The 44,360-nt window shown below is 44.8% G+C and carries 35 protein-coding genes, 1 tRNA gene and 1 pseudogene (1 of these 37 running past the window's edge); 20 read left to right on the top strand and 17 right to left on the bottom strand.

The annotated features are described in order from the left end of the window. Positions 1 to 153: 153 nt before the first annotated feature. From OSC7112_RS31010 to OSC7112_RS30985, 6 genes are all read left to right on the top strand, one after another. Complete coding sequence (locus tag OSC7112_RS31010; protein WP_015179624.1) at positions 154 to 1,401, top strand: HhoA/HhoB/HtrA family serine endopeptidase; 1,248 nt, start codon at positions 154 to 156, stop codon at positions 1,399 to 1,401. Between the two features lie 82 nt (positions 1,402 to 1,483). Then, a complete protein-coding gene (gene def, locus OSC7112_RS31005) occupies positions 1,484 to 2,020 on the top strand; it encodes a peptide deformylase (RefSeq protein WP_015179623.1) in 537 nt (178 codons plus the stop codon). Between the two features lie 88 nt (positions 2,021 to 2,108). Next, the gene (locus tag OSC7112_RS31000) at positions 2,109 to 2,660 is read left to right on the top strand and encodes an AAA family ATPase (protein WP_015179622.1); all 552 of its coding nucleotides are present in this window, start codon (positions 2,109 to 2,111) and stop codon (positions 2,658 to 2,660) included. 140 nt (positions 2,661 to 2,800) lie between these two features. Further along, positions 2,801 to 3,370: a TerD family protein gene (locus OSC7112_RS30995; protein ID WP_015179621.1), complete on the top strand. Its 570-nt coding sequence runs from the start codon at positions 2,801 to 2,803 to the stop codon at positions 3,368 to 3,370. Between the two features lie 123 nt (positions 3,371 to 3,493). Next, a complete protein-coding gene (locus OSC7112_RS30990) occupies positions 3,494 to 4,948 on the top strand; it encodes a TerD family protein (protein WP_223300724.1) in 1,455 nt (484 codons plus the stop codon). Positions 4,949 to 5,029: 81 nt separating this feature from the next. Continuing rightward, positions 5,030 to 5,629, top strand: coding sequence for a TerD family protein (locus tag OSC7112_RS30985; RefSeq protein WP_015179619.1), 600 nt, complete (start codon positions 5,030 to 5,032; stop codon positions 5,627 to 5,629). Positions 5,630 to 6,049: 420 nt separating this feature from the next. On the opposite strand, the gene lysS is transcribed toward OSC7112_RS30985, so the two are convergent. Beyond that, positions 6,050 to 7,603, bottom strand: a complete 1,554-nt coding sequence (gene lysS, locus OSC7112_RS30975; RefSeq protein ID WP_015179618.1) for a lysine--tRNA ligase — start codon at positions 7,601 to 7,603, stop codon at positions 6,050 to 6,052. 309 nt (positions 7,604 to 7,912) lie between these two features. Then, entirely contained in the window at positions 7,913 to 8,050 is a 138-nt protein-coding gene (locus tag OSC7112_RS40395) for a hypothetical protein (protein WP_190274302.1), read from the bottom strand. A gap of 34 nt (positions 8,051 to 8,084) precedes the next feature. Here OSC7112_RS40395 and tkt point away from each other — a divergent pair, with 34 nt between their 5' ends. The 6 genes from tkt to OSC7112_RS30945 all read left to right on the top strand — a co-directional run bounded on the left by tkt (position 8,085) and on the right by OSC7112_RS30945 (position 17,437). Further along, positions 8,085 to 10,100: a transketolase gene (gene tkt / locus OSC7112_RS30970; protein ID WP_015179617.1), complete on the top strand. Its 2,016-nt coding sequence runs from the start codon at positions 8,085 to 8,087 to the stop codon at positions 10,098 to 10,100. A 779-nt stretch (positions 10,101 to 10,879) separates the two neighbouring features. Next, the gene (locus tag OSC7112_RS34860) at positions 10,880 to 13,675 is read left to right on the top strand and encodes a PAS domain-containing sensor histidine kinase (protein WP_015179616.1); all 2,796 of its coding nucleotides are present in this window, start codon (positions 10,880 to 10,882) and stop codon (positions 13,673 to 13,675) included. A 48-nt stretch (positions 13,676 to 13,723) separates the two neighbouring features. After that, positions 13,724 to 14,170 carry a response regulator gene (locus tag OSC7112_RS30960; RefSeq protein ID WP_015179615.1) on the top strand — a complete coding sequence of 149 codons (447 nt, stop codon included), beginning with the start codon at positions 13,724 to 13,726 and terminating at the stop codon, positions 14,168 to 14,170. A 307-nt stretch (positions 14,171 to 14,477) separates the two neighbouring features. After that, positions 14,478 to 14,603: a response regulator gene (locus OSC7112_RS42005; protein WP_263053567.1), complete on the top strand. Its 126-nt coding sequence runs from the start codon at positions 14,478 to 14,480 to the stop codon at positions 14,601 to 14,603. A 118-nt stretch (positions 14,604 to 14,721) separates the two neighbouring features. Next, positions 14,722 to 16,230, top strand: a complete 1,509-nt coding sequence (locus OSC7112_RS30950) for a sensor histidine kinase (RefSeq protein WP_015179614.1) — start codon at positions 14,722 to 14,724, stop codon at positions 16,228 to 16,230. A gap of 118 nt (positions 16,231 to 16,348) precedes the next feature. Beyond that, positions 16,349 to 17,437, top strand: a complete 1,089-nt coding sequence (locus tag OSC7112_RS30945) for a hybrid sensor histidine kinase/response regulator (protein ID WP_015179613.1) — start codon at positions 16,349 to 16,351, stop codon at positions 17,435 to 17,437. A gap of 104 nt (positions 17,438 to 17,541) precedes the next feature. On the opposite strand, the gene OSC7112_RS30940 is transcribed toward OSC7112_RS30945, so the two are convergent. From OSC7112_RS30940 to OSC7112_RS36515, 5 genes are all read right to left on the bottom strand, one after another. Next, the gene (locus OSC7112_RS30940; protein ID WP_015179612.1) at positions 17,542 to 20,148 is read right to left on the bottom strand and encodes a PAS domain S-box protein; all 2,607 of its coding nucleotides are present in this window, start codon (positions 20,146 to 20,148) and stop codon (positions 17,542 to 17,544) included. Then, positions 20,145 to 20,540, bottom strand: coding sequence for a response regulator (locus OSC7112_RS30935; protein WP_015179611.1), 396 nt, complete (start codon positions 20,538 to 20,540; stop codon positions 20,145 to 20,147). Before OSC7112_RS30935 ends, OSC7112_RS30940 begins: the two co-directional genes overlap by 4 nt. A 125-nt stretch (positions 20,541 to 20,665) precedes the next feature. Beyond that, positions 20,666 to 22,102, bottom strand: coding sequence for a hybrid sensor histidine kinase/response regulator (locus OSC7112_RS30930; RefSeq protein WP_015179610.1), 1,437 nt, complete (start codon positions 22,100 to 22,102; stop codon positions 20,666 to 20,668). Then, positions 22,095 to 24,962, bottom strand: a complete 2,868-nt coding sequence (locus tag OSC7112_RS30925) for an ATP-binding protein (protein ID WP_015179609.1) — start codon at positions 24,960 to 24,962, stop codon at positions 22,095 to 22,097. The genes OSC7112_RS30930 and OSC7112_RS30925 overlap by 8 nt, the downstream gene beginning before the upstream one ends. An 87-nt stretch (positions 24,963 to 25,049) precedes the next feature. Continuing rightward, a complete protein-coding gene (locus OSC7112_RS36515; RefSeq protein WP_071884015.1) occupies positions 25,050 to 25,289 on the bottom strand; it encodes a hypothetical protein in 240 nt (79 codons plus the stop codon). Between the two features lie 41 nt (positions 25,290 to 25,330). On the opposite strand from OSC7112_RS36515, the gene OSC7112_RS30915 reads away from it, so the two are divergent. Continuing rightward, positions 25,331 to 25,403, top strand: a tRNA-Arg gene (locus OSC7112_RS30915). Between the two features lie 72 nt (positions 25,404 to 25,475). On the opposite strand, the gene OSC7112_RS30910 is transcribed toward OSC7112_RS30915, so the two are convergent. The 6 genes and pseudogenes from OSC7112_RS30910 to OSC7112_RS30885 form a co-directional block, all read right to left on the bottom strand. Beyond that, positions 25,476 to 27,083, bottom strand: coding sequence for a diguanylate cyclase domain-containing protein (locus tag OSC7112_RS30910; RefSeq protein WP_041622821.1), 1,608 nt, complete (start codon positions 27,081 to 27,083; stop codon positions 25,476 to 25,478). A 13-nt stretch (positions 27,084 to 27,096) separates the two neighbouring features. Next, positions 27,097 to 27,984 (bottom strand): alpha/beta fold hydrolase, encoded by an 888-nt coding sequence (locus OSC7112_RS30905; RefSeq protein WP_317623925.1) that lies wholly within the window; start codon positions 27,982 to 27,984, stop codon positions 27,097 to 27,099. Between the two features lie 110 nt (positions 27,985 to 28,094). Continuing rightward, positions 28,095 to 28,280 (bottom strand): annotated as a pseudogene (locus OSC7112_RS36510) (EAL domain-containing protein); the annotation flags it as partial. A 1,063-nt stretch (positions 28,281 to 29,343) separates the two neighbouring features. After that, positions 29,344 to 30,906 (bottom strand): circadian clock protein KaiC, encoded by a 1,563-nt coding sequence (gene kaiC / locus OSC7112_RS30895; RefSeq protein WP_015179606.1) that lies wholly within the window; start codon positions 30,904 to 30,906, stop codon positions 29,344 to 29,346. A gap of 323 nt (positions 30,907 to 31,229) precedes the next feature. Continuing rightward, positions 31,230 to 31,544 carry a circadian clock protein KaiB gene (kaiB, locus tag OSC7112_RS30890; RefSeq protein ID WP_006632119.1) on the bottom strand — a complete coding sequence of 105 codons (315 nt, stop codon included), beginning with the start codon at positions 31,542 to 31,544 and terminating at the stop codon, positions 31,230 to 31,232. A gap of 182 nt (positions 31,545 to 31,726) precedes the next feature. Then, a complete protein-coding gene (locus OSC7112_RS30885; RefSeq protein WP_015179605.1) occupies positions 31,727 to 32,662 on the bottom strand; it encodes a circadian clock protein KaiA in 936 nt (311 codons plus the stop codon). A gap of 396 nt (positions 32,663 to 33,058) precedes the next feature. Here OSC7112_RS30885 and OSC7112_RS30880 point away from each other — a divergent pair, with 396 nt between their 5' ends. From OSC7112_RS30880 to OSC7112_RS36505, 7 genes are all read left to right on the top strand, one after another. Then, entirely contained in the window at positions 33,059 to 36,313 is a 3,255-nt protein-coding gene (locus OSC7112_RS30880) for an ATP-binding response regulator (RefSeq protein ID WP_015179604.1), read from the top strand. A gap of 358 nt (positions 36,314 to 36,671) precedes the next feature. After that, positions 36,672 to 37,553 carry a tetratricopeptide repeat protein gene (locus tag OSC7112_RS30875; protein ID WP_422615565.1) on the top strand — a complete coding sequence of 294 codons (882 nt, stop codon included), beginning with the start codon at positions 36,672 to 36,674 and terminating at the stop codon, positions 37,551 to 37,553. 228 nt (positions 37,554 to 37,781) lie between these two features. Then, positions 37,782 to 38,975: a glutathione S-transferase family protein gene (locus tag OSC7112_RS30870; protein WP_015179602.1), complete on the top strand. Its 1,194-nt coding sequence runs from the start codon at positions 37,782 to 37,784 to the stop codon at positions 38,973 to 38,975. A 102-nt stretch (positions 38,976 to 39,077) separates the two neighbouring features. Next, on the top strand, positions 39,078 to 39,452 hold the full coding sequence (locus tag OSC7112_RS30865; protein ID WP_015179601.1) for a DUF433 domain-containing protein: 375 nt from the start codon (positions 39,078 to 39,080) through the stop codon (positions 39,450 to 39,452). Further along, entirely contained in the window at positions 39,449 to 39,844 is a 396-nt protein-coding gene (locus OSC7112_RS30860) for a hypothetical protein (protein WP_015179600.1), read from the top strand. Before OSC7112_RS30865 ends, OSC7112_RS30860 begins: the two co-directional genes overlap by 4 nt. A 67-nt stretch (positions 39,845 to 39,911) precedes the next feature. After that, complete coding sequence (locus tag OSC7112_RS30855; RefSeq protein ID WP_015179599.1) at positions 39,912 to 40,142, top strand: DUF8778 family protein; 231 nt, start codon at positions 39,912 to 39,914, stop codon at positions 40,140 to 40,142. Positions 40,143 to 40,375: 233 nt separating this feature from the next. Beyond that, entirely contained in the window at positions 40,376 to 40,552 is a 177-nt protein-coding gene (locus tag OSC7112_RS36505) for a hypothetical protein (RefSeq protein WP_223300723.1), read from the top strand. 53 nt (positions 40,553 to 40,605) lie between these two features. On the opposite strand, the gene OSC7112_RS34855 is transcribed toward OSC7112_RS36505, so the two are convergent. From OSC7112_RS34855 to OSC7112_RS30835, 4 genes are all read right to left on the bottom strand, one after another. Further along, complete coding sequence (locus tag OSC7112_RS34855) at positions 40,606 to 41,577, bottom strand: hypothetical protein (RefSeq protein WP_015179598.1); 972 nt, start codon at positions 41,575 to 41,577, stop codon at positions 40,606 to 40,608. Positions 41,578 to 41,714: 137 nt separating this feature from the next. After that, complete coding sequence (locus tag OSC7112_RS38825) at positions 41,715 to 41,972, bottom strand: hypothetical protein (RefSeq protein WP_015179596.1); 258 nt, start codon at positions 41,970 to 41,972, stop codon at positions 41,715 to 41,717. Beyond that, a complete protein-coding gene (locus OSC7112_RS30840; RefSeq protein WP_015179595.1) occupies positions 41,942 to 43,357 on the bottom strand; it encodes a tetratricopeptide repeat protein in 1,416 nt (471 codons plus the stop codon). Before OSC7112_RS30840 ends, OSC7112_RS38825 begins: the two co-directional genes overlap by 31 nt. Before the next feature lies 1 nt (position 43,358). Next, positions 43,359 to 44,360 carry the 3' portion of a hypothetical protein gene (locus OSC7112_RS30835; protein ID WP_015179594.1) on the bottom strand. The gene runs 27 nt beyond the window's last position, so only the last 1,002 of its 1,029 coding nucleotides appear in the window; its start codon lies beyond the right edge, outside the window; its stop codon occupies positions 43,359 to 43,361.

Below are 44,360 nucleotides of genomic sequence, written 5' to 3'. Positions count from 1 at the left end.
TAGTCGTCAGATGCTAAAGTTTAAGGGAGTCTGCCGTAGCTTGCGGGGCGGGACGCCATCGCCAAAATTTTTGCGGCTCGGCAGCCCAAACCAGGTATCGGGGAGCTGCTCGGCAAATATTTAGATTTGGCAGGAAAGCCTAAAAACGTGGCCATGAAGAGTTCTACTGGCAAATTTTGGAAGCAACCGGCAATTTACATATTGCTGCTGGTAACGGGAGCCGGGGCCGCCATGTTGGGCGATCGTCTGACGGTTTCTCAATTTCGTGCAAATTCCGGCGATTCGGGACAAAGGGCGCTGGAACCGAAATTGCAACTACCTCCTAATACAAATACAAAGGATCGAGTTAGCAAAGTCTTGCCGCCTGCTTCCTTGTCGGGCGACGCGGCTAATGTGAATTTTATTGTGGCTGCGGTGGCAAAAGTTGGCCCGGCAGTGGTTCGGATCGATGCTTCGCGCCGGGTGAAACCGGAAAATAGAGGGCTGTCGCCGGAAGATTTTTTTGGCATAGAACCGAATTCGGGCGGCCGGGGCGGGATCGAACGGGGTACTGGTTCGGGTTTTGTCATCGGGCCCGACGGCGTAATTCTCACTAACGCTCACGTTGTAGAGGGAGCCGATACGGTAAATGTAACTCTCAAGGACGGCCGCAGCTTTCAGGGCCGGGTGTTGGGGGCTGATAAGGTGACGGATGTGGCTGTGGTGAAGATTGACGCGAACGCTCTGCCTGTTGTGCCGATCGGCAATTCGGATAAGCTGTTGTCTGGGGAATGGGCGATCGCGATCGGCAATCCTTTGGGTTTGGACAATTCCGTAACTGCGGGGATTATTAGCGCTACGGGGCGATCGAGCTCTGATGTGGGCGTACCCGACAAGCGCATCGGTTTTATTCAAACAGACGCTGCAATTAATCCGGGGAATTCCGGCGGCCCGCTGCTGAATGCTTCGGGCCAAGTTATTGGCATGAATACGGCGATTATTCAAGGTGCTCAAGGATTGGGGTTTGCGATTCCCATTCAGGCGGCGCAACAGGTGGCGAAGGAACTGATTTCGACGGGGAAAGTCGAACACGCTTATTTGGGAATTGAAATGGCGACGCTGAATCCAGAGGTTAAGCAGCAAATTAACAGCAATGCTAACAGCAGTCTGCGAGTTGCAGTCGATCGGGGTGTGGCTATTGTTAGCGTTGTTCCTAATTCTCCCGCAGCAGCAGCCGGTTTGCGCGCGGGAGATGTGATTCAAAAAATTAACAATCAGCCGATTATTCAGTCGGAAGCTGTTCAGGATTTCGTGCAAAATGCTAAGGTTGGCGGTCTGTTGCAAATGGAAATCAACCGCAACGGGCAAATAGTTAATTTGACTGTTAAAACGGGAAGTTTGCCGGTTCAAAAAGTTGGATAATCTGTTGACAGTTGACAGTTGACAGTTGACAGTTGACAGTTGTTACCAATTACCAATTACCAATTACCAATGACTAATTAATATGGCAGAAATCTTGCAAATCTCACAATTAGGAAATCCCGTATTGCGCCGCCGATCGCAAGTTGTCGAGAATATTAAGGACGATCGCGTTCAACAGTTGATTGACGGCTTAATCTCTACCGTACAACACGCGCACGGAGTAGGGATTGCCGCCCCTCAAGCGGCTCAGTCCGATCGCCTGTTCATCGTCGCATCTCGCCCCAATTTGCGGTATCCCCAAGCACCCCACATGGAACCCACAGCGATGATTAATCCCCGGATTGTGGCTGCATCAACAGAGACAGTCAAAGACTGGGAAGGCTGTTTGAGCATTCCGGGGATTCGGGGCTTGGTGCCCAGAAGTAGGGCGATCGAGATAGAATACACCAGTAGAGACGGCCAACTCCACCGACAAGAATTGACAGACTTTGTGGCCCGGATTTTTCAACACGAACACGACCATTTAGATGGAATCGTGTTTTTAGACAGGGTAGAAAGCACCAGAGAACTGATGGCAGAGGATGAGTACCAAAAGCAATTTGTTAATTTACTCCCTTGAACACAAATTTGTGAGCCGATTTGAGATTTACTCGTTATTACTCACTCGTTTTTTGTAGCGCTAAGTCATTGAATCTATTACAAACAGTATGAACAGCAATCAACAAGCTGCAAATCATCAGCCACAAATTATTATGATTACGGGGAACATGGCTGCTGGCAAATCAACTGCTGCCCAATCACTTGCCGAACGGTTGCCCAAAAGTGTTCACCTGCGCGGAGATATCTTTCGTCGCATGATTGTGAATGGGCAGGCGGAAATGGCGTTAAATTTGTCAGCAGAGGCATATCAGCAACTTCAACTGCGCTATCACCTGGCAGCAATGGCAGCGCGACAATATCTCCAGGCTGGCTTTACGGTTGTCTATCAAGACATCATCATTGGTTCGGCACTCAGTGAGGTGGTCGCCGCGTTTCATGATGTACCGTTGTCAGCGATCGTTCTGTGTCCCCAGGCAGAGGTTGTAGCGGCACGAGATGCAGCAAGATCCAAGACCGGATATGCCAACGAAACAATGGTTTATGCATTCGATCGCATCCTCCGCACCGAAACTCCTCGTCTCGGTTATTGGCTGGATTCAACCCATCTAACGGTTCAAGAAACGGTCGATCGGATTTTGGCAAATTTGCAAAATGAATGAGTGAAATAACAGCGCTATGTGCCTGAGCGCGATCGCTCCTAAATCAATCGTTTAAAGGGAAGACATCTTATACTTGACATTTAAAATTTGTGATATAACTGTTAACAATAATATCAAAGATGTTGCGAACAGGAGAGCAAATGTCTATCAATTTGGAAAAAGGCGGGAGAATCAATCTCTCTAAAGAAGCACCGGGGTTGAAAAATGCCGGAATTGGTTTGGGATGGGATCTCAACGCTACAGACACCGGCGCAGCGTTTGACTTAGATGCTTCCGTGTTTATGTTGGGGGCTACTGGCAAAATCCCCAGCGAAAAATACTTTGTTTTCTACAACAACAACCAATCGCCGGACACTTCTGTAATACATCTGGGAGATAGCAGAACCGGAGAAGGATTTGGCGATGATGAAACCGTTACAGTCGATTTAACCAAAGTCGATCCGGCGGTGCAAGAAATTGTGTTTGTGGTAACTATCCACGAAGCAGAATCGAGAAGGCAAAACTTCGGTCAAGTGCGAAATGCTTTTATCAGGATTTACGACACTACTACGAACACAGAGGTAACGAAGTACGATTTGGACGAGGATTTTTCTAGGGAGACAGCGGTAGAGTTTGGCAGACTTTACAAGAAAGACGGCGAGTGGAGGTTCCAAGCTGTAGGACAAGGTTACAATTCCGGCTTGCAAAGCTTTGTAGACAAGTATGCCTGATAAAAGGTCGTTAGCGAAGCCCTCGAAGAGGATCGCTCCTATCTAAATAAATCGAGGGGAAATTCGGAAGCAGGAATGTTTCCCTCGATTTTAATCAATCAGACTCATGAGGTGATAAACCAGATGGGAATTCAATTAAAGAAGGGCGAAAGATTCAATCTTTCTAAAACAACTCCAAGTTTAACAAAAGTTGCGATCGCCCTGGGGTGGGAAATAGCAAGTGAACTAAATTTCTCAGACTCAAACCAGCAAAGCTGCGATATCGATGCCTCGGTTTTTGCATTAGGTTCTGATGGCAAAATCCCCGATGAAAGATACTTTGTATTTTACAATAACTCGCAGTCGCCGGACGGAGCGATCGCCCATTCGGGAGATAATCAAACCGGTCAAACTCAAGGAGATGACGAGACAATTTATGTAGACTTAGGAAAAGTAACGGCTGCGGTTGAGGAAATGGTCTTTGTGGTCACAATTCACGACGCACAAGCTAAACATCAAAATTTCAGCCAAATCAGAAATGCTTTTATCCGATTGTACGATCGCGCAACCGACAGCGAACTAGCGCGCTATGATTTAACAGAAGGTTTTTCTGAAGAAACAGCAGTCGAGTTCGGACGGTTGTATAAAAAAGATGCAGCTTGGAGATTTCAGGCCGTAGGACAAGGATATAAAGCCGGGTTGCAGAGTTTTGTTGAGAAATATCATTCAGAGATTCAACCGCAAGAAAAACCAGCAAAACGTACAGTAGAACTGCCTAAATTACCAGTTATTGAAGATAGCCACAAAAGTCAGAAAGCTATAGCATTAGACAAAAAGCTTGAGGAGAAAGCGCCGCACATTTTCAATCTCGCCAAGAAAGCCGATATCTCGCTAAAAAAGGCAAATCTCACAAATCACGATGCTCAAGTAGCGCTTTGCCTCGATATTTCGGCTTCCATGTCTTCCCTATACAGTTCAGGAAAAATTCAGCGTTTGGCAGAGAAGATTTTGGCTTTGGGATGTCGGTTTGATGACAACGGATCGATCGACATATTTCTGTTTGGAGTCAACCCCCACAATCCCGGTGAAATGTCGATCGACAATTTCTCAAACTTCATTCACCACATACTGCAACAGTATCCTTTAGAAGGAGGTACTTACTACGGTAAAGTGATGAAGGAAATTAGAAACTTCTATTTTCCTGACGGTCGCGGTAGCAGGCGGTACGCACCTATTAAAGCCGATCGACCTGTCTACGTGATGTTTGTCACGGATGGAGAAACGGCAGACGAATCGGAAAGCAAGCAGCAGCTACAATGGTCGTCCCGCGAGCCGATATTTTGGCAGTTTATGGCGATCGGCAAGTCGCAGAAAGATGTCAAAAGTAAGGGAGTTCGCGGGTGGTTAGCAAGAGCCGCAGCGAGCGATTTTAGCTTTTTAGAGCAGCTTGACGAAATGGGCGATCGCTACCTAGACAACGCCGATTTCTTCAGTTTAGAAGACCCGGAACATATTGCCGATGAGGAATTATACGATTTGTTGACCGCCGAATATCCAAATTGGGTAAAATCAGCACGAATCAAAAATCTCTTACCCTAGAAACAGCTTTTGCAGCAAAAAAAAATGCTAGCTTAGGGCAATCATTCAACTTCACCAGAAACATTACAAAATCACAAAACTATGGCTATCAACTTGACAAAAGGACAATCGATCGTTCTCAGCAAAAGCGAATACGACTTGTCCAGACTGACAATGGCTTTGGGCTGGGATGTTGCACAAGCTAAAAAAGGTCTTTTCGGCCGAAGCAGCGGTGCCAATTTTGACTTAGATTCCTACGCTCTGCTGCTGGGAGAAAATGGCAAAATCAAGAACTACAAAGAAGATGTAATTTATTACTCTCATTTGGAGTCAAAAGACCAAACTGTTGTTCACTCAGGGGACAATCTCACGGGCGAGGGAGAGGGAGACGACGAACAAATATTGGTGAAATTGAGTTCTTTGCCAGCACAATATCACAAAATAATTTTGGGCGTTAATATTTACGATGGGAAAGAGAGAAAACAGCATTTTGGGCTGGTAGAAAATGCTTTCGTGAGAGCTGTAGATGCCGCCGGGAAAGAAATAGCTCGCTATCGCTTGTCAAATGACCCATCTTATGAAGGAAAATTAAATATGTTGATGGGAGAAGTTTATCGAGAAGGCGGCGAGTGGAAGTTTAAGGCTTTGGGAAATCCTTTGGCTGAAGATTTGAACGGTGTTGTCGGTTCGTTTATGCGGTGACATTAAATCTGTTAAATTCAGGCTTGTAGGGGCGGGTTTCACCACCAATATCAGCCAATAATTGATGATTTAAATAAACCCGCCCCCGCCCAACGGTAAATCCCATAATTGTCGGGGCGGGTTTCACCAACAATATTAGCCAATAATTAATAATTTAAATAAACCCGCCCCACCCAACAAACAATAGCAATGCACATTGTTTGCAGAATTGTAGGGGCGGGTTTCACCCGCAATATCAGCCAATAATTGATGATTTAAATAAACCCGCCCCCGCCCAACGGTAAATCGCAATGAACATTTTTCGCATTCGATCGAAGTCAAGGTTGATGTAGGTTATTTGTGGGGTGAGGGCGGGTTTATATATATTGTTTTTGGGAATTAAATGTTATTCGTGAACCCGCCCCTACAAAACCTTACGAATCAATCTTTGACCGGCCGCATTGTCGGGAACATGACGGCATCTCGGATGCTTTGAGTATTAGTTAAAAGCATCACCAATCTGTCTACGCCGATGCCCATGCCCGCACAATTAGGCATTCCCAAAGATAGCGCTTGAATAAAGTCTTCATCCATTGGATGCGCTTCGTCATCGCCGGCATTTTTCTGCGCTAACTGTTCCTCAAACCGCTTTCTTTGCTCTTTCGGATCGTTCAATTCTGAGAAGCCGTTCGAGTATTCTGTACCGTTGATAAATAGCTCGAAACGTTCTACAAATCCGGGCTTGCTGCGATGTCCTTTTGCTAAGGGACTGACTTCAACAGGGTAGTCGATGATGAATGTAGGTTGAATTAGTTTGGGAACAACTAACTTGTCAAAAACTGCATAGAGCACGTAGCCTAAACTCTGTTGTTCTAACTTAGAGAGGTGCAATTCTAGTTTGGTTGCAGAGTCGATCGCACTTTCCAAGTCCAAACTGTCAAAATCCAGCCCAAACTCGTCTCTGACAGCTTCTACCATCGTTTTCACTTGCCAGTGTTTGCCGCTGAAACCGGGATATTTTTCGCTGTAGTCGAACTTGCGTTCTAAACTAATCGTTTCCCCCTGATTTTCAATTTCTTTGACATCCCCAAATACAGCAGCCGCTGCGAAACATATCACGTCTTCGACAACTGTTAAAATGTCGAAGACATCAGCATAAGCTTGGTAAACTTCTAAAGAGGTAAACTCTGGATTGTGGGTGCTGTCAATGCCCTCATTTCTAAATGCTTTCCCTAGTTCAAATACTCGCTCGAAACCGCCGCAAATCGCTCTTTTTAAGAATAATTCTGGAGCCACTCGCAAATACAAATCCACCTCTAAAGCATTGTGGTGAGTGATGAATGGCTTGGCAGCAGCACCGCCGTAAATAGCTTGCAGTGTCGGCGTTTCTATTTCGTAAAAATTTGCTTGCCAGAGATAGGAACGGATGCTTTGAACGATGCGGCTTCGCAGCATAAAACGGTTGAGCGCATCTTGGTTGCTTGCCAAATCCATTTCGCGGTGACGGCGGCAAACTTCGGGGTCGTTAATTCCGTAATAAGCATCGGGAAATTGAATGGTAGCTTTTGATAACAGCTTTAATTCCCTCACTAAAATAGAAAGTTCTCCCCTGGGGGTGCGGCAGCCGATACCTTCGACGCCGACAAAATCGCCGACATCGAGCAATTTTTTAATTTGTTCAAAGCTCAAACCAACTTCGCCGGTTACTATTTTTTTCTCGATTTTGAGTTGAATTTTGTCTGTGGCGTCTTTTAAATCGATGAAACCAATTTTGCCGCTGTCTCGCTTGGAAGTGATGCGGCCGGCTAATCGCAGGGGAATTTCTTCGGGGTCACTTTGTCCGTTTTCGAGTTCTTTTCCCGGCTGACTAAATATTTGGCGAACTTGCTTGGCTGTGTGCGATCGCGCGTAGGATTCACTGGGATACGGTTCTATGCCTTGCGATCGCAGTTCGTCTACTTTTTGACTGCGGACTTCGGCTTCACTCAGAGTCATTAGTTATTGCCTGATTAAAATTACAAATATCTGACATCTTGCACTATTCTGGCGATCGTGCGATCGGGCGTTGCTCAAAGCAACGCCCCACAAGAAAATTCACTCTTCGCTTCACAGGCATCTTGCCTGTTCGTGACAAAGCTGCAAGATGTCAGAAACACCAAACTTTATCATAACAGGGTGGTTTTGAGAGCCAATTTGCTAAATAATTAAGTTAAACCCTCTCGTAGCCCGATCGCACAGACCCGCACTCGCCCCAGAAATATCTCCGATCGCAATTTGCGATGACTGCACAAAGCGACCGAAACATTAAAAAATTAAGTTGTCTGTCGATCGCAACTGGTGAGATGATATGTAGTGCAGCCTCACGGCAGTTCCACAGAAACTGAACAGCAGAAACGCGAGCGATCGAACTCGGCTCATCGCACCTCTGTCAGAATCGACCACACACACTCTCTCTTAACATATAAAAACCAGAATTATGGCTGTTGCAACCCAATCACTCGAAGAACTCTGCATCAACTCTATTCGCTTTTTGGCCATCGATGCGGTAGAAAAAGCAAAATCAGGACACCCGGGACTGCCGATGGGCGCTGCCCCTATGGCCTTTGTGCTGTGGGATCGGTTCATGCGGTTCAACCCCAAAAACCCCAAGTGGTTTAACCGCGATCGCTTCGTCCTCTCCGCCGGCCACGGCTGTATGCTACAGTACGCCCTCCTGTACTTGACCGGCTACGATAGCGTCACCCTCGACGACATCAAGCAATTTCGCCAGTGGGAATCCAAAACCCCCGGACACCCCGAAAACTTCGTCACCGAAGGCGTAGAAGTTACCACAGGCCCCCTGGGACAAGGAATTGCTAATGCCGTCGGTTTGGCAATGGCAGAAGCTCACCTCGCTGCTAAGTTTAACAAACCCGACCACACAATTGTTGACCACTACACCTATGTAATTTTGGGTGACGGCTGCCAAATGGAAGGTGTTTCTGGCGAAGCTTGTTCTTTGGCCGGACACCTGGGACTGGGCAAATTAATTGCCTTGTACGATGACAATCACATTTCCATTGAAGGTAATACTAATTTAGCCTTTACTGAAGATGTGGGCAAGCGTTTTGAAGCCTACGGCTGGCACGTTGTTACTGTAGATAATACCAATCTTGACGAAGATACTAGCTTAGAAGCAGTTCACAAAGCTATTGAAGAATCCAAGAAAGTGACGGACAAACCGTCGATGATTAAAATCCGCACGATCATCGGTTACGGTTCTCCGAATAAACGGGATTCTTACAGCGCTCACGGTGCTGCTTTGGGTAGCGATGAAGTGCAAGCAACTCGCGATTTCTTGAATTGGGAACACCCACCGTTTGTGGTTCCCGATGATGCTTTGGCTCACTTCCGCAAAGCAGTCGATCGCGGCGCTCAAGCTGAACAAGAATGGCAGACAGCTTTTGATGCTTATAAAGCAGCATATCCTGCAGAAGCAGCAGAATACGAGCGCACGGTGGCCGGCAAACTTCCTGAAGGTTGGGATAAAGTTTTGCCGACATACAAGCCGGAAGATAAAGCAGATTCCACTCGGAATCATTCTGGAAAGTGTTTGAATGCTTTGGCAGGTGTGCTACCTGAATTGATCGGCGGTTCCGCTGACTTGGCATCTTCTAACATGACTTTGCTCAAGGGTGAAAAAGACTTCCAAAAAGGTCAGTACGAAGGACGCAACCTGCGGTTTGGCGTGCGGGAGCACGGCATGGGCGCGATCGCCAACGGCTTGCTCCTCCACGGCGGTTTAATTCCTTACTGCGCTACTTTCTTGGTATTTGCTGACTATATGCGGGGCGCAATTCGCCTCTCTGCACTCTCGGAAGCTGGAGTTATTTATGTAATGACTCACGACTCCGTAGCCTTGGGCGAAGACGGCCCCACTCACCAACCCGTGGAAACTATCGCTTCTTTGCGCGTAATTCCCGATTTGTTGGTAATGCGCCCTGCTGATGGTAATGAAACATCCGGCGCTTACAAAGTGGCAGTTGAAAGCCGCACTCGCCCAACTTTAATGGCTTTGTCGCGCCAAAATCTGCCCAATTTGGCTGGAAGTTCGATCGAAGGAACGGCCAAAGGCGCTTACATTTTGTCCGACGACGGCGGCACTCCCGACATCATTTTAATCGGCACCGGCGGCGAAACCTACCTCTGCGTTGATGCCGCTGAAAAATTGCGCGCTGCAGGTAATAAAGTGCGCGTAGTTTCGATGCCTTGCTGGGAATTGTTCGACTTACAAGATGCCGCTTACCGCGAATCGGTACTGCCGAAAGCTGTTACTAAGCGGTTGGCCGTTGAAGCAGCTTGTAGCTTCGGCTGGGGACGTTATTTGGGTTCCGAAGGCGATAGCATCAGCATCGACAGATTCGGCGCTTCTGCACCGGGCCCCGTTGCTTTAGAAAAGTTTGGCTACACCGTTGATAATGTGGTAGCTAAGGCTCAGGCGCTGTTGGGTTAATAGCAGCAGCATAATTTTTGGTGGGGCGGGCTTCGGGCTCGCCCCATTTTTTATAGCAGAAGGAAGTTCGGCTACGGATTCGCTTTCTTGCGATGTAACAGATGTAACGGATGGATGGAAGAAGGCTTTAGTTATCTAGGAGATAAGGAAGAAGGAAGGAAAAGCTAAAATCCTAAAATCTCAAATCGGCATATAGCAATCCTTGCAGGAGTCGTAAATTTTTTACCCCACCCCAACCCTCCCCGAAGCCGCTCGCTCGGGAGTAAGAAATTCACAAATGATGCGAGGATTGCTATAGCCTTTCGACCGAAAGATGAGGTACTCTCGGGCATAGGGAATAGGGCATAGGGAATAGGGCATAGGGAATAGGACATACCTCACCACGCTTGAGAACCGCTGTATATAGGGTTTCACTTCGTCAAATCTCACATCTTGCACCATTTTCAGCAACAGGCTTTCCGGCCCGTGAAGCGAGAGATGAATTTTCTCGCTTCACGGGCCGGAAAGCCTGTTCATAAAAGAATTATTGAGAATGGTGCAACATATGAGCTATACCCAACCTAGAGCTAGCTACAGCTTGCGAATCATTGAGAATTGCTATATTAAGACTTACGGAAGAAAAACCAGTTTCTACAACAATATTCGGTTTGGCAACGAGACCTTTATGAAGCAACCGGGTTTTTAGCCTCCCGTGCCTCCAGAACTGTATATTTCAGAGAGTTAAGATAAGTTATAAGTTATTGCGTTAAATTACTCCTTCCCCATTTCCCATTCCGTTTATGATTTGGAATTTTTTAAATCATTTGTTATTCACCGGGAATTATATTCCTCACGGCCACTGTTACCTTTGGCAGCGACAGCTAGTCGCGCTCCACATAGTTTCAGACTCTATTATTGCCCTAGCCTACTATTCAATACCGCTATCGCTAATTTATTTTATATTTCAGCGAAAAGACTTGCCCTTTCGCAATATCTTTTGGCTGTTTGCAGCCTTTATTCTCTCCTGCGGCACTACTCATGTAATGGAAGTTTGGACGCTTTGGCATCCTGTTTATTGGGTTTCTGGCATTCTAAAAATTATTACCGCCGCGATTTCTGGTTACACCGCTTTTGCATTAATTCCTTTCGTTCCCCAAGCATTAACTCTCCTGAGTCCAACTCAATTAGGGATGATCGATTCCATACTGCAAAAAGAAATAATTGAACGCCGAGAAACGGAAGCTCGCTATCAAACTTTAACTGAAGCTTCGCCGGTAGGAATATTTTATGCAGATGCTGGAGGAGACTGCTTGTATGTCAACGAGCGCTGGTGTAAAATTTCGGGAATTGCCTGTGATGAAGCTTTGGGTAAAGGGTGGTTGCAAGGCATTCATCCAGACGACCGCGAGCGAGTTTTTTCTGAATGGTATAGCGCCGCGCAGGACAAATTGCCGTTTAAATCTGAGTACCGCTTTCAAGGCATTAATCACCCTCAAATCAGTTGGGTATTCGGTCAATCTGTCGGTCAAATCGGAGAAAATGGGGAGGTTAAAAGTTATGTGTGTACTATTACTGATATTACAGAACGCAAGCAGGTAGAAGAGGAAAATCGACTGCTCAATGAAACTCTGGAGCATCGAGTTGCTGAGCGCACTGCTCAAATCGAAATTTCTAACCATCAATTGCAAAAAGAAATCGCCTACCGCGAAAAAATTGCGCTCACTTTGTTGGAATTGACGCAACTGCAAAATGCAATTCTTAATAGCGCTAACTACACAATTATTTCTACAGATCCCGACGGTACAATTAAAACATTTAATCGGGCGGCAGAGCAACTTTTAGGTTATTCGCTAGAAGAAGTAGTCGGAAAAGTCACCATAGCAATAATTCACGAGCCTCTGGAGGTCGCTCAAAGAGCTGAAGTTCTTTCTCAAGAATTGGGAGTGAAAATAGAGCCGGGAATTCAAGTATTTTTTGCCTTGCCGTGCCGGGAAATCGCGGACGAAAATGAATGGACTTACATTCGCAAAGATGGTTCGCGGTTTCCGGTACTGCTGTCGGTGACTGCCTTATTTGATAGTAACGGAAATATCACTGGTTTTTTGGGTATCGGTCAGGATATTACCGATCGCAAACAAGCTGAAAAAGAGCTGCGCGACCTCACCGCAGCCATGCAAAATGCGATGGAAGGCATTTCGCGGCTGGATATTGAGGGGCGCTACGTGAATGTTAACCGAGCTTACGCTCATCAATGCGGTTACGAACCGGAACAAATGCTTGGGCTGGAATGGCAGCTCACCGTACATCCGGGCGATATTGAGATGATGCTTTCAGCTTATCAGGAAATGGTAATTTCTGGGAAAGTAGAAGTTGAAGCTAGAGGCGTCCGGAAAAATGGCTCGTTTTTTTACAAGCAATTAACGATGGTAAAAGCTTGCGACGGACAAGGGATATTTAACGGTCATCACTGTTTTATGAAAGATATCACCGAGCGAAAACTAACGGAAAGAGCGTTGCAGGAAAGCGAATTCAAGTACAGGCAAATAGTTGAATTAGCAGAAGAAGGTATTTGGGTAATTGACAGAAATGGTCTCACAACTTACGTGAACCACGCAATGGCACGAATGCTCGGCTATAGCGAATTAGAAATGTTCGGGCGATCGCTTTTTGATTTCATGGAGGAACCGGAAAAACCACAAGCTCTCGCTCTTGTCGAGCGGCGCAGGCAAGGTATTGGTGAACAACACGAATTTAAATTCAAACGCAAGGACGGCAAAGATATTTGGACTGATATGTCTACCAGTCCAGTCATGGACTCCCAGGGGAATCTGCTGTCTTGTTGCGCCTTGGTTTACAACATTACCAGCCGCAAAGAAGCAGAGCAGCAAATGCTGCAACTTACAGAAGATTTGAAGCGTTCCAACGAGGAATTAGAACAATTTGCTTATGTTGCTTCCCACGATTTGCAAGAACCGCTCCGAGCCGTTACCAGTTACACTCAATTGCTGGCCCAGCGCTATCAAGGAAATTTGGACGATCGCGCAGATAAGTATATTAATTATATTGTCGATGGCGCCACGAGAATGCAGCAGTTAATTAACGATTTGTTGGCGTATTCGCGCCTGGGAACGAGGGGTCAGGAGTTTGAGCAGGCGGACTGCAATGCTGCTGTCGAGAAAAGTTTGTGCAATTTGCAAATTGCGATCGCCGAAAGAAAAGCTGTAATCACCTGCGACGCGATGCCAACCGTGATGGCAGATGAATCTCAACTGGTGCAATTATTCCAAAATTTGATCGGCAACGGCATCAAATTTTGTCGCCAAGATATCCCATTCATTCATATCGCTGCCCGCAGGCAAGAGAGCGAATGGCTGTTCAGCGTCCGCGATAACGGCATTGGCATCGATCCGCAGTATGCCGATCGCATTTTTATCATTTTTGCGCGCCTGCACGGACGCCGCCAATATTCCGGTACTGGCATAGGTTTGGCGATGTGCAAACGCATTGTTGAACGCCACGGCGGCCGCATCTGGGTGGAATCTCAAGAGGGAAAAGGAGCGACTTTTTACTTCACTATTCCTATAATTAGTACCTGAAGCCTCAAAGTTCACTTTTGTTTTTATACTCAAAAGGATACGCCGGTTATGAGCGATCGAAGCACTGTTAGACCTATAGAGATTCTGCTAATTGAGGATTCTCCCAGCGATGCCGATTTGGCAATAGAAGTCCTCAGTCAGGGTAAAATATTGAATAACTTGCATTTTGTGGAGGATGGAGTCGAAGCAATTAAGTTTTTGCGCCGAAAAGAACCCTATCTCAGGGTACCTCGTCCCGATTTGATTTTGCTCGATTTGCATCTGCCGAAAAAAAGCGGTATTGAAGTGCTAGAAGAAATTAAAAATGACCCAACCTTAAAATTAATTCCTGTAGTGATTCTCAGCACTTCAGCAGCTCCCGAAGATATTTTTAAGTCATACTCCCTCCACGCCAACTGTTACATAACAAAACCAGTAGACTTCGTACAATTTACTAAAGTAGTCAGGTTAATTGAGGAATTCTGGCTGGCAGTCGTCAAACTTCCTCTAAATTAAACGAACAGATACTTGGCTTATGAGCGCTATAAAAATTTTTAACCTATGGAAATTGTGCTGGTGCATGATTGGCTCAACGAGGCTGAATGGACTTTATAAAAGGTGGCGACAGCCAAAATTTAACAATTTGCACAAGAGTAGAAGATAGGGTATCAGCAATGAATTTATTGAATAAAGCAGGCTTGTCTGTTCGTGTTTATATCTCGATTTAATTCTGCTTGACTTGATTTGGTATAAAAAAAACTGTGGGTAAATATCGATCTAAATTAATTCAGCACCAAAGTTAAAAATGATTCCGGTGGTAATTATGACAACCTCAGCAGCCGATGAAGAGATGCTCAAGTTTTATGCCCTGTCAGCCCGGTGCTACATGGCTAATCGTGTGGATTTTAGTCAAGTCGCTAAGCTGGTGAGATGGATTGAGGATTGGTAGCTGGTGGTGGTGACAGTTCCCAAATAATAATTTTAAAGTTGAAAATGGCAAGGGAAAGCAAAAAAGTTTAACCTAAGATTGGTAGAGTAAAAATTTTACAGTCAAAAACGTCTAAGCTATGTGGATTAAGATTCTGTTAGTAGAAGACAATCCTGCTGATGCTGATTTGCTTGCAGAACTGTTAGAAGTATCTGTGGGCGTCCAGTGGGAACTGGTGTCTGTTGAGTTCCTGCACGAGGCGATCGCACAACTGTGCAAACAACCCTTTGATGTAGTTTTGCTCGACCTTTCTTTGCCGGACAGCCGCGGTTTGGAAACCCTAACTCGCCTGCGAGAAGTTGCTCCTGATGTGCCAATGGTGGTAATGACAGGCTTGGACGATGAGGCGATAGCCCTTGAATCAGTTCGCTTGGGAGCTCAAGACTATATTGTTAAAGGTCACATTACTACTCAATTATTAGTGCGGACGATCCGCTACGCGATCGAACGATCTCAAACATTTCAAATGCTCAGGGAAAGCGAGCGGCGCTTTCGGGCGATTTTTGACTCTTCGTTTCAGCTAACCAAGCTGCTGACTCCCGAAGGAATCGTGCTGGAAGTGAACGAGACAGCCCTCGATTTTGCCGGATTGCGATCGGAGGGTATTGTAGGCCGCCCGATTTGGGAAATGGCGATTTGGGCCCAGTCGCCACAGGTTTCCGAACAATTGCAATGCGCGATCGGCAAAGCAAGTCGCGGCGAGTTTTTCCGCAGCGAAATCGACTTGTTAGGCAAAAGCGGCCAAATTATGACTGTTGATTTCTCACTGAAACCTGTTAAAAATGAAACAGGACAAGTTTTGCTGCTGATTGCGGAAGCCCGTGACATTAGCGATCGCAAACGAGCAGAAGCGGAAATTCTCAAAGCCCTCGCACGAGAAAAGGAACTTTCAGAACTGCGAGCTAAATTTGTCACAATGGTTTCCCACGAGTTCCGCACACCTTTGACAACCATCCAATTTTCCGCTGGATTGCTGCAAGATTACAGTTCTCAGTGGTCTCAAGATAAAAAATCTACTCATTTTGTGCGGATTCAATTAGCAATTAAACGCATGACAGAGTTATTAGAAGATATCCTCGTAATTGGCAAAATAGAAGCCAATACCTTGCAGTTTCAACCGGTTTCCTTAAACCTCGAAAAATTTTGCCGTCAAGTGGTAGAAGAGCAGCAGCTCAACGACAGCAACCAACACCCGATCGCCTTTCAATATGAAGGCGGCAACTGCGAGGCTCAAATGGATGAAAAACTGCTGCAGCAAATTTTGGGAAATGTCCTCTCAAATGCCATCAAATATTCTCCCGTCGGCAGTACAGTTTCGTTGCACCTCAACTGTCAAAACAAAGAAGCTGTTTTCCAAGTTCAAGACCAGGGCATCGGCATTCCCCAAGCCGATCGAGAGCGGATCTTAGAAACTTTTTACCGAGCTCAAAATGTCGGCACTATTTCGGGAACAGGTCTCGGTTTAGCAATTGTGAAGAGGGCTGTGGAACTTCACGACGGTCAACTCGCGATCGACAGTCAAGAAGGAAAAGGCACAACTTTCACTATTACCTTGCCTTTAATTTGCGCTCCAGTCAATAACAACTGAATTATCAACTATATATATCCGCAATTTAACGATTGATTAAGCGCCTAAAAAACAAAACTATCAAGTATCTGAACTCAGAATTTGTCCAACAAACTACTAACAAAAAGGAGCTATCACCGTGGCTAAAATTTTGGTAATAGAAGATGAAGAATCGATTAGAGAAAATATTTTAGATTTGCTGGAAGCCGAGAATTTTGAAGGAATAGGAGCGATTAACGGGAAAGTCGGCATCAAATTGGCGATCGAACAAATCCCGGATTTAATTTTGTGCGACATGATGATGCCGGAAGTAGACGGTCACGGCGTCATCAAAGCTTTGCGATCCGAACCCTTGACTGCCACAATTCCGTTTATTTTCCTCACAGCCAAAGCCGATAAAGTTGACGTTCGCACGGGCATGGAACTGGGAGCTGATGATTACATTACTAAGCCGTGTACGCCGCAAGAACTGCTAAAAGCGATTACTATTAGACTTGAAAAACAAAAAACAATTAGCCGACAATCTCAAAAAACGCTAGACGAATTACGCACTAATATTAGTATGTCGCTGCCCCACGAATTGCGGACTCCTTTGAATGCAATCCTGGGTTTTTCTGAGCTAATATTGTCAGAATATCAGGTTTTAGAGGAATCAGATATCTTAGAGATGATCGGTCAAATTCAAACTTCCGGTCATCGCTTGTATCGACTGATTCAGAACTTTTTGCTGTATGCGGAACTGGAGATAGCAGCCACAAATCCCGAACTGCTAAACGAGATGCGAAACAGCGAATTTAGCTGTGTAAAATCTTTGCTGAGTCAAAAAGCGCTGCAGCAAGCAAAACACGCGAATAGAAGCGACGATTTACAATTAAACTTGCAAGATTCGTCGGTAGCTATGGATTCTGTCCGACTCGCAAAAATTGTTGAAGAACTATTGGACAATGCCTTCAAATTTTCTTTAGAAGGAACCCCTGTTTTATTAAGCACTTTCGTCGAAAATCAGACTTTTGTTCTGTCTGTTACAGACAAAGGCCGCGGCATGACTGCCGATCAGATTGCACAGCTAGAAGCTTACAGGCAATTCGATCGCAAACTTTACCAACAAGCAGGTTTGGGATTGGGGCTGGCTATTGTTCAACGCCTTGTAGAATTGCACGGAGGAGAATTTAAAATAGAAAGTTTGCCGCAGCAAGAAACCATAGTTTGCGTTTCCCTGCCTGTCTAAACAATGATTATTCCAGTTTCCAAAAAGAATACAACTGTAGGCACACTCCGAAGCATTATAGCATAAGTCATTCCCTATTCTCAAATCTCAACTCTCAAATGGTATTATGCAGGAGCGATCGCTCCTTTCAGACACCGCTGCATATAAATTTGAGCTACCTTATCATTAGGGTTGATTTCCAAGCAGGCCGAAAACAATCTTATAGCTTCGCCACACTTGTCAGTATTGTAGAGTACCAAAGCTTGCTCAAAGATTGTCTTTGTCTCTAACTTTTTCTGTCGTAACTCTGGCGGATCGGCCGCAAATACTTCATACAGTGTTACCATTCGCGATTTGCCTTTAACTGTTACGCGATCGATCAACCTCAAATCATAAATATTATTTAACTGTATAAAAGTATTGTGAGTAATTAACATCGAAACTCCATACTCTTTTGTCAAATTTTCCACACGAGAGGCTAAGTTTACCGCATCGCTAATCACCGTGCTGTCCATCCGACTTTGACCGCCAACCGTGCCTAACATCAAAGAACCCGTATTGATGCCAATGCCAATTTGCAGCGGCGGGCAATCGGATCGAGTGCGACTAATATTATACTCCTTAAGCTGTTCTAGCATTGCAATTCCAGCTTTCACAGCATGATCCGCACTGCCATCAAACAGCGCCATAATCGCATCGCCCATGTATTTATCAATAAAACCAAAATTGTCAGTAATTGCCGGTTCCATCCGCGACAAATAACCATTAATAAATTGAAAATTTTCTTCGGGATTCATCCTTTCCGAAAGAGAAGTGAAATCGCGGATATCTGAAAACAGCACCGACATTTCTTTCTGTACCTGATCGCCTAATTTGACTTCCAGAATACTTTCATATCCCAGAAAGTGTAGAAACTCGTGCGGCACAAACCGCCCGTAAGCATCTGTTAATTTTTCTTCTGCTGCTAAAGCTTTTTGCAACTCGTCTGTGAATTGGCGGCGCTCGGTTTCTACCTCTAGACGTTCCGTGATGTCTTGAAAAGCGGCGATCGCGTAAACTATGTTTTTCCGTTCGTCGTAGATTGGAGTCGCCCAAACCTCGATCGGCACAATCCGATCCGACCCATGAATTTCTAGATCGTCCATACGCACAAATTCTCCCCGCAACGCCCGAACAATCGGTTGGCTATCCCTCGGATACAATTGATTAGTTCCAGCGTCGTAAAAATTATAAGCTTCAGGAAATTGGTCAGTACCCCCATCAAAAATTAAACCTTGGGCTAGTATCCTTTCGCCCCAAGAATTCATGTAAAAAGGTTTACCCTTACCATCGACAACAAATATTCCCACTGGCATCGCTTCCAGGAATTGAGTCAATCGGCTTTCGTTTTCTGACAGTGCCTCATTTAACTTTTCCTCGGCTGCTAAAGCTTTTTCTAAATCATTAGTAAACCTGATTCGTTCCACTTCCACCTGTCTTTGCAAACTAATATCCTTAGCAAAACCCTGATAGTAAAGCACTTCACCGTTAGCATCGTAAACTGTGCGCGCATACTCAGAAATCCAGATAATGCTGCCATCTCGACAGTAAACCTGAGACTCAAACTCACACAGAGTACCGTGCTGTTTCATCAGCGCCAAAAACTCTTGACGGCGGTTCGGTTCCACGTACAATTGCTGCTGAATATCATTAATACTTTCTATCAATTCTGACGCGGAATCGTAGCCGTAAATTTCCGCCAGAGCAGGATTCGCACTGATAAAATGTCCGTCTGGAGTCGTCTGAAAAATACCTTCTAGAGCATTTTCAAATATCCCGCGATACTTCTCTTCAGCTTGAATTAGCGCCGCTTCAGCTTCCTTGCGTTCAGTTATGTCACTAAAAGCAATAATCGCATAGGAAATGTCGCCTGTAGGATCGTAAATTGGAGTTGCCCAACTCTCTACAGGAATAATCTTATTAGCTGTACGAATTTCTATACCCTCAGTCCGCACATTTTCGCCCCGAAGCGCCCGCATAATTGGCAATTCTTCCACGGGGCATCTCTGATTAGTCCCGGCTTTATAGAATTGATAAATTGCTGCTTTTTGCTCTGAATTAATATGCGGCACAGTGCCTTTGCCAAATACATCCCGCGCTTTCTGGTTAGCATAGAAAGATTGCCCGTTTGCATCAAGTACGCACACGCCCAATGGCATAGCTTCTAGATATTGCGTCAAGCGACTTTCGTTTTCATGAAGTTTGGCAATCAGCATCGCCTGCTTGCGGTTTAATTTTACCAACTCCTGATTCATTTCCTGAAGTTCTCTTTGTTTTTCCGCTAATTGTTTATCTTGAAAATATCTATATATGGCCTCAGTGACAGTTAATTTTAAGTCATCACATTGCCAAGGTTTAGGTATATATCGGTACAATTTAGCATAGTTAATAGCATTGGCTACCGCCTCCAAATCTGCCTGCCCCGTCAGCATGATCTTGAGACAGTTCGGCGAGATAGCATGAACGCTCCTTAATAGTTCGTCTCCTTTCATACTAGGCATGATATGATCCGAAATAACCAAAGGAACTTCATACTGTTCTGCTAACAGTTCTGACAGCAACTCTAAAGCTTCTTCGCCACTTTGGGCCGTTTCAATTAAATATTTATCTTGAAAAGCTTTTAGCAGGTCTATTTCCAGACTATCGAGTATAGTCTGCTCATCATCGACACAAATAATGACTGGTTTTTTCATAAATTTCCTAGACCAGACTTAATCGCTTCAATTAATTCTTGATTTCGCCAAGGTTTTTCTATAAAAGCATGAAGATTTGCTTGAGTTTTTGTGCGTTCGATTGCTTCTTTGTCTGCTTGTCCTGTCAGCATCACTGTCACAATTTGCGGATATTTTTGATGAATTTTAATCAGCAACTCATCTCCTTTCATTCCGGGCATCAACCAATCAGAGACAATTACTAAAATTTTAACTTCAGCTTCACATAGCTCTTCAATAATTTCCAGGGCTTCGGCAGCACTTTCAGCAAATTCGCAAAGATATTTACCGTTAAATGCCTGTTGCAGTTCAATTTCCAGACTTTCCAACACTCCTACTTCATCGTCCACACACAAAATTGCTGATTTAGACATCGCTAGTTTCCTTCTTTAGTGTGGCAGGGTGAACCCCCGTGGGCAGTACACCGTTTTCCAAATTCTACATTCTGCGCGGGTAGACTGCAAATTTTCGCCCCAGACTTCAGTCTCCGGCACTTTACCTACTCAGTTAAATTAATCGGCAAAGACACGGTAAATGCTGTTTTACCGGGCATCGACTGCACATCAATTTTACCCTGATGTTTTTCAATTATTTTTTTGACAATATCCAGTCCCAACCCGCTGCCTTCTCCCGCAGGTTTGGTAGTAAAAAAAGGCTCAAAAATTTTCGGAATAATCTCTGGTTGAATCCCCTTACCGCTGTCAATAATTTTTACCAACACGCTGGTATCTTGTTGTACCGCGTCAATTGTTAAAGTTCCTTGATTGTCCATTGCTTGTAAGGCATTGTGAATTAAATTTGTCCAAACTTGATTGAGTTCGTCGGGATAACACAGTACCACAGGCAATTTATCTTGATAGTTTCTGATGACTTCCACACCCTGCTTGATTTGGTTTTGATAAAGAGTTAATACAGTTTCAATTCCATCCGTAATATTCACCTGTATTTTTTCCCCATTTACATCGTAACGCGCATAATTTTTCAGAGCAAAGACGACTTTTGCAGCGCGTTCAGTAGCGGTAGCGATGGTTCTGGCGCTTCTGTGAATGCTAGCAAACTCGTAGGCTGTTTTGATAATATTTTCGCTGTCAGGATCTTTTAGCAACGACAAGAATTCTTGCAGATTTCCTTGCAATCCGATATTGACTAAAATACTAGCAAGGCTGTCAGCATTGTCAATGCCTTCCGACTCTAGTTGCTGCTTCACGCCTTTTTTCAAAATTCGTTTTTCTCTAGTAGATAAAGAGTAATTTTGTTGACTAGAACTGTACATCAAACGCAAGAAGTCGTGCTGGCGTTCTGCTGACAGTTCTTTAAAAAAAACTGGCAAACTTTCGAGATTGTTATCCAAAAAGCTGGTAATATTTCCAATAGACGATCGAATCGCCCCCAGCGGCGTATTAATTTCGTGAGCAATGCCCGCAATTAGTTGCCCTAATGCTGCCATTTTTTCTGATTGCACTAATTGATTCTGAGTAGCTTGCAGTTGCTCTAAAGTGAGGGTCAGTTCATCGTTTTTTTGTTGGAGCTTTTTTTGCAACTGGCACATTGCTAAATGGGTTTCTACCCTAACTAGAACCTCTTCCACCTGAAAGGGCTTGGTAATATAATCTACCCCGCCCACAGCAAAGGCTTTGACCTTATCAAGTACGTCATTAATCGCGCTAATAAAAATTACCGGAATGTCGCGAGTGCGTTCATCAGCTTTGATCTTTTCGCAAACTTCATACCCATTCATTTCGGGCATCATAATATCCAGCAAAATCAAATCGGGAGGCATACCTTTTGCCGCCGAAAGCGCTAAATCGCCGCTAGGTACGGGGCGGACTTTATAGCCTTTGCTATTCAAAATTCCGGCTAGCAGCCGCAAATTAGCTGGGGTGTCGTCAACTACTAAAATATTACCGCGATCGGTGCTAAGAATGTTGTTATTCATGTGATATTGCTTGAGATATTAACTTTAAAACTTTGTCGTACTCAAAATTTTCTATACAATTTGCGATCGCACTTGCCGTTACTGCATCCTTTAATCTAATTTGCTCGATCGAGCTATCAATTAAATCCATATCTGCATTCAGTATCGCTAGCTTTAAATCAGCTACCAGCGACTCAGGCAATTTTACGAAATCAGCCGCACTCATTGCGCGATCGCCCTCTTTGATTGCCGATAAATTAGTGTGACCCGGATCTTCATAAATATAGCGCACTCCGATATGTTTGTGCATAGCATCAAAAATATCGGCTTCCCGGAAAGGCTTCCGCAGAAAAGCATCGCAGCCCGCCGATAAAATAACTGCCCGTTCTTCCTCCAAAACGCTCGCTGTCAGCGCAATAATTGCAGTAGCTTGACCTTTAATAGTACGTTTAATGTATTGCGTAGCTTCGTAGCCGTCCATCACAGGCATTCTCATGTCCATCCAAATTAGATGCGGTTCCCAACTATCCCAAATCTCAATAGCTTCTTGACCGTTAGTAGCTTCTTTTAGTTCAAAACCCAGAGGCGAGAGGATTTTAATTAACAGTTGGCGGTTGAGCTGTTTATCGTCTACTATCAAAATTCGATAGGTGTGTTGGTTGGGAACCAGAGCTATAACATTCCGGCTCGGTTTTAGGCTTTCAATATCAGCCGCATCTACCGCAATAACTTGAATGTCAAACTTAAAATTAGTTCCCTTACCAACAGCAGAACAGACGCTCATTTCGCCGCCCATTAATTCCACAAATTGGCGACTGATTGGCAATCCCAACCCGGTACCTTCTTGCGAATCTTTGCCTGTCTTGGTTTGCACGAAAGGTTCAAAAATATCGTCTAATTCATTGGTAGCAATACCGGGACCAGTATCCTCGACTTCAAAATGAAGGAAGAAGGAAGAGGTAGAAGCTGCATCGTCATTTGGGGTGGCAATAATCTGGTTGTTCGACTGACAGATTTGAGATATTTTAATATCATTAATTGCGGAATTTTCTGTACTTTTTGGTACTTCCGAGGGTTCAAAATTCCCCCCTTCTGGCTGCTGATTTCGGCCTAATGACTGTTTGCTAACTCTGACCGCTACACCGCCCTCATGGGTAAATTTAAGAGAGTTATTGAGCAGATTAATTAAGATTTGCCGCAACTTTAACTCGTCAGTTTCTATGTATTGTGGCACATCGGGACTGCGGTCAAAAACCAACTGCAATTGCTTGTCATGTGCTTTGAGTTGAAACATATCTTCCAAGTCGTTTAGCAGGCGATAGAGGTCGATTTTATGGGGATTGAGGGTGGTGCGCCCCGATTCAATTTTCGATAAATCCAGCACGTTATTAATCAGGGTAAGGAGGTGTTCTCCGCTGCTCCTAATTATGCTAATATTTTCTTGATGTTCTGGGGATAGAGTTTGGCTGCGAGTCATCAGTTGGGAAAAGCCGAGAATTGCATTGAGAGGCGATCGCAATTCGTGGCTCATATTAGCAAGAAAAGTGCTTTTAGCTTGATTCGCTACTTCCGCTTTGTCTTTAGCTACAGCCAATTCTGCCGTCCGCTCTTGCACTCGCTGTTCTAAAGTTTCAAAAGATTGTTGCAGTTGTTGAGCCATGCTGTTAAATGACTTGGCTAATTCCCCCAATTCGTCGGAGCGTTCGCTTTCTACTGTTTTGTCCCATTCACCTTTAGCAATATTTTTGGCTGCTGTATTTAAGCTCAAAATAGGATTTGTCACCCACTGAGAAGTCTGAATGCCGATCGCCACAGCTACTCCTAAAGCTGCGAAACAAAGCAAAACCGCTGTGCGGGTATTGGCATCGATTTCTTTGGTGAAATCTGCTTCGGGAACAACTACGACAATCAGCCAATCTAAACCTTTGCCGTCTTGAAACGGCAGGACTTTTAAAAATTGCCGCTTGTCATCTATTTCAAAGCTCAATAACTCGGATTTTTTAATTTGGTCTAACTTTTTAAAGTTTGCAGTCAAATATTTAGCTGTCGCTTGAGTAAAAGGGTTGCTGCTTTCTGTAACTTTAAACAATAGTTTTTTATTACCTTTGGTGCGAAAGGGTGTTTCGGCGGTGGAAGTTGCTAACAAAGTACCCTGGCGATCGATAATAAATGTTTGACCGGATTTGCCAACTTTGAGACTGTTGAGAAATCTCCCAAGATGGTCGAGACGCAAGGCAGTAAATAAGACTCCTTCTAGCTGATTTTTTTCGCTGTATACGGGTTGGAGAGCGCTGATAAGTAATGTCGGCTCTAGTAAGGAAACAAAAACCGAACTCCAAGTAGGTTTACCGACTATTACGGCTTTTTTGTACGCAGGATGTTGCCGATTATCATAGTTTTTGGCAATGGTAGTAACTGTAGTGCGATCGCCTCGCTCGTTCGTATTGTAAGAATTAAAATTTAACCCAGTAGATGTTTCTATCACATTAATCATTCGGGAGCCGTTAGACAGTTGTTCACCAGCTCTATAATCTCCCTTATTGTTGCCAACGGAGGTAAAATTGATATATGGATATAATTGTACTTGCCGCCAAAGATATTTCTCCCAAGCTGATAATTTTTCCATTTTTAACAAGCCGAGCTTGACAGCATCCAGCTTGGTTTGATTGATTTCATGGGGAGTTGTCAGGTAAACTTGCAGGTTTTGCTCGACACGCAAACTCACCTCGCTCATTAACTGACTGGCAAGGTTATTAACTGCTTTTTGTCCGTTTCTAAAAGACAGATATCCTACGAGTCCCACGGCTCCCACGATTTGCAATACAAATGGAACTATCAGAACAGTTCGCAGCGGTAATTTGTCTAAAATTTTAGAAACCATAAGATTGAGGGGTTTGGTGAACTTAGTCTAGAACCCTATTTGCACAACTGGTCTTAACAGCAGCACCATTTATTTACTGCCGCTTAGCTAGGGGGAATAGATGCAGGCTATTTTAGCTGTGGTAGATGCTCGACCCCGATCGAATGTGAACCTAATGTTTGCTCGATTAAAGTCTATTATTTTACCCATTGTCGTATTATTGTTGCCATTTACGTAAAAGTTGCAGTCTTTGGCTTCGAGAACAGTCTGATATTCGATCGCGCGGGCGAGTTTAACCCGCTTGACCCATGCGGTTTGGAGGTCGGGCAGGAAATTTGCGATCGGCACTCGCCATTTTCCGCAAGATGTGTTATACTGTAAAAAGTCGAGGGCACGTAGCTCAGTGGATAGAGCATCAGGTTCCGGTCCTGAGGGTCGGGGGTTCAAATCCCTCCGTGCTCACTGAAATTTATAAAATGACTGATTTTGAGAGACCGGGGACAAATTTTTATCCTCGGTCTCAATTATTGTGATTTAAGCGTCAGTGTCAAAAATCGAATCGCCGCTGTAGTCGCAGGTAGCGGACTGATTGCGCCCCTGTTGCTTGGCACGGTATAGTGAACGATCGGCGATCGCAATCAAGTCAGCCGATGATAGTTCCGAAATCGGAATCAAGTTGGCGATACCCATACTAATAGTAACTACATCGCTCACATCAGAGGTTTTGTGAGGAATATGTAAAGCTTGAATAGCAGCGTGAATCCGTTTGGCCACCGCACTCGCTCCTTCAATATCTGTATTAGGCAAAATGATGCCAAATTCTTCTCCGCCGTAACGCGCCACCAAATCCGCCGGACGGTACACCACCTCTTGCACAGTCTGAGCAAGTTTGAACAGACAATTATCCCCCATTTGATGACCGTAGCAATCATTATAACGTTTGAAATAATCCACATCAAACAACAAAAGAGAAATAGGTTTTTGTTCCCGGTATAGCCGCTGCCATTCATGCTCTAAGCGGTCATTAAAACAGCGGCGATTAGCAATTTGAGTCAACCCATCAATATTTACCACTTGTTCTAAAAGGTGAGTAGCGCGGGCTAGCTCTTCGTTAGAGAGTGCCAGTTGTTGATTAATTTCTCTCATGCGCGCTTGGGCCTGCTGCCTTTCTGCCAATTCCTTCTGTAACTTCTGAAAAATATCCGCTTGTTTAATGGCGATCGCTAACTGATTAGCAATCTGTTTAACAAGGTCAACTTCAAATTCTTCCCATTGGCGAGGAGCAGAACATTGATGAATACATAACAACCCCCACAAATCTTGTCCATTCAGCAACGGCGCAACTAAATTAGCTCGAACCGGAAATTTTTTCCAAAGAGCGCGGTAACAGTGTTGAAGGTCAATCTTATTGATATCTTCAACTACCTGAATTATCCCTGCTTGATATGAATCAGGATCTTGTTCACCACCACACGAGTCGTTAAATTGATTTCTGCTTACCAATTTACATCCTTCGGCTACGGATTCTGAAACCAACTCACCATATCCAAAATTACTGTCAGGATCGAACTTAAATATGCCGACGCGCTCGGCATCAAGAAACAGGCGAATCTCCTGCGAAGCAATCTCAAAAATTGTAGACAAATCAAGAGATTGACGGATGTGTTGAGTAATTTCTTGAAGTAATATCGCCTTGTCGTACAGTTGCCGCAGGGCTATTTCCGCTTGCTTTTGGGCGAGAATAGCTGCCTCTGCTGCTTTTTTGGCTTTAATAATTTCACCTTCGTACAGGATACGCTGGCGGATACATATCAAAATGCAATCGTTGACGAAGTTTCCTCCCTGATTCCGACGCACAGCGTTGATCAGCATGGGTATATCACTACCCTGCTTTGACCTTAATGAGAAGTAAATTTCCTCTACTTTACCGTCGAGCTTTAACAGGGGGAAGAAATGGGTTTGAAAAAAAATCTTGCTGGCTATTGGCAGAATGGATTCCATCTTCTGTCCCCGCAGTTCATCGCTTTCGTATCCGAGTAATTGCAGTAATGTGGCGTTGACCATTACGATCGTACCATCGTCAGCAAACGAGAGGAATCCACAGGGTGACGTGTTGAGTCGCTCGTCTATTTGGTAGGTCATGTTTGCATACAAATCAGGTAGTATGAGGTACACTCAAATACTCCTTAATCATCTCGATCGTCTCTTGTGGATGACTCAGGTGGGGGCAATGTCCCGTAGCTTTCATCAGCCGTAGCGTACTTTTAGGTAGGTGGCGGTGGAGGTAATGCCCTACCTCGGTGGGAGCAATCACGTCATCAGCACATTGCAATATCAGTGAAGGTACTGATACCTTGGGTAAATCACTGCGATTGTCAGAGTAAAAAGTTACTTCGGCAAAGCGACTTGCAATCACCGGATCGGTGGAGCAAAAACTTGTCTCAAGTTCCTCACTTAACTCAGGACGATCCTGATTCTGCATCACCATTGGCGCCAGAAAGCTTGCCCAACCAATGTAATTTTTCTCCATAATATCGAGGAGATCCTCAATATCTTTGCGATCGAACCCTCCGTAATAATTTGGTAAATCATTGATGTAGCAGGGTGAAGGCCCTAGGAGAATCAGGCGATTAAAGTAATTAGGAGCTTGAATAGAGGACAGGATGCCGATAATACTGCTGACCGAATGACCGACAAAAATCACATCAGCCAACGCCAATTCTTCACAAATATCGAGGACATCCTGAACATACCCATTGAGGTCGCTGTAACGTTCATAACTGTACGCACTAATATCAGACTTTCCAGAACCTACATAATCAAATAGGATGATTTTGTAGTCCTTCTCGAAGGCCAGTGTTACGAAACGCCACATATTTTGATCGCACCCAAATCCATGAGCAAACATCATCGTCTGGGTGCCTTGTCCAAACACTTTTATATTATTCCGTAAGAAAATATTTTTAGTCATTTGAGCGACACGAGCATTAAATTGATTATAAGACTTTTGCGCGCTTTCATGAGGGAGAATTGCCGATCCCACATAGTCGTAGACAACAATTCAGGATGTCGGATTAATTGAATGGCAACCTCAGCAATGGCAGGCTTCCTCAACATATAACGCTGCCCGATTTCCTAGGTGCTCGCTTGTAACTATTCCCATTTCGCTGGGGTTTCCATTCCTTCGGCAATTATGCTCAGATTTAAGCCATCTGGGATTGCAACTATGGCTTTGGCAATTCCGCGATCGCTCGGATCGCTGGCTAAATCGCCCACAAATGAGCGATCGATTTTGAGCGACTTCACCGGAAAATTTTTCAGGTTGTTAAAAGCAGCATAGCCAGTCCAAAATCATCGACATAAATGCCAATACCATGCTCCGATAATTGGCTCAAAAGATTGTAGGTAATGTGAACATTAAGCATCTTGACAGTTTCCGTAATCTCTAGCTATAGATATTTTGGCTTCATCTCGGTGCGCTCAACAATGCGATCGCTCTTAGCGATTAAAGTCGGTTGGCTGAGTTGACGTGCCGACAGATTCACCGCGATCTTAGGAAGAATTAGTCCTGCTGCTAGGCACTGCTGATATTGCCAGCCAGCTTGCTCTCAAACCCATTTGCCCCATGCCAACATCAATCCAGTTTTTTCGGCGATGCGAATAAATCGATGGTCATGAACCCAAGCTAGCTCAGGACAATACCCTCCTACTATAACTTTAACACCAGCAAGGCTACCTGTTTGCCAATCGAGCTGAGGTTGAGCGTACAGGAAGCCTTCACCTTCCAAGCACAATTCAAAGAATTTGCGATCGCCAGGGTATTGGATTTGGCCCAAGGTATGGTGGCCGTGTAAAAACTATAGGTATTGGGCCCGATACCTTAACGTAATATAGGGAAATATCGGCATTTTTGACCAAGCTATCGAAATTCTTTTCATCTTGTGGATCTAGGGAGACGCCAATACTGGTGATGAGGTGTAAATAATGATTTTTGAGAATAAAATTACTTTTAATATTTTTTTAGAGGCAATCCCCCGTGATTCCGCTAATTTAGGGGTAGTAAGGATAGGCACGACGCGGCACCTGCTAAGCCAGAAAGATTTTCTGGTATGTTCGACAATCGGATTGGGACAGGATTTTATGATTTTTGAGATGTGATTGAAATATACAATTTAGAGGGACAACAGCTTACCCCTAGATTTTTAGCACAACCTATTGAGTGGGATTGCTATAGCAAAAGGCGCTGATGAAGAAGGCAATAAAAGCTCATATTTCAGCACTTAAGAACATCCAAAACATTGTCGCGGTTGCTATAAATGTTTACAAACTCCTCAAATTAAAAAAGTTGGGTTTCCTAGCTCAACCCAACCTACTTTTAACAACGACCAATCACTGCTAACTCTCAAATATCCTCATCGTCTTGACCTTGCACACCCTGGAGAATCCGCGATAGCTCACTCTTCTCATTAATCGTAATCCGACTAGGAGAACCGCTGATAATCCGTTCGTAACCACTGAACGAATCTTTAATTTGGGGCCCTCTTTCAGTAATCGTGTATTCTCGAATTCCTTTGTCGTGCCACGAACCGCGCATCTTAAACACATTAATTGCCCGCGACATTTCTCCTCGAATCTCTACATACTGCAGCATGATAATCGTGTCAGTAATCGTAGAAATATGAGAGTCCGTAATCGAATGAGAACCCATAAAATGGTCGCTTGTATTCGTGAAAAAGCCGGTTATTTCTTCCTGCTTCGCAAAACCTGTCACTCCAATCACAAATTGCCTGAAAGCATTATTGCTGACACCCCTAGCTAACGCCGACAGCGAGTCTATAGCAATTCGAGAAGGTTTGAACTCAGCAATTTCTGATTTAATACTCTGCAAGTGGTCTTCCAAACCCGCCGATTCTGGGTAAGTGCACAACAGCTTCAGCAGTCCTTTCTCTTCCATTTCCTCAAAATCAATACCCCAAGAATAAGCATTGCGGAACAACTGGGCCCGCGACTCTTCATAGGCAAAAAGCAGCGCCCGATTGCCGTTCATACAAGCATTCTGCAAGAACTTGCTCACCAATAGCGTTTTGCCTGTTCCCGTTGCACCCGTAGCCAAAATAATTGAGTCTTTGAAGAAACCGCCACCGCACATCTCGTCGAGAGTTTTATCGCCGGAAGAAACCCGCACGTTGGAAGACTTTTGAGTTAATCGCATCGCCCCCAATGGGAAAATATTAATTCCGTCATTAGTCATAGTAAAAGGATATTCGCCCTTCATGTGAGTTGTACCGCGCAACTTCAAAATTTCGATGGTGCGGCGGCGGCGTTCTCCTTCCAATACGTTGCGAACAATCACCACATTATCCGACACAAACTCTTCCACCCCAAACCGCGCCACGGGGCCGTATTCTTCCACCCGTTCCGTCGTCATAACTGTAGTTGCTCCGACTTGTTTGAGGCGCGCAACTAAGCGAAAAATTTCTCGGCGCACCACCGATGCAGCGTCGTACTGCTGAAATACGGCGGTAACAGAATCTATTGAAACCCGCTTGGCTTTGTACTTGCGAATGGCGTACTGGATTCGCTCAATTAAGGCTGATAAATCAAAATTTCCTACGATATCTTGACCTTCCGGATCGGGGGAAGCGTCCAAAATAAATAGCTTGCCTTCCTCGATTAACTGTGCCAGATCCCAACCGAAACTGCAAGCATTTTTAATAATATCTGTCGGAGATTCTTCAAAAGTTACGAAAACTCCAGGTTCGTCAAAATGGGTAATTCCGTTATAGAGAAATTGTACCGCAAATAAAGTTTTTCCGGTTCCTGACGTGCCGCTGACTAGGGTGGTTCTGCCGAGTGGCATTCCGCCGTGACTGATGTCATCGAAACCCTCAATCATCGTGCGAATTTTTTCAACTCCTGCCGTTACCAATCCTTGTCGTTTAACCGTTTGACTAATTTCATTCATGTCGATTTTTGTCAACTCTCAGTATTCTTTAGTTGTCACTCATTAACCGCCGATCATGAGTCTTTGTACCCAGCTTTTAGTTTTGGCTCTTGCTCAATAACTAATGACTGCTGACTGCTGACTAATGACCCCGCCCAAAAACTGATACCGTGCCACGTACTCTTGTCGTGGAAAGATAAAAATTTTAGACTTTTGTTTAACCTCCCAGATTCATCTGTTGAGTAAATCTAAAATCTAAAATCGTTTGACGCTCGCGCTCGCCGAACGTGTCACGCCAAACCGAAGTCTCAAATCTAAAATCGACTGACTCTCACCTGATTATCTTATGAATTCAGGTCTTCTTCGCGAAGTTCTTCATAGAGCAAATCTAATCCTATCAGAACTTTCTCACGATCGGACAAATCGCCAATAATTTTTCGCACCGGCGGCGGCAGGATTTTGGCCAGCGTCGGGGTTGCCAATATTTTGTCCTCTTCTGCTAGCTGAGGATTTTTGAGAACATCTATGACTTTCAGCGCGTAGACGCCTTGAAATTCTTGTTCTAGGATGTCCTTTAGGGTTTTTAAAGCTCGCACTGAGTTGGGAGTATTCCCCGCAACGTATAGCTTCAGAACGTAGGTTTTCTTCAGAGGACTCATGAACTTTTTTAAATGTTGAGTATTAGTTGTCAGATGTTAGTTGTAGTTGTTATTTGTCTTAAATCCGCTGTTCTTTGTTATTTTATAATAATTTCAGCCTCGCGCGGCCGTTTGTCTGCTCCTTTCTTTTTTGTTAGATTCTACCTTCTACCTTTTCTTTCTTAAATTATGCCGAATCCCTTCTACATTCTACCTTGAGAGGTCTCTTTCGGAATCGATCGCCGATACATCTCGCACATATGAGCGATCGCGTCAATCAGAGTCAAACGGTAATCAAGCAATATTTCCTCGTTGCGCCCTTCTAATTTTAGCTGTTTAGCAAACTCGTCCATCAATTCCATGTGAATTTCTACAATTTGAGTCACGGGAACGTCAGCAAAAAAAGCCAAATTCACAAATTCATCTATTTGATTGTTGACCGCAGCATCTTGAGAAAAATAATTCAAAACGATGTCGCGATAGCTTGACTTGAGTTGCTCCAAAAACTTTTGCTTCTCCGATCCCGACAGATTTCTCAAAAAAATCTGGGAATTTCTTTTATAATACACACCTAAGTATCCTAATCGCTCCCGTAATTTTTCCGCCAGTCGCCGCTGCTGTCGGCTGAGCAAACTTTGAGCAGTCAATTGGGCTGTCGCATCGACCGTTACGGATTGGTAATTGACAGGAACCGGAGTTGAAAGTTTCAGAAATTGTGCGATCGCCCGATCGATACCGGCAGCTATTTCGCTCGATCGAGCGATTGCCAGTTGCACCTCAGCAGCGTGATAAAAAAAAGCACAGCTTTCGTCTTGACTCTGGTTGGCGGTACTGGCTGCGGCCTCACAACCATCTGAATATGGTGCTTCGGGCCGGCCATCTACGTGCGCGTGAGGCGAAAATATTACAGCAGGCAAAAAGATCGATCGTTCTTGCAGCTTGCCCAGAAGCGATCGCAGATCCCCATCCACCTCCAAAACCAAACAATCAAGGTGATAATTGTGTTTAAGGAACCCCAAAAGCTCCACTGCCGACTTAATGTGCGTTAAAGCATAGCGTTCGCCTCTCAAAAGCTCGATCGCAGAGGCTGCGATTTCCTCGGAGCGGACAAAAATACCGATAGACAGTTGAGGAAGCAAAGCTGTAGGTGCACCACCTAAGTTGCCTGAAAGTGCTGGATCGCTCAGAGTTGATATCTCCTTTACAAAAAACTTAACATTTTAACAATCATCTCAACATTTATTTTAACCAATCTTAACCGCAAAATAAGTGACGATCTTCTAGCACAGCAATAATCAAATTTTACTCTGTGGTTTTTGTGTCAAGCACCCTGAGCGTGATTTCTGCAATTAAGCTTAAGCCTTAAAATAATTGCTAGTCGCCTCAAATCAGGCGTAGGCATCGAACTCCCCGGTCTCGGCGCAGATACCGAGCCTGATAGCGAACTGATATAAAACAAATAAGATAGAGAAATCCGCAGCTACATTGAGCATCAAAAATATTACTGCTCTCGCGAGCAGACTCCCAGGTTTGTTATGCCACTCACCACCCCCAGTCTCAAAAATTTTATCGAGCCAGTGCCGCTGTGCCTCCAAACGGGTGCGCTAGAATCGCTGCAGTCAATTTTCAAATCCTGCAACTGCGATCGAGTCGCAATAGTCAACGAACAGCTACAGCCCCTGGGATTAGTTTACCTCCGCAGCCTTTGGGCTTGGGGAGCCGATCGCACAAACGACGGGCAGCAACCTTTGTCAGAAAGCCAGATCGCGATCGAACCAGTCAGGGCATTACCCGGCGCGATGAGCGTCAGCGAATTCTGGCAGTACCTGCAAACAGAGGAACTGAACGCCCCAGCCCGGTCAAACCGCGAAACCGCCGGCATTTCATCCAACAACCCGATCGCCCTCACAGATGCCAGCGGTCAATTTTTAGGAATGCTCGACAGCCTGAGCCTGCTGCAATTCGCCGCACTTAACAGCAGCTCGCTCTGCAGCCTCACAGAGCCGGCAACAGCCGTCAAAGAAATCGAATTAAAACCGGTTTCCGAAGCCATCGCCACGGCCCTAGACGCTCAAGTGCGCTTTCTAGAAGCAGGATTGAAACCTTCGGAAAACCTGAACTCCCTAGTCCAACTGTTGGAAAAACTGCCCCTGCCCCTGAGATTGCAAACCCCTACCGCACAAATAGTCAGCCAAAACGCAGCGTGGCGGATTTTGCTGGGAGCCGGCCCAGAACCAGTTCCAGAACCAGCAGCAAATTTGGGCAAACACTCGCCCCGCAAACCCAGCCATTTAACAAGCAAATACAAGAGCGTGCAGTTAGAGGCGATCGCCAAAGAATGCAGGAGCCTAGTAGGAGCAAGTAGATCGGGCGATTCCCTGCGGGATAGCTTGGCCGCGCGCGATTCAACCGCAGCCACCAGTTGCCCGCTGCCCCTCTACGCCGCCGCCTCCCCCTCAACCTTAACCGCTCCAGCTTGGTGCCCCACAGCCGGCAAACCAGATACCTATATTTGCGACTGCCCCGTACAAAAAGGCCAAGAACGGATCTGGCAATTTGTCAAACAACCGCTCTCAGAGCAGCTAATTTTAGTAATGGGACAAGATGTCACCGAAGAACATTTAGTTGCCAAAGAACTAGCAGCGAAAAACGCAGATTTAATCCACCTCAACCGACTCAAAGACGAATTTTTATCCTGCATCAGCCACGAACTAAAAACCCCGCTCACCGCCGTCCTCGGTTTGTCCAGCCTCCTCAAAGATAAATTGATCGGAGAACTCAACGACCGCCAAACACGCTACGCCAAACTAATCCATAAAAGCGGGCGGCATTTGATGACAATAGTGAACGACATTTTAGACTTGACCCGGATGGAAACCGGGCAGCTAGAACTAATTCCCGAAGCAGTCGAAATAGCATCAACCTGCCAAAGAGCCTTTGAACAAGCAAAACAACTGCAACAGCAAGAAGAAAAAAACCCTCCCACCCAGAGCAAAACCGACGGTACAGCAAACGCAGAACCCTCGGCCCAAATAGAATTTACACTCGAAATAGAACCGGGACTGAGCCAATTAATTGCCGACGAACTGCGGCTGCGGCAAATGCTGGTTAACCTCCTTTCCAATGCCCTAAAATTCACCGAACTCGGCGGCAAAATCGGATTAAAAGTAAATGTTTGGGAAGGCTGGATCGCATTCACAGTCTGGGACACTGGCATCGGCATCCCCGCCGACAAACAGCACCTGATCTTTCAGAAATTCCAACAGCTAGAAAGCCCCCTCACCAGGCGCTTTCAAGGAACCGGACTGGGACTGGTACTTACTCAACGCCTAGCTCGGCTCCACGGCGGCGACGTTTCGTTTATTTCCTCCGAAAACCAAGGCTCTCAATTTACCCTGCTGCTGCCGCCAAATCCTCCGGGAAACAGCGAAGAAGTCCCGGCATCTGGAGCCGACGAGGAAGAATTATTAAAACCCCAATATCAGACTCTGACGGCCAATTCTCGCTCTCGTTTAGTATTAATAGTCGAAGCAGTTCCCAAATATATCGAAGACTTAACCAACGTCCTCTCAGGTTTGGGCTACCAAGTAATAGTCGCCCGTTCCGGCACCGAAGCGGTGGAAAAAGCCCGCAGGTTCAGTCCAGAAGCGATTTTCCTCAACCCGCTGCTGCCCCTGCTGTCGGGTTGGGACGTGCTGACGCTGCTCAAGAGCGACCCGGATACCCGATCGATTCCGGCGATCGTCACGGCCACCAGAGGCGAAAAAGAACGGGCCAGTGTCAACAGAGCCGAAGGCTTTTTGAGCTTGCCGGTGGAAGAACCCGCTTTGCGGCGGCTGCTGGCAGACTTGATCGACCACAGTAATTCTAGTAGCGCCAAAGTAAGGAGTTCTTTAACCGTGTTGTGGCTCAGCCCGCAAAACAGTTCGTCTCAAGGTTCCGCTTTACTGCTCAACCCCAACTACTGCCGGGTTTTAGAAGCAGACGACCTCGGCCAAGCAGAACTCGTGGCCAGAATTTGGCGGCCCGACGCGATCGTCTTAGACGGTACAAGTCAACTGCAAAACCCCTTAGCTTTTATCGAACAGTTAAGTCGGTCTCGAAATTTGGGTTCTCTCCCTTTGGTGACTTTAGACCATCCAACTACGCAACTGGCAAATCAAGTCAAAGGATTGTCGGTATTTCCCTGTTTAGCCACTAGCAGTCCCGACGACAGTGAAACTTCACCTACCGAGTTAATGCCAAGTGCTTTGTGGCAAGTGATTCAAGTTGCTGCGGGCATGAGTTGGAAGCCCAGCATTTTATTTGCCGACATTTCGACTTTACCCGATTTGCAGCGAACTTCTGGGGGGAACCCGACGGAAGAATTGGAACATGGCGATCGATCGACCGCGGCCGAGATTCCCCTCCCCAATTCCCAGTTTTCTACTCCCAACTTTCAAGCTTTGATTCACTACATCCACACCGCCGGATTTCGAGGGTCGATCGCTCAGAGCTGGACAGAAGTTTTGCAGCAGTTGCAATATCAAAGCGTTGACTTAGTTTTGCTGTGCTTGCGAGATGCCCCCTCAGAATCCCCTGCTATGTTGCAGGCGCTGTCGAACTTGCGCCAAATGGCAGTAAAACTGCCAATTTTAGTCTGGGATTATCGATCGGCTGTCAATTCGGAATCCGAGGCGATCGACTTTCTACTGCAAGAAGTATCTGCCAAAATTTTGCCTTCTTCCTTATCAGCAGCACAATTATTAGACAAAATTCAACAGACTTTATTAACTCACTCAAGTTCCTGAAAATGAACAATTTACCAGATTTATAGTGAGGAATTAACTCGTTTATAAGCCAGTAAAAATCAACTATTATTTCTGAGTAAAAACACAATTTGGTAACTACTTAACTGTCAACCGCTAAGCGTTATTTATTAACTAATTAAACTTTATAGTAACTCATAATTGTGCCTGTTTGTAGTGAAGTTCTCAGTCGTCTATAAAACAGTGAAGAAAAACGGCTATCCTGAGTGTAAACATAATTTCAGAAGTATTTAAATGAAAACCCCGAAGAGTTGTGAGTCAAGAAGCAATATCAAAACTCAAAAATATGAGTTATTATAGGCGATCGAGAAACCTTTATATTTTTTTCTGGGGCTGTACAGTGCCTAATCGCATTCCTTTAATATCTCTGCTACTCGCACTCGGTTTGGGGGCAATGCCCGATCCGGCTGCCTGTCAGGCACTCCTGCCTTACACCCTGCAAATCGACTCCGCCCAACTCGAACAAACTGCCTTGAGCCTTTCAGAAGAAGCCGTTCAGTTAGCCAGACTCCAGCAGTACCAACTCGCCGTCCCCAGAGCCGAACTCGCCACACAGTTAGCCCCCAAGAATGCTCAAACTTGGACTTTGTTAGGCAGCTTGTACCTTCAAGTCGAGCAGTTGGACAAAGGCATTGAAGCTTTGGGGCAAGCTCAATCTCTGTCACCAGAAAATCCATCAATTAAATTTGTCTTGGGAGAAGCTTACTTTCGGAAAGCGAACTACGAGAAAGCAATTGAATATTTGCAAGCAGGATTAAAACTCAAACCAGACACTCCAGGTGCATTATTTGATTTAGGCAATGCTTTTTATAAGCTGAAGCGGTTCGATCAGGCGATCGCCCAATACGAAAAAGCCTTTGCTTTAGAAAAAAACCTGTGGCCTGCTATTAACAATATCGGATTAGTTAAATACGAAATCGGGGATGTTGATAGCGCCATCAAACGCTGGGAACAGGCGATCGGGATCGACAACAAAGCAGCCGAATCAATGCTAGCTCTAGCAGTAGCATTCTACACCAAAGGTGACAAAGCAAAAGGCTTAGCGATGGGAGAAGCAGCTCTGAAACTCGACAAACGCTATGCTACCGTAGAATATCTCAAAGAAAACCTGTGGGGCGATCGTTTAATTGCAGATACCCAAAAGTTGCTAGCCACTCCTGAAATGAAAGCAGCGCTGGATAAAATTCAAGACACCCCACCCCCTCCCCAAATGTCGCCTTAATTGTAGTTAATTTTGTAGTGAGGACTTCAGTCCTCAAAGCCTTTTTTAACTGAGAACTAACCATCTGATTCAGGACTAAGACCAAAAAATAGTTGAATGCACTATAGGTAGGGGTAAGGTGCGCGCAAAGCGCACCTTACAGATTGAGTTGGTGCGTAAGTTCTATTATTGCCACGAAGCAGTCGCTGTCTTCAATTCTCCAATCTAAAATCTAAAATCTAAAATCGCATGACCCCCCTAAGCTGGACAGAATTAGAAGCCCTCACAGACTTTGAAGTCGATCGCGTCAACGGGCCAACCAACGCCCAAGCCCGCTTGCGCCTGTTTGGTAAAACCGAATCCGATGTCCGAGTCACCCTGTACCGCGACAACCACGCCTGGTGTCCCTACTGCCAAAAAATCTGGTTGTGGTTGGAAGAAAAACAAATCCCCTACCGCATTGAAAAAGTCACCATGTTCTGCTATGGGGAAAAAGAAAGTTGGTACAAGCGCAAAGTGCCATCGGGAATGCTACCGGCGATCGAACTAGACGGCCGCATCATCACCGAAAGCGATGACATCTTAATCGCCCTCGAACGAGTCTACGGCCCCTTGGGTTTGGGCATGGAAAACCCGGCAGTAATACCCCTGCGGCGGTTAGAGCGACTGCTGTTTAGGGCCTGGTGTACCTGGCTGTGCTACCCAGCAAGTTCAGCCAAAGCAGAACAGCACAACCGCAACCAATTTATCAGCGTCGTCGCCCAGGTAGAAAAGGCTCTCGCCAGCACTCCGGGGCCTTATTTCCTCGATGAATTTGGCACTGCGGATGTCATCTTTACGCCCTACGTCGAACGCATGAATGCCAGTCTTTACTATTACAAAGGCTACTCGATGCGGGAAGAAAACCCGCGCTTTGCTGACTGGTTTGCGGCGATGGAAACCCGCCCTACCTATCGAGGCACTCAGAGCGATTTTCACACCCACGTCCACGATTTACCGCCTCAGATGGGCGGGTGTTATGAAAACGGCGAACCTCAGATGCTACTCAATAAAGCCCGCGTGGATAATGGGCCTTGGGCTGGACTGCCGGATGTGATGTATCCAGAACCGGAAACCTCACGCGCTGAAGCACTTCACCGCGTCATTAAGCACCACCGCAACATCATTCGAGTCAATCCTGCTGATGACAAGTTATTCGATGAGGCTTTGCGTTGTGCTTTAACTTTGATGATGACTGGCGAAGTTTGTACGCCGCCGGCTGGTTCTGATGCGGCTTTGCGGTATTTGCGCGATCGGGTGAATGTGCCCCGCGATATGTCGATTTACGCGGCCAAGCGGCTGAGGGAAGCGTTGGAGGAAACGGCGGCTTTGGTGGGTGATGGCCAAGGTTCTCCGATTCTGTTGAAGCATCGGCGAGATCAAGATCCGGCTAATTTTGTGTAGAGTGAGTCTGATAGATTTGCTCAAAGGTTTCTACAAACACGACATTACCAATTTGTAAGGTACGATCGGATTATTTCCTAAGCGGTTTCAGAGGCTATGGGTATGGTTTCAGTATCCAACAACCAACCAATCATTATTCGTACAGAGCGCGGACTGACAATTTCAGGTACGCGCATCACTCTCTATGATGTCATGGACTACTTGACGGCTCAATATCCCCCGAAGTTTATCCGTTCCTTGTTTGATTTAACAGACGCTCAGATGGACGTTGCTTTATCCTATATTGAGGCAAATCGTGCAGAAGTCGAAGCAGAATATCAAGTTGTTTTAAGGCAAGCTAAGGAAATTCAGCATTACTGGGAAGAACGCAATCGCGAACATTCAGCCCGCGTTGCAGCGATGCCACCCAAACCCGGCCGAGAAGCTCTTTGGGCAAAACTCCGAGAACAGAAAGCCAAACACGAACTAGAAGCATGAATTTTCTGATCGATCACAATCTCGGAGGTCATGCAGAGATTTTATTAGGAAATATTGCGAGTCAAGGCTGGTTAAATCTACTTCCAATTCGTTTTGTCACTTTCAAGCAGATGAATTTGTCGATCGACAGTAACGATCGAGTTGTTTGGCGACTTGCTCAGGCCAATCAGATGATTTTGCTTACTGCAAACCGCAGCATGAAGGGTGAAGACTCCCTGGAACAGGTGATCCGAGAAGAAAATACTGTGGATTCCCTACCTGTCATTACGATTGGAGATGCCGATCGATTTTTAGGCGATCGAGTCTATCGAAATCGTTGTGTTGACCGTATTCTGGAAATCTTGCTGGATATCGAAACCTGGATGGGCGTTGGTCGTCTTTTTGTTCCGTAAGGTGAGTAAATAGAATTGTGCTACCATTTGTAGTATTGAAAGTGGCATAAATAGTTTTACAATAATTATGAAAGTATCTATCTCTTTGCCTGATGAGCTAGTGCGTTACATTGACGATCGTGTAGAAAATCGCAGTCGGCTAATTGAGATTTTATTGCAAGCATGGCGCAAACAACAAGAACAGGAGGAAATGGTAGAAGCCTGTTTATTGCTGGATGAACTCAGCGATGAATTAGCCGATGAGGAGGAAGCATGGCAGCAAGCAGCGATTACCGACTGGGAAGCCTCTGGCTCGTGAATTTCGATCCTTGAGTCGGTACAGAAATCCGCAAGAGTCGATCGGCGGTAATTATTTCAGGAACTGCTTTTAATCAACGCAGCTTGCGTCACAGTTCTACCCATCACTTTTGCTGTTCCAGTTGATGCGATTGTTAATCCGGTTCTGTTTGAAGAGGAGGATACTGGGCTGGTGAAGTTGGCGATCGCTCTTGAATATGAGGTTGTCTATATTTTTAATCCTCGTCAACAGAGATGGAATACTCACTTTGTTTGGAATGCTGTGGAAGCGATCGGGTTAACGGCGATCGAGCAACGGTGCAAGCCCTGGATTTCAATCGGTCAACTATGTTGGCAATTCGGGCACAAGAGGAATTACGGGGTCGTCATCCTCCCCCGGAAGATATCAATCCAGTAGACCCTGACTTGTAGGTAATTCTTTTGACTCTGGAGATATCACCCATGACTGCTTTTTAGATGAGCAACTAGAAAAGCATTAGGTTTTGGTCATTATGGTCAAGATCAATTTGAGTGAGTGTTGCCAAGAAAAAGTTTTTGATAGCATCTATTTTTTGTTGGGAAAAAAGATTGAAGTGTTCTGGAGATATGACAAAATTTTCGCAATATCTCAGTATAGTCTCAGAAAGAAGATAGAGTTGATCTTCACCAGTAGCAGTTATAATTTTATTAGCATGAGGTTTTAAAGCTTGTTGATGATCTCTCAAATAAGAAAGCAAAATAATTGTATCTTTTTTTTGTGGAAAAACATTGAGAACAATAAATTTTGGTTCAAGCCTTTTCTGCCCGCTGCTGCTTTCAATTGGATCAAATAGGGAGCTTACAGCCAAAGGACAATTTCTCTCAATCCGAATACACTCGTGTTCAATTTTCGTGAATGAATTACTATTGTAGATCTTATCGTACACCTGTTTGTATTTATAAAAATCAGAAGCAAGTTCTTTTTTTATATTTGCTCCCATCCTTATTGGGTCATTCAAATTGTTAGGATCGCACTTTCCTCGCTCAACACATCCCTGATAAAAAGTATTTAACTCAATGGCAACTTTGATTCTTGTATGTAATTCCCGGAGAACTGATCTGTAAGCGAGCAAGAATTTTTGCTGTTGATTACTAACGTCAAACTCATTAATGTCTATTGGACGGAATAGTTCGCTATCATGTTTTTGACATAATCCTGTAAAAGTTGTTGCTTGATTGCGTCCAACCTGCTTAAATTCTATCTCTGGCCCTGTATTAAGATTTTGTTTGGGTACAGCCATAACAACATGATCTTTGCTGGCTAGTTGGTCTAAAATCTGACCATTCTGAATAGAGTGTGCGTTGATGCAGTCTTCAGTACAATTAGACTTAGGCCATAAGCATTTATTATATTTTTTCTTGAGTTGAGTATATATCAAATTTTTTAACTCATTCATCACTTTTTTATCTTTGGTCATCAGGTTTATTCCTCGTTTTTATTCATATAATGCTGGTAAAGCGTCGGCAAGTTTTCAACTTCTCGATCGGAAAGACCATAGCTTTTCCAATAGTTCTTAGCTTCTCCCATGTCAATATCCTCTTCCCATAGTTCTTTCTATATCTTGTACAACTTGTTCAACAGCACAACAAAACTTAAATCTTTGCGCCAGTAATGACAGGCAAGAGAAGCACCTAAAACTGTCTCAACAAAATCATCAGAAGTAGGCATCAAGTTTCTTGTTAGCACTGTGACGATTGTGGAGCGAAACTCTTCAATCTGTGCCTGGGTATATTCAGCATACTCAGGATTACCAGAACGACCAACATCAACAACTTTAATCCTTACCCTGTTGTGACTATCACCTTTTGCCATAGTTCCATTGCCTTTTCATAGTCAGCCATTTGGCCTTGTGCTTTAAACAATTGTGCGGCTTTCTGTAAATCCTCAATAGCCCCTTTTTTATCTCCTAAATTATAACGGACGTTACCCCGGTTGCCGTAGGCAAAAGCATAGTCAGGCTGAAGTTCAATCGCTTTATTCAAATCGGCGATCGCCCCTTTTTTATCTCCTAAATCATAACGGACTAGACCCCGGTTGATGTAGGCATCAGCATAGTCAGGCTGAAGTTCAATCACTTTATTATAATCGGCGATCTCCCCTTTTTTATCTCCTAATTCGCTACGGACGTTACCCCGGTTGAAGTAGGCTTGAGCATCGTCAGGCTTAAGTTCAATCGCTTTATTATAATCGGCGATCGCCCCTTTTTTATCTCCTAAAATATAACGGACGTTACCCCGGTTGTAGTAGGCAAAAGCATCGTCAGGCTGAAGTTCAATCGCTTTATTAAAATCGGTGATCGCCCCTTTTTTATCTCCTAAAATATAACGGACGTTACCCCGCTTGTAGTAGGCTTGAGCATCGTCAGGCTGAAGTTCAATCGCTTTATTAAAATCGGCGATCGCCCCTTTTTTATCTCCTAATTCGCTACGGAATAGACCCCGGTTGTAGTAGGCTTGAGCTAAGTCAGGCTTAAGTTCAATCACTTTATTCAAATCGGCGATCGCCCCTTTTTTATCTCCTAATTCGCTACGGACGGTACCCCGGTTGCCGTAGGCTTGAGCATAGTCAGGCTGAAGTTCAATCGCTTTATTATAATCGGCGATCGCCCCTTTTTTATCTCCTAATTCGCTACGGACTAGACCCCGGTTGTAGTAGGCTAAAGCTAAGTCAGGCTTAAGTTCAATCGCTTTATTATAATCGGCGATCGCTCCTTTTTTATCTCCTAATTCGCTACGGACTAGACCCCGGTTGTAGTAGGCTTGAGCATAGTCAGGCTGAAGTTCAATCGCTTTATTATAATCGGCGATCGCCCCTTTTTTATCTCCTAATTTGCTACGGACTGCACCCCGGTTGACGTAGGCTAAAGCTAAGTCAGGCTGAAGTTCAATCGCTTTATTCAAATCGGCGATTGCCCCTTTTTTATCTCCTAATTCGCTACGGAATAGACCCCGGTTGCCGTAGGCCTCAGCTAAGTCAGGCTGAAGTTCAATCGCTTTATTGAAATCGGCGATCGCCCCTTTTTTATCTCCTAAATTATAACGGACGTTACCCCGGTTGTAGTAGGCTAAAGCATCGTCAGGCTGAAGTTCAATCGCTCTATTATAATCGGCGATCGCCCCTTTTTTATCTCCTAAATCATCTTGAGAAGTGGGCTTCCTATAATTAGGAGTTTGCTTGCGGCGTTTTGCTTTTCCCATGTCAATATCCTCTTCCCATAGTTCTTTCTATATCTTGTACAACTTGTTCAACAGCACCAACAAAACTTAAATCTTTGCGCCAGTAATGACACGCAAGAGAAGCACCTAAAACTGTCTCAACAAAATCATCAGAAGTAGGCATCAAGTTTCTTGTCAGCACTGTGACAATTGTGGATCGGAACTCTTTAATCTGTGCCTGGGTATATTCAGCATACTCAGGATTACCGGAACGACCAACATCAACAACTTTAATCCTTACCATGTTGTGACTATCACCTTTTACCTGCGTTTTGATATCTGAAGATAGCGATTCTGGCTTGACTACTTTTATTTTCCCTACTGGAGAATTTGCTATAACTTTTCCGTTAGAATTTACAATTCTAACTGTATTAAGAGGACGACCTAGCGTCCTGAGATAAGGTTCATTTTCCTCGCCAGCTATAGCTAAAGAATATATTTGGTCATAATGGTATGACAAATCAGGATCGGAATGGTATTGACGGCCATTCCACATTTTTGGGTATAAGTAAGTGCAAATTTTTATGCACGCAAAAGCCATCCTGTATTCTCGAAACAGGCATAATAGCTTGGCCAGACCGTACCAAAGCATAAACCATGTTTGATTATGACTAAATACTTGATCGTAGTATTTGAAGGCTTGATTGAGATCGCCCGATCTCTTTGACATAATCGACTTATCCACTAGGCCTAATAAATCGCTCTGAATTTCAGTGAGATCAGACAATGACTTCACTTTATTTAGAATGTAGGTAGCAGTTTGCTCTTCCCGATCAATGGCATTTTGAATAAACTGAAAAAGTTGACTTTCTGTAACGGATCTATATCTATGGTATCTAGGAAGACTTTCTTCAAAAGCTCCACCCTGATTTAGATAAAAATCTAAATTTTTGAAATATTCTGCACGTTCTCCATAACACTCATAGTTTTCTTCTATGCCTATTGGATCATTTTGAGAAGTGAGCTTCTCATAATTAGGATTAAG

It is taken from the genome of Oscillatoria nigro-viridis PCC 7112 (assembly GCF_000317475.1).
Lineage (GTDB): Bacteria > Cyanobacteriota > Cyanobacteriia > Cyanobacteriales > Microcoleaceae > Microcoleus > Microcoleus nigroviridis.
Note: the sequence above shows the minus strand (reverse complement) of the source record. Positions and strands in the feature narration are given on the sequence as shown.

Coding starts and splice junctions, on each gene's coding strand:
- OSC7112_RS30930 (WP_015179610.1), bottom strand. CDS start 22,102: ATGAATAACAACATTCTTAGCACCGATCGCGGTAATATTTTAGTAGTT.
- def (WP_015179623.1), top strand. CDS start 1,484: ATGGCAGAAATCTTGCAAATCTCACAATTAGGAAATCCCGTATTGCGC.
- OSC7112_RS30860 (WP_015179600.1), top strand. CDS start 39,449: ATGAATTTTCTGATCGATCACAATCTCGGAGGTCATGCAGAGATTTTA.
- OSC7112_RS30995 (WP_015179621.1), top strand. CDS start 2,801: ATGTCTATCAATTTGGAAAAAGGCGGGAGAATCAATCTCTCTAAAGAA.
- tkt (WP_015179617.1), top strand. CDS start 8,085: ATGGCTGTTGCAACCCAATCACTCGAAGAACTCTGCATCAACTCTATT.
- OSC7112_RS31010 (WP_015179624.1), top strand. CDS start 154: ATGAAGAGTTCTACTGGCAAATTTTGGAAGCAACCGGCAATTTACATA.
- OSC7112_RS30985 (WP_015179619.1), top strand. CDS start 5,030: ATGGCTATCAACTTGACAAAAGGACAATCGATCGTTCTCAGCAAAAGC.
- OSC7112_RS38825 (WP_015179596.1), bottom strand. CDS start 41,972: ATGGCAAAAGGTGATAGTCACAACAGGGTAAGGATTAAAGTTGTTGAT.
- kaiB (WP_006632119.1), bottom strand. CDS start 31,544: ATGAGTCCTCTGAAGAAAACCTACGTTCTGAAGCTATACGTTGCGGGG.
- OSC7112_RS30870 (WP_015179602.1), top strand. CDS start 37,782: ATGACCCCCCTAAGCTGGACAGAATTAGAAGCCCTCACAGACTTTGAA.
- OSC7112_RS30910 (WP_041622821.1), bottom strand. CDS start 27,083: ATGACCTACCAAATAGACGAGCGACTCAACACGTCACCCTGTGGATTC.
- OSC7112_RS30950 (WP_015179614.1), top strand. CDS start 14,722: ATGTGGATTAAGATTCTGTTAGTAGAAGACAATCCTGCTGATGCTGAT.
- OSC7112_RS31000 (WP_015179622.1), top strand. CDS start 2,109: ATGAACAGCAATCAACAAGCTGCAAATCATCAGCCACAAATTATTATG.
- OSC7112_RS30865 (WP_015179601.1), top strand. CDS start 39,078: ATGGTTTCAGTATCCAACAACCAACCAATCATTATTCGTACAGAGCGC.
- OSC7112_RS30925 (WP_015179609.1), bottom strand. CDS start 24,962: ATGGTTTCTAAAATTTTAGACAAATTACCGCTGCGAACTGTTCTGATA.
- OSC7112_RS30990 (WP_223300724.1), top strand. CDS start 3,494: ATGGGAATTCAATTAAAGAAGGGCGAAAGATTCAATCTTTCTAAAACA.
- OSC7112_RS30940 (WP_015179612.1), bottom strand. CDS start 20,148: ATGAAAAAACCAGTCATTATTTGTGTCGATGATGAGCAGACTATACTC.
- OSC7112_RS42005 (WP_263053567.1), top strand. CDS start 14,478: ATGACAACCTCAGCAGCCGATGAAGAGATGCTCAAGTTTTATGCCCTG.
- OSC7112_RS30855 (WP_015179599.1), top strand. CDS start 39,912: ATGAAAGTATCTATCTCTTTGCCTGATGAGCTAGTGCGTTACATTGAC.
- kaiC (WP_015179606.1), bottom strand. CDS start 30,906: ATGAATGAAATTAGTCAAACGGTTAAACGACAAGGATTGGTAACGGCA.
- OSC7112_RS30880 (WP_015179604.1), top strand. CDS start 33,059: ATGCCACTCACCACCCCCAGTCTCAAAAATTTTATCGAGCCAGTGCCG.
- OSC7112_RS30840 (WP_015179595.1), bottom strand. CDS start 43,357: ATGGGAAAAGCAAAACGCCGCAAGCAAACTCCTAATTATAGGAAGCCC.
- OSC7112_RS36505 (WP_223300723.1), top strand. CDS start 40,376: ATGGAATACTCACTTTGTTTGGAATGCTGTGGAAGCGATCGGGTTAAC.
- lysS (WP_015179618.1), bottom strand. CDS start 7,603: ATGACTCTGAGTGAAGCCGAAGTCCGCAGTCAAAAAGTAGACGAACTG.
- OSC7112_RS30960 (WP_015179615.1), top strand. CDS start 13,724: ATGAGCGATCGAAGCACTGTTAGACCTATAGAGATTCTGCTAATTGAG.
- OSC7112_RS30935 (WP_015179611.1), bottom strand. CDS start 20,540: ATGTCTAAATCAGCAATTTTGTGTGTGGACGATGAAGTAGGAGTGTTG.
- OSC7112_RS34860 (WP_015179616.1), top strand. CDS start 10,880: ATGATTTGGAATTTTTTAAATCATTTGTTATTCACCGGGAATTATATT.
- OSC7112_RS34855 (WP_015179598.1), bottom strand. CDS start 41,577: ATGACCAAAGATAAAAAAGTGATGAATGAGTTAAAAAATTTGATATAT.